The organism is Nonomuraea terrae (genome assembly GCF_004348995.1).
In the GTDB taxonomy this organism is placed as follows: domain Bacteria; phylum Actinomycetota; class Actinomycetes; order Streptosporangiales; family Streptosporangiaceae; genus Nonomuraea; species Nonomuraea terrae.
This window is the reverse complement of the sequence record NZ_SMKQ01000042.1, coordinates 1-50,944: the sequence shown is the minus strand read 5'-3', so window position 1 is coordinate 50,944 and position 50,944 is coordinate 1. Positions and strand designations below refer to the sequence as shown.

Below are 50,944 nucleotides of genomic sequence, written 5' to 3'. Positions count from 1 at the left end.
CCGCCAAGGCCGGCGAGATCATCGTGAGCGTCGTGGCCGGCGACGGCTGCGCCCGCTCGTACGCGGCCCACAGCCTCCTCGTCAACCCCGAGCCCGGCCAGAGCCTGCGCTACGGCTGGCGGCTCGCCCGCTGGAGCCCCGCCACCGAGACCTGGCGGACGTACCTGCGCGGCCACGACGGCTTCGTCGGCGCCGAGCGCACGGCCGAGTGGCGCGCCGAGATCACCGGCAACGCCGGGTGGTACCGCGTCGAGCTGACCGCCGGCCGGGGCAAGGCCGTCACGAGCGAGCGTTTCCAGGTGAGCTGCTGACCGACTGCCTGGCCGCCTCGACCCAGCGCGGCACGCCCACCCGCTCGGCCACCTCCAGGGCCTTCTCGTAGTGCTCGCGAGCGGCCTCGGGCTGGCCCAGGCGGACCGCCAGGTCGCCGAGGGTCAGCGCCACCGGCCACAGCGCGACCACGCCGGTGCCGGCGCCCGCCACCCGGTCGGCGAACGGCTTGAGCTTGTCGTAGCAGTCGACCATCCGCTCGCGGTCGTCGAGCAGCATGCCGGCCAGCGCCCGCCAGGTCATCGCCAGCTCGTACAGGAAGTCGGGCCGCACCGGGGGACGGGTGGCGGCCACCGCCTTGGCGTCGTTGACGTGGCCCGCCGAGGCCAGCGCCAGCGCGTACGCGTCGAGCGTCCACTTCGCGCCGCGCAGGTGTTTCTCGGCCAGCAGGTCGACCGTCTCGGCCGCCCTCCCGGCCACCAGGTGCAGGCAGAACGTCGTGATCAGCGGCAGGTCCTGGCGGCCCTCCAGCATGCCGGCCCGCGCTGTCATGCGGGCCGCCTCGCGGTAGGCCCGCTCGGCGCCCTCGTAGTCGCCGGCGATCATCAGCCGCTGACCCGAATACCACACCACGACCGCGGCGGGCGCCGACAGGTCGTACTGCTTGGCCAGGCTGTGGGCCGCCGCGGCGTGCTCGTCGGCCACCGCGAACTCGCCCCTGGCCGCCGCGCACTCCAGCAGCACCAGGTGGGCCAGCGCCTGGGTGGCCATCTGGCCCGAACGCTGGGCGACCTCCAGCAGCTCCCGGCCGATGCTCTCGCGCGAGTCGACCGCCGGGATGTCGTACGACTGCCGCAGCCGCCCGCTCAGCGCCGCCGCGATCAGCGCCGGGTCGCCGCTCTGCCGGGCCAGCTCCAGCGCCTCCAGCGACGCCTGCCGCCCGCGCTCGGGCGAGGAGGAGCCCTCCAGCTCCAGTGCCAGCGTGGTGAGCAGGCTCGCCCGCAGCCGCTGCTCGCCCGGCGGCAGCTCCATGAGCGCCTTCTCGGTGACGTCGACGATCTCCCACGCCGTACGGGTGAAGTCGCGCGCCATGCCCTTGTGCGGCACGGCCAGCGACGCCGCCACCTTCGCGGTGATCTCCAGGTCACCCAGCGGCAGCGCGGCGTCCATCGCCTGGCGGCGCAGCAGCCGGGCCGCATGCATGTCGCCGCACAGCGCGAGCGCCCGGATCTGGCGCAGCATGAGCCGCAGCCGCTCCTTGGCGCGCTCCGGCAGGTCGCCCCGCTCGTCGCCGCGGGACCGGTCGAACGCGGCGATGGCCTGCTCCCACAGCATGGCCGCCTCGCGGTGGGCGAAGCGCCGCTCGGCCTGCTCGGCCGCCAGGCCCGCGTAGTGGACCGCCTTGCCGGCCGCGTCGGCCAGGTAGTAGTGGTGGGCCAGGGCCGCCACGTCGGACGGCGCCCGCTGCTCGATGACCGCCGCCACGGCCGCGTGCAGCCGGGTGCGGCGCAGCCGGGAGGCGTCGGAGTAGATGGTGTCGCGCACCAGGTCGTGGTCGAACCTGAGCAGCCCGGGCCCCGGCTCGGTCACCAGCCCGGCCAGCAACGCCGCCTCGACGGCCTCGATCACCGCGTCCTCGTCGCCGGCGACCGCGATCAGCACGTCGAGATCGACGTCGCGGCCGATCACCGCCGCCTGCAGCAGGATCTGCTGGGCGCCCGACGGCAGCCGCGAGATGCGCCGCCGCAGCACGTCACGCACCCCGGAGGGCACCTGCGAGAGCACCTCGGTGGCGCTGGCCCGGTCGGCCGCGCCCTCGGAGTCGAGCAGCCGCACGGTCTCGCGGACGAAGAACGGGTTGCCGCCGGTACGCTCGACGATCGACTCGACCGCGTCCTCGTCGATCTCGCGGACGCAGGTGGCCTTGACCAGCTCGGCCACCGCCTTCGGGTCGAGCCCCGACAGGCCCACGCGGACCGGGCCGAGCCGGGCCAGGGCGGCCAGCACGTCGGACTGGCGGTCGTCGAGCTCGCTCTCCCGGCACGTCACCACGAGCAGCACCCGGCTGGTCGCCAGCAGGCTCGGCAGCGCGCGCAGCAGGGCCAGCGTCTGGTCGTCGGCCCAGTGCAGGTCTTCGAGCGTCAGCAGCACGGGGCCGCGTCGCGCCACCCCCGCGAGGTAGCCGCCGACCGCGCGGTGCAGGCGGAAGCCGCCGGAGACCTCGTCCTCGTCGGGATCGGGGGCGGCGTCGTCGAGCAGCGGCGCGAGCAGCTGGGCGTATTCGCCGGCGCCGGTCATGCCGACGAGCGTGCGCAGGATCTCGACCCACGCCCAGCCGGGCGGGGTGGCGCTGGAGTCGGGGCAGGCGCCCGAGGCGGTGGTCCAGCCGTCGGCGGCCAGCCGGCTCTCCAGCTGACGCAGCAGCGTGGTCTTGCCCGCGCCGGCCACACCGGTCACGACGGCGACCTGGAACCGGCCGGTACGGGAGGCCGCGGTGGTCAGCCGGGCCAGCTCGGCGTCACGGCCGACGAACGGCTCTGGCTCCAGCGGCGGCGGCTCGACGGGCTGGGCCGGCCGGGGCGGCCAGGTGTCGGTGACCGGCGCCGCGGCCCTCGGGGCGCGCGCCGGCGGCGCCAGGTCGAGCTCGGGCGACTGGGCCAGGATGTCGGATTCGAGCTTGCGCAGCGCGGGCCCCGGGTCGATGCCCAGCTCGTCGGCGAGGATCGTCCGGGCCCGGCGCAGCGCGGCCAGCGCGTCGCCCTGGCGGCCGCAGCGGTAGAGGCCGAGCGCCAGCAGCCGCCAGCCCTCCTCGCGCAGCGGGTGCTCGGTGGTGAGCGCCTCCAGGTCGGGCACGGTCTCGGCGTGCATGCCGAGCCGCAGGCCGGTGTCGGCGTGGCGGTCGCGGGCCACCAGGCGCAGCTCGGTGAGCCGGTTGACCTCGGCCTCGGCCCACGCCTGGTCGGCGAAGTCGGAGTAGGGGGTGCCGCGCCACAGGCCGAGGGCCTTCTCCAGGCGGGCGCGCGCGGACTGCGGGTCGCCCTCCTCCAGATGCTCGCCCGCGGCGCGTACGAGCTGCTCGAACCGGAGCGCGTCGACCTGGTCGGGGGCCACGCGCAGCGCGTAGCCGGAGGCGACCGTCACCAGCAGCCGGTTGGGGCCGCCGCGCGGGCGGCCGGGCTCCAGCACCCTGCGCAGGCGCGAGATGTAGACCTGCAGGCCCGACTGCGCGCCCTTGGCCGCGTCGTCGTCCCACAGATCGTAAAGAAGCGTGTCAACAGGAACGACCTGGCCTCTGGCCACGAGAAGCCGGGCGAGGACGGCCCGCTGCCGCAGACCGCCGAGGTCGAGTTCGTCGTCGTGTTCGTACGCCTCGACTGGCCCCAGAACTCGGAACGCCACCATGTCAGCCGCCACGCTATGCGCGCCCGGGAACCACGCACAAGGCCCGGGGTTCACTAACACGCGATGGGTTCGGGATTATCACGGAGAAGCCTTCGATATCGCGGATGGGGGCTCCGCGCCGGCGTTCCGGCCGTTGCGCCTGCGCAGCAGTGCCCAAGCGCCCAGTGCCAGGCCGCCGAACGGGATCTCGACAGTGTAAGTCCAGAACCCGAAGATCAGTGCGGTGGCCGTCGCCGGTGCGACCGGCACGCCGAACGCCGTGGTCAGCAGCAGCACCACGCCGCCCTCCATGATCCCCGCGCCGCTCGGCGTGATCAGCGCGCTGGTGAGCACACGCGACAGCGCGAAGACGGCGATCGACTGCGCGAGGCCGGGCCAGGCGCCGGTGGCGTGCATGCAGACCGCCATGATCGCCCACTGGAAGCCCAGGAAGAACAGCATGCCGAGCGAGAGCCCCGGCCACCGGGTGTGCACCAGGCCGGCCGTGTCGGCGCGCAGCCGGTGGAACGCCTCGGAGGCGTGCAGCCTCAGCCGCAGCAGCCGGGTGATCGCGTCGAGAACACGCCCGAGCACGACGGCGGCCCGTTCCCAGTAGAGCGCGACCGCCACGATCGCGCACAGCACGAGGATGGAGATCGCGCCCGTCCAGCCCGCGTTGGCGACGGTGGAGTCGGGTACCTCGCCCGCCAGGAGCAGCGCGATGATGCCGACCGCCGGCAGGACGAACCTGAACAACGTGTTCCAGATGCCGCTGACCAGCGTCATGACCACGAACGCCCGGCTGCCGAAGCCCCAGCCCTTGGTCATCGCGAACGACAGCGCCACCCCGAGCGCGCCGCCGAACGGCAGCAGGTTGCTCACCGCGCTGCCCGCCGCGTTGAGCGTCAGGCCCTGCAGGTTGCTCAGCCCGGGCAGGGAGTTGGTCAGCACGAACGAGTACGCCAGCAGGCTCAGCAGCCACAGCGCGGCCATGAGGGCGATCTCGCCGGCGTCGAGCCTGCCGAACACCGCGCCGATCTCGTGCCAGGAGACCGGCTTGCCGGTGAGGGCGCGCACGATCTGCGGCAGGTAGACCACGAGCAGCACGGCGAGCCCGAGCGACAGCACGGACAGGGTGATCTGGAGCCACTTGTTCTTCATCGTGGGTCCAGTTTGCCGTGCGGCGGGGGGAGGACCGTCGTCCGGAGGGATTACTTGGGCCACCCGTCGAAGGGATGACTGAGGCGGGCGCCGGGCGGCAGGTCGCGGCGGACGTACCACTCGGTGCCGAAGACGAGGCGGTAGAGCGGGCGCGGGACCTTCAGCATGACGGCGAGGGTGCGGTCGCTGTCGCCGCCGCTGGCCTGGGAGGCGTGCGCGGCCATGGAGGCCCGCTTCTGTTTCGTATATCTCCGGACGTTCACCCGGTGCGTGATCGTCTCGCCCGGCGAGTACGCGCTCTCGAACGTGCGTACGTCGAACTCCGGCGGGAACCGGTAGAAGCGGCCGGCCAGCCTCAGCAGCCGGACCAGCGGGTCGCGGTTGACCGTCGCCTCCAGCACGATCTCGGTGCCCGCGATCTTCGCCGCCCGCCTGCCCACGCGGTGGACCTGCACATGGTCGGGGTGCCCGTAGCCGCCCGCCGGATCGTAGATGGTCAGCAGGTCGGCTTTCTCCTCCAGCAGGATCTCGGCGAGGGCCTTGGCGGCCGCTTCCGTGTCGGCGTCGATGAAGGCGTTGTCGGGCCGCTCGTCGGCGACCCCGCCCTTGGGGCTCAGCCCCGAGTCGCCGTAGCCGAGGCACTCGACGCGGGCGCAACCGAGCAGCGCGGCCGAGGTGTAGAGCTCCTTGAGCCTGGTCTCGCCGAGGGCCTCGCCCGGCTCCATCTCGGCCAGGCCGCGCTCGCCCGCGGTGGCGACCACGAGGACCACGCGGTGTCCCTCGGCCGCGAGCTTCGCCATGGTGCCCGCCGTCAGCAGGGCCTCGTCGTCGGGGTGGGCATGGAAGAACACAGCGGTACGTGGAGGCACAGGCCCCAGATTAGTCTGGGAGGGGTGCGGATCTTTCACGTGAGTGACTGTTACCTGCCACGACTCGGGGGGATCGAGGTCCAGGTGGCCGATCTCGTGCGCATGCAGCGCGCGGCCGGGCACGAGGTGTCGGTGGCCACGGCGACCCAGGGGGAGCCGATCGAGGGCGTGCGCCGCATCGTCGCGCGGATGCCGTTCGACCTGCCGGTGCACCCGTTCGGTGCAGGTCATCTGACGCGCTGGATCACCTCGTCGCGTCCCGACGTGGTGCACGTCCACACGGGGGCGGTCTCGCCGTTCGCGTGGATGGGCGTGCGGGCGGCGTTCCGGGCGGGGGTGCCGTGCGTGGTGACGGTGCACAGCATGTGGGATCCGGGCACGCGGGCGCTCTACCGGCTGCTGCGGCTGGCGTACGGCTGGCAGCGGTGGCGGTTGGTGGCGACCACGGTGAGCAACGCCGCCGCGGCGCCGATCAGGGCGGTGGCGGGGCCGACGGTGCCGGTGCGGGTGGTGTCCAACGGGCTCGACCTGTCGGGCTGGGCGCCGCCGCCGGGGCCGCCCGACCGGCGCGAGGAGGTGCACATCGTCGCGGTGGGCCGGCTGGCGCCGCGCAAGCAGCCCGTACGGCTGCTGCGGCTGCTGCGGACGGCCCGCGCCCGGGTGCCGGCCCGCATCCCGATGCGGGCGACGATCGTCGGCGACGGCCCGGCGCGCGGGCAGATGGAGCGTTATCTGGCCCGGCACGGCATGGCCGACTGGGTGTCGCTGCCCGGCCGCTACACCCGTGAGCAGATCGCGAAGGTGCTGGAGTCGGCCGACGTGTTCGTGGCGCCCGCGCCACGTGAGTCGTTCGGGATCGCGGCGCTGGAGGCGCGGGCGGCTGGTCTGCCCGTGGTGGCCAGGGCGCAGAGCGGGGTCGCCGACTTCGTCACGAACGGCACGGAGGGGCTGCTCGGCCGTTCGCTGGACGATCTCGCGCGGGCGGTGGCGCGGCTGTGCTCCGACGCGGAGTTGCGCGCCTCGATCGCCGCGCACAACCGCGCGACACCGCCCACCGCCGGGGCGTGGCCCACGGTCCTGGAGGGCTTCGGCCGGGCGTACCGCCAGGCCAGGGACAGACACGCGCCCTCGCCCCGCGCCACGTGACGGCGAGTGTCACGCGGTAAGCGGAGGCCCGTGTCCGGTGATGGTGGGTGTCACGCGGTAGCGCAGGCCCCTGTCTCGTGACGGTCGCGTGTCACTCGCGGTGCAGGACCACGTAGCCGTCGCGTTCGAACTTCTTCACGTAGCCCCCGGCGAGCAGTTCCGCGACCTCGGCGGCCTGTTCGTCGAGCGAGCCGAACGGGAACTCCCTGCGGGCCACGTCGGCCACCACCCACGGCGAGCCGTGCGGCGCGTCGCTCCACAGGAGCACGTTGGCCGTCGAGGTGAGCGCCGGCCCGATCGAGTTGGCGGCCTCCACCGTCACGCCCTGCGGTACCCGCGGCGGTCGCCTTGGACTCGCGGTAGAAGTCGGCGTGGTGAAGCCGATCGAGCGCGAACCGAGGCACCAGCGTGAGCGCGACCACGCAGACGGCCACCGCCCAGGCGAGCGTGAGCGAGGCGTCGCCGGAGCGCCGGGTCCGGCGCAGCAGCCGGGCCAGCCCGTCCACGCCCGCGCAGAACAGGATCACCACGGTGAACGCGCTGTACTGGAAGTCGGCCTGCCACCACTGCTCGCGGTCGGCCAGCATGCGTACGAGCACGTGTGGCGCGGCCGCCAGCGACAGCGGCGAGAGCAGGCAGAGCAGCAGTGTCGGCCACACCGGCAGGAACAGCGTGTCGATCTCGGCCTCGGCCCCGAGCAGCAGCTGCACGGCGCCGATCGGGTCGCTCACCAGCGCCAGGAGCGCGCTGGCCGGTCAGCTCGATCCTCCGGAGGGCGGGTGCGGCGCGGGCCCCCGGCCGTACCGCCGGCGTCTCACCCGTCACGGTGATCAACCCTAGACGCGGTCGCCGCCCACTCCTGCCCCCCACAGGGGGACGGCGACCGCGGGCCCGTCAGGTGCAGGCAGCCGTGATCTTGCTGGTGAAGCCGTTCAGCTTGCCGGTGAACTCCGTGGCGCTGCTGAGGTCGCCGCCCTCCATCGTCTGGAAGCCGTCGGCGAGGTCGTTCAGCGCGGCGGCGACTTCGCCGTCGTACTTGCCCGCGAGCTCCTTGGCCTGGTCCGCCGCGGTCTTCGACGCCTCGCCGAGGGCATCCTGGTCCGTGGGGTTCGATGTGATGGCGTTGCTCCACTCGGTGGCGATCTTGCTGGCTTCGCCGGCGGCGGTGTTGCAGTCGACGGCCTGCCCGACGGCGCCGCAGGAGGTGACGCCGAGGACGGCAAGAGTCAGCGTCGCGGCCGTGACGGCCAGGCGACGGCGAGGGGGTGTCATTTCCATGCCCTTCGTAGGTGTGGCGAACGAAGAACATGGTAGAAGTCACGACTTAACCGTCACTTGCACCCCAGTAGCACCAAGGGTGTCAAGGGGAGGTAAAGCCCTGCAAGAGCGCTCGAACGACTTCCTCCGGTTCGGGTAGGGGGAGGTCCAGCAGCCCCCGGTAGGCGACGAATCCGGTGAACAGGTCGGTGAGCAACCACAGGTCCGCGTCAGGGGAGAGTTCGCCGCGCTCGATGGCGCGCTCGTACACGACCCACGAGCGTTCCATGCGCGTCCGCATGCCGGTGCGGACGATCTCGGCGACGGCGGGGTCTCGGCCGGCCTCGCCGTACACCTGCTTGGCCAGGCGCGCGATCCCGGGCAGCCGCCAGAGGGCGAGCGTGTCGGTGACCACCACGTGCAGGTCGCCCGCCAGCGACCCGGTGTCGGGGACGGCGACGTGGGCGTCCATGAAACCGGCGATGGCCTCCAGGAGCATGTCGCGTTTGCTGCCGTACCGGCGGAAGACGCTCGCTCTGCCGACGCCGGCCGCAGCGGCGACGTCGTCCATGGTGAAGTCGAGGCCATGGGTGAGCACCAGGGTCGCCGCGGCCTGCCGGATGCGCTCGCCGACCGCGGGGTCGGCCTTGCGGCCGCGTGCAGACATTGTGATACTCCAAGTATCTGATACTGAGGGTCTCATGAGACGAGGACGGTAATGAGGGTAGTGGTGATCGGTGCCGGCGTCGCGGGGCTCGCCCTGGCGCGCGGCCTGCTGAGCGCGGGCCACGACGTCGAGGTGTACGAGGAGGCCCCCGAGCCGCGTACGGCAGGCGGCTCGATCACGCTCTGGCCCGGCAGCACGGCCATCCTGGAGCGGCTCAAGGTCGACCTCGTCGGTGTCGGCCGCCGCCTGGAGACCATGGAGTCCTGGTCCGGCGACGGCCGCCCGCTGTTCACCGTCGACCTGACGGCCGCCGAACGCCGCTACGGCCACCCGACCGTCCACGTGGCCCGCAGCGAGCTGGTCGAGGTGCTCGCCGACGGCGTGCCCGTGACGTACGGCGCGCGGGCCGAGCACGTCGTGCCCGAGCGGGCCGAGGTGCGGCTGGCCGGCGGCGGCACCGTCCGCGGCGACGTGCTCGTGGGCGCCGACGGCCGCCGCTCGGCGGTGCGCGCCGCGCTGTGGGGCGACGACCCGGCCCGGCTGAGCGGCTGGGTCACCTGGCAAGGCTTCACCAGCAGTCCCACCGCGCTGACCGGGCAGCGCCGCGCCGTGATGATCCCCGGCGGGCAGGGCCTGTGCGGGCTGATCCCGGCGGGCAGGGGCCGGTTGCTGTGGTGGTTCGACGTCAGGTCGGCCCCCGGCCGGTCCTTCTGGGAGGACGACCCCCGCATCGTGGAACGGCTGCGCGAGCGGTTCGCGGGCTGGCCTGACCCGGTGGCCGCCGTCCTGGAGAGCCTCGGGGAGCCCGACTTCTTCCCCCATCACCGCCATCACGTCCCCGTGGCCTGGGGGAAGGGCCCGACGACGCTGGCCGGCGACTCGGCGCACACCATGCCGCCCACCATGGCCCAGGGCGCCAACCAGGCGCTGGAGGACGCCTGGGTGCTCAGCCACTCGATCGGCGACCTGCGCGCCTACGAGCGGGCCAGGACGAAGGTGGTGCGCCGGCCCGCGCGGCTGGCCGCGACGGAGGTCACCAACGTGCAGCAATTCTTCGCGGGGCTGATCCCCGACCGGCTCGCGACCAGGATGTACACGGCGTGGCTGCGCGGCGCCAGCAACTACCTCTTGACAGTGTCCTGAGCGCCGCCGCACCATGCCGCATATAGCGCAACTTTGCGCGTAATACGCAACAAGGCGGTGTCGGTTGACCAACACGTCGAGCCTGATCCCCACGCTTCCCGGCCGTTCCTACACCGACCCCGAGATCTTCGCCGGCGAGCAGGCCAAGATCTTCGAAAGCCTCTGGTTCTGCGCGGTCCGCGTGCAGGACCTGCCGAAGCCGGGCGCGTTCCGTACGGTGCAGGTCGGGCGGGAGAGCGTGATCGTCGTGCGCGGGCGCGACGAGCGGCTGCGCGCCTTCCTCAACGTCTGCCGCCACCGCGGCGCCCGCCTGTGCGTCGAGCAGGCGGGCCAGGTCGGCCGCACGCTCAGGTGCGCCTACCACGCCTGGTCCTACGACCTCGACGGCCGGCTCGCCGCCGCGCCCAACCTGGCCAAGATGCCCGACATCGACCGGGCCGCGTACGGGCTCGTTCCCGTCCACCTGCGCGAGTGGCTGGGCTACGCCTGGGTCTGTCTGGCCGCCGAGCCGCCGTCGTTCGAGGAGACCGTGACGTACGCGGCCACCGAACGCCTTGGCGACCCCGGGGCCATCGACCGCTACCGCGTGGACGAGCTGGTCCTGGGCCGCCGCATCGTCTACACCGTCAAGGCCAACTGGAAGCTCCTGGTCGAGAACTTCATGGAGTGCTACCACTGCGCCACCATCCACCCCGAGCTGACCGCCGTGCTGCCGGAGTTCGCCGGCGGCTACGCCGCGCAGTACTACGTGGGCCACGGCGCCGCCTTCGCCGAACGGGCGGAGGGCTTCACCGTGGACGGCGGGCCGGGCTTCGACCGGCTGCCCGGCGTGGCGCAGGAGCAGGACCGCCGCTACTTCGCGATCACCGTCAAGCCGCAGGTGTTCGTCAACCTGGTGCCCGACCACGTGATCCTGCACCGGATGTACCCCATGGCCGTGGACCGGACGGTGGTGGAGTGCGACTGGCTCTACCACCCGGAGGTGGTGGCCTCCGGCGCCGATCTGTCACGGTCGGTCGAGCTCTTCCACCGGGTCAACGAGCAGGACTTCGACGCCTGCGAACGGACCCAGCCGGGCATGGCGTCGCGGGCGTACCGCGAGGGCGGGGTACTCGTGCCGAGCGAGCACCACATCGCCCTCTTCCATCAGTGGGTGAACCTGCGCCTGCGCGGATAGCGCACGGTCAGGCCGCCGTACTTCGCCTGGCCGGTGATGACCACGTAGAGGGAGCCGGGACGGGGCCGGCCGGGCACGTCGGAGGAGGCCTTGCCCCAGTCGGACTGGAAGGCGTCCACGTTCGCCACCGCGCCCTCGGGCAGGATGATCTTGGCGGAGCCGTAGTTGAGGTCCAGCTCGATGTCCACGACCTGATGGGTGATGACGGCTTGCGAGAGGTCGAGCTCGACGCTGCCGTACTTGGAGGCGGCGCGCAGCCGCCGGGGGACGGCCCAGTCTCCGGAGCGCTTGATGTTGCCCGACTTCGACTCCAGGTCGATCACCTCGTCGACCCGCTCGACCGGCAGGTCGGTGACCAGGCCCTGGAGGTCGGCGTAGGTCTTCGCGGTCAGCGCGATCTCCAGGCGGTCTTCGAGCTCCAGGTGGGTGAGGCGCCCTTCGGTGAACGCCTGCTGTAGCTGCTGCGCGGTGCGCTCGCGATCCCCATCCGAGACGCGCATCTGCATTTCCGACATATCCCGAGCATAGGGACGCGCCGATCAGAACGGGAGGCGTCGGCCGGAAGGAGTGCGCAGATCGAGGGTGGGCTCTTTGGGTCGGCTTGGACGGGGACGGTGAATGACCTGGACTCTTTTCACAAGATATGAGGTACCCCGTGGAGTGCCGTGAACTCCTCGCCCTTGGGTAGCGTGATGAGCGATGCCGGCCGAGCCCTTCCACCACGCGGTTCTCTTCTACCGGGGAGACCGCGAATACGTGGCTGCCACCACCGCTTTCCTGCGCGCGGGGCTGGCCGCGGGCGAGCCGGTCGCGGTGGCCGTCCCGGCTGCCCGGCTCGCGCTGATCAGGTCGGCGCTCGGCCCCGAGGCCGAGGCGGTCTGCCTGTTCGACATGGCTGAGGCGGGGCGCAACCCGGGCCGGATCCTGCCGGCCGTGCTGCGCGACTTCGCCGACCGGAATCCCGGCCGCCACGTCCGCATCATCGGCGAGCCGATCTGGCCGGGCCGCACCGCGCTCGAATACCCGGCCTGCGTCCAGCACGAGGCGCTCATCAACCCGTCGTTCGCCGGCCGGCCGGTGACGATCGTGTGCCCGTACGACGCCGGGGGCCTGCCGGAGGAGGTGCTGCGCGAGGCGGCGCGGACCCATCCCGTGCTGCGCGCCGGCGCGGGGGAGCGGCCCAGCGGCGACTACGCGCCCGAGGTGGTGTTCCAGCACCACAACCGGCCGTTCGACGAGCCGGAGAAGGTCGTCTCGCTGCGGTTCGACCGCACCAACCTGTCGGCGGCGCGCATGCTGGCCGCGCGGGAGGGCGCGGAGCTGGGCTTCCGCGGCGACCGCCTCGACGACATCCGGCTCGTGGTGGCCGAGCTCGCCGCCAACAGCCTCGACCACGGCGGCGGCTCCGGCACGGTCCGGGTGTGGGACGCCGACGGCGTGCTGGTGTGCGAGGTCGCCGACCGCGGCCACATCACCGACCCGCTGGCGGGCCGCCGGCCGGTCGACCCGCAGTGCCCGGGCTCGCGCGGCCTGCTCATCGTCAACCTGCTCAGCGACCTCGTCCGCGTGTACACCCGGCCGGGCGCGACCACGGTCCGCGTCTACTTCGACTCCCGGCGGCCCTTCTGACGGCCCGTCCGGAGGCTCAACGCTCGACGTCGGCCATGCTGGCGTAGCGGTCGCCGCGTACGGCGTCCGGCGGCACGGCCTCGGCCAGCGCGGCGAGCTGCTCGGGCGTCAGGGTGACGTCGGCCGCGGCGGCGTTCTCCTCCAGGTACTTCAGCCGCTTGGTACCCGGGATCGGCACGATGTCGTCGCCCTGGGCCAGCACCCAGGCCAGCGCGAGCTGCGCCGTCGTGACGCCGGCCGCCTCGGCGATCCGCTGGACCTCGGCCACCAGCGCCCTGTTGTGCGCGGCGTTCTCGCCGGTGACGCGCGGCAGGCTCCGGCGGAAGTCGCCCTCCGGCAGCTCCTCGGGCGGCGGCAACGCGCCCGTCAGCAGCCCGCGGCTGATCGGCGAGTACGCCACCAGCCCGATCCCGAGCTCCCGGGCGGCCGGCAGGATCTCCGCCTCCAGCCCCCTGGTGAACAACGAGTACTCGCTCTGCAGGGCGGTGATCGGGTGCACGGCGTGCGCCTCGCGCAGCGTGCCGGCGCTCACCTCCGACAGCCCGAGGTAGCGCACCTTGCCCTGCTCGACCAGCTCCGCCATGGCTCCGACCGACTCCTCGATCGGCACGCCGGGGTTGCGGCGGTGCAGGTAGTAGAGGTCGACGTGGTCGACGCCGAGGCGGCGCAGCGAGGCGTCGCAGGCGGCCCTGATGTAGTCGGGGCTGTTCTCGATCGTGCGGGTGCCGCCCTCGCGCTTGATGCCGAACTTGGTGGCGAGCACCACCTCGTCGCGCCGGCCCTTGATGGCCCGGCCGACGAGCTCCTCGTTGGTGCCGTTGCCGTACATGTCGGCCGTGTCGAGGAAGTCGATGCCGAGGTCGAGGGCGCGGCGGATGACGGCGACGGACTCCTGATCGTCACCCTGGCCGTAGAAATCGGACATGCCCATGCAGCCGAGGCCGAGCGCCGAGACCCGCAGGCCGTCCGTGCCGAGCGTGCGCTTGCGCATAGTCATCTCCCTGTGAGAGTCCCCGATTCGCGGTTCCCCTTCCCCTGGTCGCGGGTGCCGTACCAGCCCTGAGGGGGCGGGCTCTATCAGGGGTCGGGTTCCGCCAGGTCAGCGCGCGTGGCGGGGGCCTGGCCCGGCCAAAGGCGTAAGGGATGTCTCAGGGCCGGTTCGGGATGATCTCCGATGGTCGCCGGGTCCGCCTGCCGCGAGCTTGGAGGCATGAGGGGATTGCTTGTCAGTGGGTTCGCGGCCATCGGCGCCGGCAGCGCCGCCATGCTCGCGCTGCACGCCGGTTCGGACCTGGACCCGCTGCACAGCGTGATCAGCGAGTACGCCTTCCAGCCCGCCGGCTGGCTGCTGCCGGCGTCGCTGACGTCGTTCGCGGTCGGCAGTGTGCTGATCGCCGAGGCCCTGCGCCGGGCCGGCGCCGGCCGCTGGGTCGTGGTGCTGCTGCTGGCGTGGGCGGCGAGCATGTTCCTGATCGGCGCCTTCCCGACCGACCGGCCCGGCGTGCCGTTGTCGCTGTCGGGTGGCATCCACCGCTACGCCGCCTTCGCCGCGTTCGCGGTGATGCCGCTGGCGGGCCTGCTGCTGGCCCGCGCCCGGATCCGGTACGCCGGCGCGGTGCGCGTGCTCAGCGGCCTCGCCCTGGCCGCGCTGGTGCTGGTCGTCGTCCCGTACGTGGTGCGCATGGCCGGCGTCCCGCTGACCAACGACGACATCCCGGCGGGGCTGACCCAGCGGATCGTCGTGGTCACCGAGCTGGGCGTGCTGGCGCTGGCCGGGCTGTCGATGCTGAGGCCCGCTCCCCGCGCGGTCCGCGGCCTGGCGCAGGCGTGAAAGCCGCCACCGGGGATAGGGGGAGCCCATGACGATACTGATCGCGTATGACGGTTCCGACGACGCCAAGACGGCGATCGCCTTCGCCGGGCAGATGTTCCGCGGCAGGGACGCGGTCGTGCTGACGGTGTGGGAGCGGGTGGCGATGACCGCGGCCCGAGCCTCGGCCGGGCTCATGGTGGCGCTCGACCAGACCGGCGCGGAGGACGCGGCGATCGAGCGTGCGATGACCGAGTTGTCCCAGCAGGGGGCCGAGCTGGCGCGCCAGGCGGGGCTGGACGCGGAGCCGCGTTGCGACGTCAACTCCGTGGCGGTCTGGTCCACGATCGTGGACGTGGCCGACGAGCTGGACGCCGAATTGATCGTGACCGGCACCAGGGGCCTGGGCGGGGTGCGCTCGCTGCTGCTGGGCAGCACGTCCGACCGGGTGCTGCACCACGCGCACCGCCCGGTCCTGGTGGTGCCCGGTCCGGACAAGGACACCTGACCGTTCACCTCCCCGTTGCCACCCGCTCGGGACGAATGCGGCAAAGTAGGTCCTCCTGGGTGAAAGAGGAGGCGGAGGGCCTTGCGCGACGAACTGGCGCGGCGGCTCGGCACCACCGACGCGGTGGTCGTCGGGCTGAGCGCGATGATCGGCGCGGGTGTGTTCGCCGCGTTCGCGCCCGCCGCCGCGGCGGCGCACGGCTGGCTGCTGCTGTCGCTGGCCCTGGCCGCCGTCGTGGCGTACTGCAACGCCACCTCCTCGGCCCGCCTGGCCGCCGTCCACCCCGAGTCGGGCGGCACGTACGTCTACGGCCGCCGCCGCCTCGGCCCCCTGTGGGGTTATACCTGGCGGGCTGGGGCTTCACCGTCGGCAAGACCGCCTCCTGCGCGGCGATGGCGCTCACGTTCGCCGCCTACGTCGCTCCCGGCCACGAACGCCCGGTCGCCGTCGCCGCAGTCGCCGCGCTGACCCTGCTCAACCTGTTCGGCGTGCAGCGCTCGGCCGGCCTGGCCCGGGTGATCGTGACGTTCGTGCTGGCCGTGCTCGCCGCCGTGATCGTCGCCGGGCTGTTCGGGGACGATCGCGTCAGCTTCGGCTGGTTCGCGAACACGCCGTACCCCGGCGGCGCCGTCACCGCCTGGGACGTGCTGCAGGCGGGCGGCCTGCTCTTCTTCGCCTTCGCCGGGTACGCCAGGATCGCCACGCTCGGCGAGGAGGTCCGCGACCCCGCCCGTACCATCCCGCGGGCCATCGGCATCGCGCTCGGCGTCACGCTCGTCGTCTACCTGCTGGTCGCCCTGGCCGCGCTGCGCGCGCTCAAGCCGGAGCTGCTGGCCCGCTCCACCGCTCCGCTGGCCGACGTGGTGCGCGAGGCAGGGGCCGGATGGCTCGCGCCCGTGGTGCAGGCCGGTGCGGCGGTGGCGGCGCTCGGCGCGCTGCTCGCGCTGCTGCTCGGCGTCTCCCGCACGGTGCTGGCCATGGCCCGCGAGCGCGACCTGCCGGGCGTGCTGGCCGCGGTGGACCCGGTGCGGCAGGTGCCCCGCCGGGCCGAGGCCGCGGTCGGCGTCGCGGTGATCGTGCTGCTGCTGGTCGCCGACCTGCGCGAGGCGATCGGGTTCTCGTCGTTCGGTGTGCTCGTCTACTACGGCATCGCGAACGCCTCCGCGCTCACGCTGGGCCGCGATGAGGGCGCGCCGCCGCGCGCCGTCCCGGTGCTCGGGCTGGTGCTCTGCCTGACGCTGGCCGCCACGCTGCCCACCGCCTCGGTGCTGGCCGGCCTCGCCGTCTTCGCCGTCGGGCTGGCGATTTATCTGGTACGCCGCCGCCCACTCCGGCGGCTACCATGAACGCCATGACGACGTGCGCGCTGATGACGGCCCTGTAGGGGCTTTCTTCCGCACGTCGAGGCCCTGCTAGCCGGGGCCTCTCGTCGTGCCGGGGCCCCACGGGAGGCATCCGATGTACATCACGACGACCATTCCCTACGTCAACGCCCGGCCCCATCTCGGCCACGCGCTGGAGCTCGTCCAGGCCGACGTGCTGGCCCGCCACCACCGGCGGCGCGGCGAGCCCGTACGGTTCCAGACCGGCACCGACGACAACTCGCTGAAGAATGTGCTGGCCGCCGAGGCCGAGGGCGTGCCGGTGCGGGAGCTGGTCGACCGCAACGCCGCCGCCTTCGAGGGCCTGCGCGGCCCGCTCGACCTGTCGTTCGACTCCTTCATCAGGACGAGCGCCCATCCCGGCCACCGACCCGGCGTCGAGCGCGTCTGGCAGGCCACCGCGCACGACCTGTACACCCGTCACTACGAGGGCCTCTACTGCGTGGGCTGCGAGCAGTTCTACCCGCAGGGCCCCTGTCCCGACGGGCACGAGGCGCCGCTGCAGCCGGTGTCCGAGGTGAACTGGTTCTTCCGGCTCTCCCGCTACCGGGACGCCCTGCTCGACCTCATCGGTGGCGGGCGGCTGCGCGTCGAGCCCGCCGCGCGGCGCAACGAGGTGCTCGCGTTCCTGCGGGCCGGGCTGGACGACATCAGCGTCTCCCGCTCGGCCGCCCGGGCGCGCGGCTGGGGCATCCCGGTGCCCGGCGATCCCGGCCAGGTCGTCTACGTCTGGTGGGACGCGCTGGCCAACTACGTCACCGCCCTCGGCGGCGGCGACTACGAGCGCTGGTGGGAGCGCGAGGCGCGCAAGGTGCACCTCGTGGGCAAGGGCGTGATCCGGTTCCACGCGGTGTACTGGCCGGCGATGCTGCTGTCGGCCGGGCTGCCGCTGCCCACGGCGATCTTCGTGCACGACTACCTCACCGCGGACGGCCGCAAGATCAGCAAGTCGTCGGGGAACGCCGCCGACCCCGTGGCGCTCGTGGACGCGTACGGGGTGGACGCCGTGCGGTGGTGGCTGCTGCGCGAGGTGCCGCGCGTGGGCGACGCCGACTTCACCGAGGCCCGCCTGGTCGCCAGGGCCGACCAGGACCTCGCGGGCGGCCTCGGCAACCTGGTCAGCCGGGTGACCGTCATGGTCGGCCGGTTCCTGGACGGTCACGTGCCCCCGGCGGGGGAGCCGCTGGCCGAGGTGGCGGAGCCGGTGCACGAGGCGCTGGAGGACTTCGACTTCCGGCGGGCGGCCGGGGCCGTCTGGGGGCTCGTGGAGGAGGCCAACAAATTCGTCGAGCTCACCCGGCCGTGGCAACAGGACACCGCCGGGCGCGAGCGGTCGCTCGGCGCGCTCGTGCACGCCTGCCGGGCGCTGGCCGTACAGCTGGAGCCCTTCCTGCCGACGGCGGCGGCGCGGGTGGCGGCGGCGGTCGGGGGCACGCGGCTGTCCCGCTCGGAACCGCTGTTCCCCCGGCTCGGCGAGGGCCGGGCTCCGCGATCCGGCCGCCCGGCCGCCGTTCTCAGGCCGGGCGAAGGCCGGCCGGACGGAGGAGGGACGCGGCGAAGGTCTGGATGAGGCGCATCAGCAGCGCCTCGAGGAGCATCATGGCGGCCTTGGCGAGCAGCGAGGCCAGGAACTCGGACAATTCTCTACCTCATCGGTCATAACTACTGTTGAGACCATATTTAGCCACAAATATGTCTATATGGGAAGGAAAATCCTGTCGGGATGGTGAACGGTCGATGACGACTCCGGCCCTCCGCGGCCGGCTCGGCCGCTCTGGGCCCGCCGGGGAAAGACGCGCTGGTTGACGGAGATCCGCGACCACCCTAGGTTTGCCAACAAACCGGATGGTACGGAGGTGAGCATGCCGGCCGTCGAGACCGTGCGCGGCCCCGTCGACGTCGACGAGCTCGGGCAGACGCTCATGCACGAGCACGTCTTCGTGGTGGCCACCGAACACCTCGACAACTACGGCAGAGGCGCCTGGTGGGACGAGGAGTTCCGGGTCGCCGACGCCGTCGCCAAGCTCAACGCGGTGGCGGCGAAGGGCGTGCGGACGATCGCCGACCCGACGGTGTGGGGCCTCGGCCGCTACATCCCGCGCATCCAGCGGATCGCGGAGCAGGTGCCTGGCCTCAACGTCATCGCCGCCACCGGCATCTACGCCTTCGAGGAGCTGCCCCACCAGTACCGGTTCCGCGGGCCCGGCACGATCTTCGACGGTCCCGACCCGATGGTGGACGACTTCGTCCGCGATCTGACCGAGGGCATCGCCGACACCGGTGTGAAGGCCGCGTTCCTCAAGTGCGTGGTCGAGGAGAAGGGCCTGACGCCCGGGGTCGAGCGCATCTGCCGGGCCGTGGCGCAGGCCCACGTACGCACCGGGGCGCCGATCACCGTCCACACCAACTCCCACGCCAGGACGGCGCCGCTCGCGCTCGACCTGTTCGCCAAGGAGGGCGTCGACCTGACGAAGGTGGTCGTCGGGCACGCCGGCGACAGCAACGACCTCGACTACCTCATGCGCCTGGCCGACACCGGCGCCGTCCTCGGCATGGACCGCTTCGGCCTCGACGTCTACAACCCGGGCGAGCGGCGCGTGGCCACCATCGCCGAGCTGTGCCGGCGTGGGTACGCCGACCGGATGGTCCTCAGCCACGACACCGCCTGCTTCATGGACTACTACGGCGGCGCCTGGGACGAGACCCGCTCCACGCTGCTTCCCGACTGGCGCTACGATCACATTCACGACGACGTCCTGGCCGCACTGCGCGACTCCGGTGTGACCGACGGCCAGATCGAGCAGATGCTGGTGTTCAACCCGAAGCGCTACTTCTCGTAAAGTGGGGGTCGGGACAGCGATGCGGGTAGGTGGAACTGGGTGACTTCGGAGCAGGCCTTGTCGATCAGCCTCGGGCTCCAAGGACCCTGCGTCATCGCGCGGTTGACGGGGGATTTCGACTTCGGCTCGGCCGCGGAGGTGCGCGACCGCGTCACCAAGGCCCTCGACCTCACCCAGCCCCCGCTGCTCGTCATCGACATGCAGGCGGTCAGCGTCTGCGACTCCTCGGGCCTGTCCGTGCTCGTCTACCTGCACAAGGCGGTCACCGCCTCCGGCGGGCGGCTGCTGCTGTCGGGGCTCAACGGCCGCTGCAAGCACCTGTTCGCGATCACCGCGCTCGACAAGTTCTTCGACATCCGCAGCACGGCCGAGCTGGCCATCGCCGAACTCAACGAACCCGGGAATTCGCCGCCGTTTACCGGGTAGTGCGGGGTGCATGCCGGCCGACGACCCCGACCTGCTCGGCATGTACCTGGAGCAGATCGGCAGGACCCCCCTGCTCACCGCCGCGGACGAGGTGGACCTCGCCCGGCGCATCGAGGCAGGTCTGTACGCGCGCCATCTCATCGACCGCGGCGAGGGCACCCCTGAGCTCGAAGCCCTCGTCCGCGACGGGCGGCGGGCCAAGGACCTGCTCATCCGCGCCAACCTGCGGCTGGTGGTCGCCGCCGCCCGGCGCTTCTCCCACCGCGGGCTGCCGCTGCTCGACCTCATCCAGGAGGGCAACCTCGGGCTGATCAGGGCGGTGGAGAAGTTCGACTACCGGCGCGGCTACAAGTTCTCGACGTACGGGATGTGGTGGATCCGGCAGGCGATCGAGCGCGGCATCCACGACAAGGCGCGCACGGTCCGGCTGCCGGTGCACCTGGGGGAGGAGCTGTCGCGGCTGCTCAGGATCGAGCGGCGGCTCGCCGCCGACCTCGGGCGTCCCCCGACGGACGCCGAGCTGGGCACGGCCGCCGAACGTTCGCCCGCGCGGGTCGCCGTCTTACGCCGGCTCGCCCAGGACGTCGTCAGCCTGGACATCCCGGTCGGTGAGAACGGCGACGGCCGGATCGGCGACATGATCGCCGACGACGACGGGCTGCAGGTGCACGAGGTGGCCGAGCGGCGACTGCTCGGCGAGGAGCTGCGCCGGCTGCTCACGGAGCTGCCACCGCGGGAGGCGTACGTGATCAGGCTCAGGTACGGGCTGGCCGGGCGGGAGGCCGAGAGTTACGCGCAGATCGCGGCGCGGCTGGGCCTGACGAGGGAACGCATCCGGCAGCTGGAGAAGCAGGGCCTGAGACGGCTCAAGCAGGACGGTCCGCTGCTCGCGTGGGCGTCGTGAGGGCGTGCTGGGGCCACAGCTTGGGCGGATAAGGCGGATATAAGTAGATAACCGTTCCATATCAGTCGGCGCGTGGGAAATTTCGCTTTCTCCGACATTTTGTTAGAAGTCGAATACCGGTCGCGGCCAACAGGGGGAAGCGACCGCGTCGAACTGGGGGAAATATGGTTAAAAGCCTGGCCGGAACGGTCTTAGTCGCCGCTGCCGCAGCCTCGCTCATGGCGGCGCCCGCCGCCGCGTCGGCAGAATCGTCCGGCCTGACGGCCACCACCGCGTCGGCTCAGCTCATCCGCACCAAGGTGTATTTCGGCCGCTGCCGGGACACCTGCCAGATCAAGGTCCGCATCAGGAACGTCTCGCGGACCAACATCTTCGACGTCCGGCTCAACGCCCGCCTCAGGATCAACGGCAGGAATGTGGGCACCTGCTACGACCACGTCGGCAGCATCAGGGCCAAGAAGACGAAGTGGGCCGCCTGCACCGTGCGCTCCAGGAGCCTGTCCAACGCCTACAACAGGTATCTGGACGGCGTCGCCGACTTCAACCAGTACACGAACACCACCGTCAACTACCGGTACTACCGCTGACCAGGCGAAGGGGCCGGCGGACGGCCGGCCCCTTCGTTCGTACGGTGCTCAGATGGTGCTTGTTCGGTGTTCAGAGGGGTTCATTGGGTGACGAGGAGTGCTACCCCGATCAGCACCGCGACCGGGACGAGCCACATCACGACCTCGACAGCGAACTCCTTGTACATCGCGTCAGTCTCCTCAGGAACGCCCATGTGGGCACCGCAAACGTCAATGGGCAGCATAGCTGCCCTTACTGGCTGTTCCGACCCCGGTATCAGACCGTGACCGCGCCGTCGGAGGCGGAGCCGACCGTGGTGACGTACTTGGCGAGCACGCCGCGTTCGACCACCCGCTCCGGCCGCCGCCACGCGGCCCGGCGCTCGGCCAGTTCGGCCTCCGGCACGAGCACGTCGAGCGTGCCGGCCGCGCTGTCGATCACCACGGGGTCGCCGTCGCGCACCAGCGCGATCGGCCCCCCGTGGTACGCCTCCGGCGCCACGTGCCCGATCACCAGCCCGTGCGAGACGCCGCTGAAGCGGCCGTCGGTGACCAGCGCCACCGAGCCGCCGAGGCCCCGGCCGACCAGCGGGCCGGTGATCGAGAGCATCTCGCGCATGCCGGGCCCGCCGGCCGGGCCCTCGTACCGGACCACGATGACGTCGCCCGGCACGATGCGGCCGTCCATGATGGCGGTGTAGCAGTCGTTCTCCGAGTCGAAGACCCTGGCGGGCCCCTCGTGGCGGAAGTCCTCCTTGCCGCCCAGCTTGAGCACGCAGCCGTCCGGCGCGAGCGAGCCGCGCAGGATCGCCAGCGCGCCGCGCTGCTTGAACGGCTTGTCCGCGCTCGCCACGACCCGCTGGCCGGGCGTCTCCCGCGCGCCGGCGGCCACCTCGGCGAGGGTGCGGCCGTCCACCAGCGTGACGTTCTCGCGCAGCAGCCCGGCCTCCAGCAGGCGGCGCACCACCAGCGAGGTGCCGCCGGCCCGCCACAGGTCGAGCGCCGTGGCGTCGCCGCCGCTCGGCTTCAGGCCCGTGATGATCGGGACCTGACGGCAGACCTCGCCGATCCGGTCGATCTCCAGCGGCAGCCCTGCCTCGCGGGCGATGGCCAGCAGGTGCAGCACCGCGTTCGTGGAGCCGCCCATGGCCGCCACCGAGACGATCGCGTTGTGCAGGGCGTCCTCGGTGAGCACCCGCGACGGGCGGGCGTCGCGGGCGAGCGCCTCCATGGCGATCTCGCCCACGCGCCGCGCCGCGGCGTCCTTCTCCTCCGCCACCGCCGGGATGTCGCCCACGCCGAACGGCGCCAGGCCCAGGAAGTCGGCGACCGCGCCCATCGTGTTGGCGGTGTACTGGGCGGCGCACGTGCCGGCGCCGGGGCAGGCGTGCCGGGCCAGGTCGTCGAGGTCGGCCTGGTCCATCCGGCCCACCTCGCGCTCGCCGAGCGCCTCCCACATGTCCTGGATCGTGACGTCGCGCCCGCGCCAGCGGCCCGGCATCATGCTGCCGCTGTAGAGGACGACCGACGGCACGTCCAGCCGGGCCAGCGCCATGATCGCCGCAGGTACCGTCTTGTCGCAGCCGACGATGGCCACCAGCGCGTCGAAGCCGTGGGCGCGGCCCATGAGCTCGATCGAGTCGGCGATGACCTCGCGGCTGATCAGCGAGGTGCGCATGCCGGGGGTGTGCATGGTGAGGTTGTCGGAGACCGCGATGGTGTTGAACTCCATCGGCGTGCCGCCCGCCGCGCGCACGCCCTCGGCCACCTGGGCGGCCAGCTCACGGTGGTTCAGGTTGCACGGCATGGTGCCGGTCCAGGTGGAGGCGATGCCGACCACGGGGCGGCGCATCTCCTCATCGGTCATGCCCATGGCGTACAGATGGGAGCGGGCCGGTGCGCGGTCGGGGTCGTCGGCGATGCTCAAAGGGGCTCCTCCGGTGTACGGGTCCTGGAACTCAATGATCCATCGGCCGGTTCCGCGCCCCGGCGCCGGGGCCCGACGGCCCCGGCCCGCGGGCGTCACTGCTCGCGCAGGCCCCAGGGGGAGCCGTACTCGACCAGGAGGTCCAGGAACGGGCGGGGCTCGAACGCCTCGGGGCCGAGCACGCCGGCGCCCTCCCAGACGCCGCGCGCCATCAGCTCCAGGGCGGCCACCGGGTTGACGGCGGTCTGCCACACCACGGCCTGGGAGCCGTACTCGCGCATCGACCACTCGTTGTCGACCACGTGGTAGAGGTACACCTCGCGCGGGCGGCCGTCCTTGACGCCCTTCACCCAGGTGCCCGCGCAGGTCTTGCCGCGCATGCGGTCGCCCAGCTCCGCCGGGTCGGGCAGGACGGCGGCCACCACGTCGCGCGGCGACACCTGGGCGGTGCCCCGGTCGGTGCGGACGGCGACCGGTTCGGTGCGGTCCACGCCGAGCGCGCGCAGGGTCTTCAGGGTGCCGATGAACTCCTCGCCGAGGCCGTACTTGAAGGTCACCCGCTGGGCCGGGATCCACCGCGGCACCAGGGCGACCTCCTCGTGCTCGACGTTCACGCACTCCACGGGGCCGATCCCGTCGGGGAAGTCGAAGACCTCCGGCTCGCTGAACGGCTCGGTGGTGTACCAGCCGCGCTCCTTCTCGTAGATCAGCGGCGGGTTGAGGCACTCCTCGATGGTGGTCCAGATGGAGAACGACGGCGCGAAGTCGTAGCCGTCGACGGTCAGGTTGGCGCCGTCCCTGATGCCGATCTCCTCGATCTCGTCGAAGAGCTCGTCGGCGGCGTAGCGGGCGAAGACGTCGGCGAGGCCGGGCTCCACGCCCATGCCGACCAGGGCCAGCCGGCCCCGGTTGACCCATTCGGCCGTCCTGGCGAACTGCTCGTCGCCGAGCTTGATCCCGACCTTCTCGTACGGGCGGTCGGGGTGCGGCTTCGACATCGACATGGCCATGTCGAGGTAGTCGGCGTCGGCCGCCAGCGCCGCGTCGAACAGCGGCAGCACGAAACGCGGATCGGTGGCGTTGAGCAGCACGTCGCAGCGATGCTCGCGGAGCGTCGCGGTCACGGCCGCCTCGTCGGCGGCGTCGAGCCTGATGGGGGTGAAGCGGTGGGCCTTGTCGCCGAGCGCGGCGACGGCCGCCTTGGCGCGGGGGAGGTCGTAATCGGCGACGACCATGTGGTCGAAGAACGGGCGGCGTGCGGCGATCCGGGTGATGGCGGTGCCGACCCCGCCCGCTCCCACAAGAAGGATGCGCATGACGATAAATCCCCTTTATGCAGGTTTTGGGGGGTGTGTATACATCCAATGCCAGTAAGCTGATCAACGTCAATGGCGTTGGCATAAGGAGACGCGCTCATGGCCAAGCGGGTGGTGCCGGAGGCGGACCGCCGGCGGCGGCGTCCGACCAAGCAGGGGCAGGTGCTCACGCACGGGCTCATCGTCGAGACCGCGCTGCGGATGTTGCGCGAGCACGGCGCCGACGGGCTGACCGCGCGCCGCCTCGGCCTCGCGCTCGGCGCGGACGCCAGCGCCGTCTACCGCTACTTCCGCGGTATGGACGACCTGATCCTGGCGATCGCCGACGAGCTGTTCGGGCACGCGATGGCCGACTGGCGGCCCACCGGCGACTGGCGGGCCGACCTGCGGGATCTCGGGCTGCGGATCCACCACGCGTACCTGGCGCACCCGCAGGCCGCCGTGCTCACCGCGAGCCGGGTGACCGGGCGGCCGAACGAGGTGGCCAGCGACGAGACGATCCTCGGCGTCCTGCGCGGGGCCGGGTTCCCCGACGCCGACGCGGTGCGGATCTACCACGCCTTCATCGACCAGAGCCTGGCCTTCGCCATCCTCGACGCCGCCACCCTCGCCCTGCCGAAGGCGGCGCGGGAGGGCGACGAGGAGGTGTGGCGCGACACGTACGCGCGGCTGCCGGCCGAGACCCACCCGAACATCGCCGCCACCGCGCCGCTGCTGGTGGCCCGGATGAACGACAGCGCGTACCGCACCGCGCTCGACATGCTGCTGAGCAGCGCCGCCGCCCAGCTGCGGGCGGTGGGCGCGTGACGGCGGTCAGGCGCGCCGGAGGGCGAGGCGTTTGCCGAGGCCGGCGAGCGACTCGTCGGCCATGAGCGCGGGCAGGCGGGGCGCGTCCTCGTCGATCTGGCGCAGCACCGCCGGCTGGTCTCCGCAGTAGCGGGTCCAGGCGCGTACGACCTCGGGCATGGCCTCGATCGCCGCCTCCGACAGGATCGCCTCCCTGGGCAGCCACGACGTCAGGAACTGCGAGACCCGCGCCGGGCTCCACCACAGCGGCCGGTCGCCGAGGAACTCTGCGAGCTTCCCGAACGCCTCCCGCGCCCCCGGCAGGTCGGGCACCTCCTCGAACCGGGCCACGGTGTCGTCGGGGGCCCCGCGCACGAGCCCCGGCACCGTGAGCGCGCGGGCCGTCGCCAGCGGCCGGACGCCCGGCAGCGTGCCGGCGACGGCCGCCCCCATGATCTGGTCGCCCAGCTCGAACGCGTCGAGGATGCGGCCCGCGGCCACGCCCGGCTCGGCCGGCCGCAGCCCCAGGTCGTCGAGGAACGTCGTCTCCTCGACCAGCGCGTCCACGGCCAGGCCGCCCTGGGGCTGGCCGAGGCCGACGACGAGGATGTGGGGCTCCTTGCCGTTCTCGTAGCGGAACGACAGCACGGCCAGGACCTGCTCGCCGTAGGGGTCGGCCTTGCCGTACCAGCCGCCTTCGCAGGTCACCCGGCCCATCCTGTGCACCCAGCCAGGCAGGGCCCGCGCCGCGTCGGGGCCTTCGGCGCCGCCGACCGCGGCCAGGGCGGCGAGGGTCAGGAGCGCCTCCTGGCCGCCGTCCTCGCGCAGCCGGCGCAGGAACGGCTCCGCCTGCCCGCTCTCCTGGAGCTCGGCCGTGAGCCGGGCGGCCCACAGCTCGGTGCGCAGCGGAGAGCGCCACCTGAGCAGGTCGCGCGCCTGGGCGATCACGGTGTCGAACGCTGGTGTGCTCACCCTCCGACCGTATCGCCCGCGGCGCAGGCGCTCGCTCGACCCTGCCGCGGCGACCCCGGTCGCCTGCCGGCCGGCCCCGTTCTCCCTGGCCACCTGGCGCATCGCCGTCGCATCGAGGAAATCCGAATCCGGTGGTGTTCGAGCCCGATCCCGCCGAGGCCCGCGCGGTCGCGCGCGAGCACCTGGCGCGCTATCTGAGCACCCCCTACAACGTGGCGAAGTTCCGCCGGCTGGGTTACGCGGACGAGGACCTCGCCGGCGGCGGCAGCGACCGGCTCGTCGACGACTTCGTGTTCTGGGGCGACCTGGACGCCGTCGTCCGCAAGCTCCACGCCCACGTCGCGGCCGGCGCCGACCACGTCGCCGTACAGGTCGTCGGGCTCCGGCCGGGGAGACGGCGATGCCCCACTGGCGTGAGCTCGCCGGGGCGCTCCTGTGATCACTCCTCCAGGCGGCGCAGCAGGTACGTGTCCATGATCCAGCCCTTGCGGGCGCGGGCCTCGGCGCGTACCTCGCGGATGCGCTCGCCGACCTCGGACACCGGGCCGGAGATGAGGATCTCGTCGGGCGTGCCCAGGTAGGCGCCCCAGTGGATGTGGTGGTCGTCGAGGCCGGTGAACGAGCAGTGGGCGTCCAGCATGATCACCACGTCGTCCGCGGTCGGGCCCTGCTCGGCCAGGCGGCGGCCGGTGGTGAGGTGCACAGGGCGGCCGACCCGCGTCAGGCTCGTGCGGTGGCGGGCGGTCAGCGCGGCCACGCTGCTGATCCCGGGGATGACCTCGTAGTCGAAGGCGACGTTCCCGCGGGCGAGGATGTCCTCGACGATGGCGAGCGTGCTGTCGTACACGCCCGGGTCGCCCCAAACCAGGAACGCGCCGGTCTGGCCGTCGCCGAGCGCGTCGCGGATCAGCGCCTCGCACGCCCGCGCGCGGCGGGCGCGCCAGTCGTCCACGGCGGCGGCGTACGCGGGCGCGGTGCGGTCGCGCTCGGGGTCGCGCGCCTCGGCGATTCGGTACGGCGGCCGGCCGTGCTCGGCGATGAGGTCCAGCCGCAGCTGCACCAGATCGTGCTTGACCTCGCCCTTGTCCACGATGAAGAACACGTCCGTGGCCGCGATGGCCTTGACGGCCTGGAGGGTGAGATGGTCGGGATCCCCGGCGCCGATGCCGATGATGAGGAGACGCTTCACTCGTAAGAGTGTAGGGACGCATAAATCGCGCTAAAGCAGCAGATATACGATGTGCGGCGCGTATTCCCCCGAGGAGGACTGTGAACCTGGCCGAGCAGGGCGACGCCTTCGCCGCATTCTGGCAGGAGCGGCACCTGTGCACGCTCTCCACCGCGCGCCCCGGCGGCCCGCCGCACGCGGTGCCGGTGGGCGCGACGCTGGACCTGACGACCGCGACCGCCCGGGTGATCACCTCGGGGTCCTCCGTCAAGGCCCGGCTCATCGGCGAGTCCGGCGCGCCGGTCGCGCTCACCCAGGTGGACGGCCGCCGCTGGTCGACGCTGGAGGGCTGGGCGGTGGTGCGTACCGAACCGGAGCAGGTGGCCGACGCCGAGCGCCGCTACGCCGCCCGCTACAAGCCGCCCCGGCCGAACCCGTCCCGGGTGGTCGTGGAGATCCAGGTGACGCGCGTGCTGGGCAACGTTTGATCACCGTCGTCGGGATCGGCGCGGACGGCTGGGACGGGCTGGCGCCCGGCTCCCGGCGCGCGGTCGAGGTGGCCGAGGTCCTCATGGGGGCTGCCCGGCAGCTCGACCTCGTGCCCGCGTCGCCCGCCACCGCCGCCGAGCGGGTGGCCTGGCCGTCGCCGCTGCTGCCCGCGCTGCCCGCGCTCATGGAGCGCTACGCCGGACGTGAGATCTGCGTGCTGGCCAGTGGCGATCCGATGTTCCACGGCATCGGCTCGACGCTGGTCCGGCTCCTCGGGCCCTGCGAGGTCAGGGTGCTGCCACACGTGTCGTCGCTGTCGCTGGCGTGTGCCCGGCTGGGCTGGCCGGTCGAGCAGGTGGACGTCGTCAGTCTCGTCGGCCGGCCCGCCGCCGCGCTGAACGCGGCCGTCGTGCCGGGGCGGCGGGTCGTCGTGCTGGGCTCCGGGGTCGACTCTCCGTCCCTGGTGGCGGGGCTGGTCTCCGGGCTCGGGTACGGCCCCAGCCCGATGACCGTCCTGTGCGACCTGGGGGCGGCGTGCGAATCCGTCACGGCGGCGACCGCCGACACCTGGACGGGCCCGGCCCGCTCGGCGCTGAACGTGATCGCCGTCGAATGCGTCCCCGGGCCCGAGGCCGAGCCGCTCGCCCGCGTGCCGGGCCTGCCCGACGCGGCGTACGAGCACGACGGGCAGCTCACCAAGCGGGAGGTCCGCGCGGTGAGCCTGTCCCGGCTCGCGCCGCTGCCCGGCGAGCTGCTGTGGGACGTGGGCGCCGGGGCGGGCAGCATCGCCGTCGAATGGATGCGCGGCCATCCGTCCTGCGCGGCCGTGGCGATCGAGAGCCGCGCCGACCGCGCCGCCGCCATCGCCCGCAACGCCGACCGGCTCGGCGTGCCCGGGCTGCGGATCGTCGAAGGCCGGGCGCCCGCCGCGCTGGCGGGCCTGCCGGCGCCGGACGCGGTGTTCGTCGGCGGCGGCGCGACCGTGCCCCGGCTGCTGGAGACCTGCTGGGAGGCGTTGCGCCCCGGCGGCAGGCTCGTGGTGAACGCCGTCACCCTGGAGTCGGAGGCCGTCGTCGCCGGGTGGTACGCCCGGGTCGGCGGCGACCTCGTCCGGCTGGCCGTGCAGCGGGCCTCGCCCGTCGGCTCGTTCACGGGCTGGCGAGCCGCGATGCCGGTGACCGTGTGGTCGGTCACCAGGAGGGATGCGCTGTGACCGTGTCGCCGGAGCAAGGCTCGCCGTGACCGGGCCGGACATCAGGAAGGACTCGCCATGACCGTGTGGTCGGTCATCTGGAAGGACTCGCTGTGACCGTGTACTTCATCGGGGCGGGCCCCGGCGCCGCCGACCTGATCACCTTGCGCGGGTTGCGCCGGCTGGAGTCGTCGCCGGTCTGCCTGTACGCGGGGTCGCTGGTACCCCGGGAGCTCCTCGACTCCTGCCCTCCTGAGGCACGGCTGGTGGACACCGCGAACCTGACGCTCGACGAGATCGTGGCCGAGCTCGCCACCGCCCACGCCGACGGGCTCGACGTGGCGCGGTTGCACTCCGGCGACCCGTCGGTGTTCAGCGCGGTGGCCGAGCAGATGCGGCGGCTGGACGCGCTGGGGGTGCCGTACGAGGTGGTGCCCGGGGTGCCGGCGTTCGCGGCGGCGGCGGCCTCGCTGGGGCGGGAGCTGACCGTGCCGGGGGTCGGGCAGACGATCATCCTGACCCGCACGTCGGCGCGCGCCACGCCGATGCCGCCGGGTGAGGACCTGCGGACCCTGGGCGCGAGCGGGGCCACGATGGTGCTGCACCTCGCCGTGCAGCGGATCGACGCGGTGGTGGCCGAGCTGCTGCCGTCGTACGGGGCGGACTGCCCGGTGGCGGTGGTGGCCCTGGCCAGCCGCGCCGACGAGGTGATCCTGCGCGGGACGCTGGCGACCATCGCCGGCCAGGTCCGCGAGGCCGGCATCCGCCGTACCGCGGTGATCGTCGTCGGCCGCGTGCTGTCGGCGACCCAGTTCCCCGACAGCCACCTCTACAGCGCCGCCCGCACCCGACCCGAACGGAATCGGGCGGAACCGGACCGGTCCGTACGGGACGGAGCGGGACAGGGCCGCCCTGAACAGGGGCTCGACGAACCGGAGCGGGCGTGAGGCGGGTCCTGATCCTCGGGGGCACCGCCGAGGCGCGGGCCCTCGCCGCCGAACTGACCGGCCGCGGGCCGCACGTGGTGTCGTCGCTGGCCGGCCGGGTGAGCAACCCGCGGCTTCCGGTGGGGGAGGTCCGCGAGGGCGGCTTCGGCGGTCCCGACGGGCTGGCCCGGTGGCTGGCCGACGAACGCATCGACGCGCTGGTGGACGCCACGCATCCGTTCGCTGCCCGGATGACGGCCTCGGCGGCGCAGGCGTCGGCCATGACCGGCGTGCCGCTGCTGGTCCTGCGCCGGCCGGGCTGGCAGGAGGGCCCGGACGACCGCTGGCATCGCGTCGCCTCGCTGGAGGAGGCCGCCGGCCGCCTGGCCCGCTGGGGGAGTGCCCCCGACGGTGGCCACCACCTGCCCGCCGACCGGCCGGTGCGGGTGTTCCTCACCACCGGGCGGCGGAGCCTGCCCGTTTTCACCGGAGCGGCGGGGGTGTGGCTGCTGGCCAGGTCGGTGGATCCGCCGGAGCCGCCCGTGCCCGGCAACGTGCACGTGCTGCTCGACCGGGGCCCGTACACCGTGGAAGGCGAACGGGCGCTCATCCGCGGGCACCGCCTGGACGTGCTGGTCACCAAGGACAGCGGCGGCGGGATGACCACCGCCAAGCTCGTCGCGGCGCGCGAGCTCGGCCTACCGGTGATCATGGTGAACCGGCCGCCCCTGCCCCGAGGCGTCCACCTGGTGGACACCGTCGAGGCCGCGGCGGCCTGGGCGGCTCAGGGGTAGCGGCGGGGGGTGTAGACGGTGCCCTGGGGGGTGAGGCGGGTCGTGGAGGAGCCGATGATCAGCAGGCAGCGCATGTCCACCTGGGCCGGGTCCAGCTCGCCGAGCGTGGTGACGGTGACGGTCTCCTCCGCGGCGCCGACGTTCCGTCCGATCACCACCGGGGTGGCGGGGTCGCGGTGCCGCAGCAGGATGTCGCGGGCGGCGGGCAACTGCCACGTACGGCTGCGCGAGGCCGGGTTGTACAACGCCAGCACCAGGTCCGCGCGGGCGGCGGCCTCCAGCCGGCCGGCCACCACCTCCCACGGCTTGAGCAGGTCCGACAGCGACAGCACGCAGTAGTCGTGCCCCAGCGGCGCGCCCACCCGACTGGCCACCGCCTGCGCGGCCGTCAGCCCGGGGACCACCCGCACCGGCACGTCGGGGAAGTCCGCCGCGACCTCCAGCACCGCGCTCGCCATGGCGAACACGCCCGGATCCCCGGACGACACCACCGCCACCCGCGCGCCCTCGCGGGCCAGCTCCAGCGCGTGCCGGGCCCGCTCGGCCTCCACCCGGTTGTCGGTACGGTGCCGCCGCTGGCGCGGGTTCGGTGCCACCCGGTCCACGTACGGGCCGTAGCCGACGATGTCGGTGGCCGCTGCCAGCGCCTCCTGCGCCTCCGGCGTCAGCCACGGCCGCCCCGCCGGGCCGAGCCCGACCACCACGACCTCGCCCGCGGTCGCGGCGGGCGCGGGCTCGGGCACGAACGTCCGCTCGGCCGGGCTGGCGAGCAGGGCCATCGAGAAGTACGGCACGCCGTCCGGGTCCACGTCCTTCAGCGGCGCGACCCGCTGGGCGTCCATGGTGGCGCGCTCGACGTACCAGGCGTCGTCCAGCCGGCCGGCCTGCGCCAGGGCGTCGCGGACCTTGCCGAACGTCCGCCCCAGCTTGAGCACCGCCGCCGAGTCGGTGCCGGCCAGCTTCTCGGCCAGCACGTCGGCGGGCAGCGTGCCGGGCAGCACGGTGAGCACCTCGTCCCGCTCGACCAGCGGCCGGCCGAGCACGGCGGAGGCGGCGCTGACCGAGGTCACCCCGGGCACCACCTCGGTCGGGAAGCGGTGGGCGAGCCGCTTGTGCATGTGCATGTACGAGCCGTAGAACAGCGGGTCGCCCTCGGCCAGCACGACCACGGTCCGCCCGGCGTCCAGGTGGGCGGCGAGCCGCTCGGCGCAGTCGGCGTAGAAGTCGTCCAGCGCGCCCTGGTAGCCGCCCGGATGGTCGGTGGTCTCCGTGGTCAGCGGGTAGAGCAGCAGCTCCTCGATCTGGCCGTCCCGCATGTACGGCTCCGCGATCGAGCGGGCGATGCTGCGCCCGTGCCGGGCCGAGTGGTAGGCGATCACGTCGGCCGCGCCGATCAGCCGCGCCGTCTTCACGGTGACCAGCTCCGGATCCCCCGGCCCGAGCCCCACCCCGTACAGCCGTCCTGTCACCGCGTTCACTCTTCCTCGCTCGCGATGGCGTTGACCGCCGCCGCCGTCATGGCACTGCCGCCGCGGCGGCCGTGCACCACCAGGTGATCCAGGTCGCTGTCGGCCAGCGCCCGCTTGGACTCGGCCGCCCCGATGAAGCCGACCGGGATGCCGAGCACCGCGGCCGGTCGGCCCGCGCCCTCGGCGACCAGCTCCAGCAGCCGGAACAGGGCTGTCGGCGCGTTGCCCACCGCGACCACCGCGCCGTCGAGGCGGTCGCGCCACAGTTCGAGTGCGGCGGCGCTGCGGGTGGTGCCGAGCCTCGCGGCCAGGTCCGGCACGCTCGGATCGTTCAGGGTGCACACCACGTCGTTGTCGGCGGGCAGGCGGCGCCGGGTGACGCCGGCGGCGACCATGTTCGCGTCGCACAGCACGGGCGCGCCCCGGCGCAGCGCCTGCCTCGCGCGGACGACCACGGACGGCGACCAGTCCAGGTCCGTCACGAGATCGGTCATGCCGCAGGCGTGGATCATGCGTACCGCCACCTGCGCCACCTCGGGCGGCATCCCGTCGAGGTCGGCCTCGGCGCGGATCGTCGCGAACGAACGCCGGTAGATCTCGGCTCCGTCGCGGATGTAGTCGGTCAAGGGTGCCTTTCCTCGTATCCGTCGCCGGTGGCGACCATCTGCACGACATCACCGCGGGGGAGTCCGCAGCGGCGTTCGCATCCCGCCCAGTGCACGGGCGTCGGTGGGGGAGCGTCCAGGGCGGCCACCCAGCGGCGGGCGTCCTCCTGCACGTCGGCGCGTGACTTGGCGCATCCGGGACGGCCGGTGCAGGCGGTCACGCCGATCCAGGGGGAGGCCGGGTCGGTGACCAGCCCGGCCGCGCTGAGCGCTTCGGCCGCGCGTTCGGCCGCCTCGGGGGCCAGGTCCAGCAGGATCACGCTGCGCCACGGCGCCAGCCGCACGGGCGCGCCTTGTGCGGCGATCGCCACCGCCTGCGCGCTGCTGAGCCGCCCGAGCGGCACGACGGCCTCCAGCGCCACCCGCCCATCCCGCTGCGGGACGACCCCGGCCCGCCGCGAGCCGGACTCCCCGGAGGGCCGGGGCACCAGGGCGGAGCCGTCCAGGCCGAGGCGCGCGGCGATCCGGGCGGCGCCGTCCGGGATCTCGGCGAGACGCCAGGACTGGGCGCGTTCGTCGAGGAAGGCTTCGGCGGCGGCGAGCATGAGGCCGGCGGCGGTCCGGGCGTCGGCGGGGAGCGCGGTGCCGGCGCCGGCCAGGAGGAGGCCGTGGCCGGGAACGTACGTGATGTCGGCGTTCAGGCCGATGACGTCGCCCGTGCCGTCGTCCACGGCGAACAGGAAGCGGCCCGGCAGGTCGGCCAGGCGGGGGCGGGCGCACAGGGCGCGGTCCAGGGCGTCCACCAGGGGTTGCGGGTCGAGGAGGCCGTGCGGGCCGCGTCCGCCGAGGGGTGAGGCGACGATGTTGCGTACACGCTCGTGGGCGGGGGAGGGCAGGAGGCCGGCGGCGGCGATCCGCGCGGCGAAGTCCTCGGGGGAGCGCAGGCCGCGCACCTGGACGTTCGCCCGGGAGGTCAGCTCGATCACGCCCGAGCCCAGCTGCGCCGCGCACGCGGCCAGCTCCCTGAGCTGGGCGGCGGAGATCGCGCCGCCGGGCACGCGGACGCGGGCGAGCGCGCCGTCGGCGGCCTCGTGCACCTGCAGAGCGCCCGGACAGGCATCGGGACGCACGCGCTCGGGGGTGGTTTCGCCTGCTTCCGGGACGTCGAGGTGGCCAGGGACGGGGGTGTGCGGCTGGAGCGGTCCCGGGCCGGCGGCGGGAGGCGCTTGCCCGGAATAGTCGGCTATGGGCACGAGGAGGATGGTAACGCCACTTCTGTGAAGCGGCGGTTCTGCCGTAGGCTCCCGGTAGGCGATGGCAAAGGGAGGAAGCCGGTGCGAAACCGGCGCGGTCCCGCCACTGTGACCGGGGAGCGAACCCCACCACAAGGCCACTGCCCGGCGACGGGTGGGAAGGCCGGGGTGAGCGCTGATCCGGGAGCCAGGAGACTCCTGCCGTCGCGTCACCCGCTACTGGGGCGAGGACCCCGAGGGAGGATTGTGCCGTGCCAGGCGACAGCCGTACCGTCCTGCTGCTCTCCACTTCCGACACCGACCTGCTGAGCGCCCGCGCCGGCGGCGCGGCCTACCGCCTGGGCAACCCCGCCAGGCTCGCCCCTGACGACCTGCCCGAACTGTTGGAGGGCGTCGACCTCGTCGTGGTACGGCTCCTCGGCGGCCGGCGCGCCTGGGAGGAGGGCCTCGACGCGCTGCTGGCCGGGCCGCGCCCGGTCGTGGTGCTGGGCGGCGAGCAGGCTCCGGACGCCGAGCTGATGGAGCTGTCCACGGTCGCCGGCGGCGTGTGCGCCCAGGCCCACGCCTACCTGGCGCACGGAGGGCCGGACAACCTGACCGAGCTGCACGCGTTCCTGTCGGACACGGTGCTGCTGACCGGGCACGGGTTCGCCCCGCCCACCCCGACGCCGTCGTGGGGCCGGCCGGCGCGCGAGGCCCGGTCCACGCGCGGGCCGGTGATCGGCGTGCTCTACTACCGCGCGCACCACTTGGCGGGCAACACCGCGTTCGTCGAGACGCTCTGCGCGGCCATCGAGGACGCCGGCGGTCAGGCGCTGCCGGTCTTCTGCTCGTCCCTGCGCACGGCCGAGCCCGAGCTGATCGAGACCCTGCGTACGGCTGACGCGCTGGTCGTGACCGTACTGGCGGCGGGCGGCGCGCGCCCGGCCACGGCGGGCGCGGGCGGCGACGACGAGGCGTGGGACGTCGGCGCGCTGGCCACGCTGGACGTGCCGATCCTGCAGGGTCTCTGCCTGACCACCTCCCGGCAGGCGTGGGAGGAGAACGACGACGGCCTGTCCCCGCTGGACGCGGCCTCGCAGGTGGCGATCCCCGAGTTCGACGGGCGGATCATCACCGTGCCGTTCTCGTTCAAGGAGATCGACCGCGACGGGCTCACCGTCTACGTCGCCGACGCCGAGCGGGCCGCACGGGTGGCCGGCATCGCGGTACGTCACGGGCTGCTCCGCCACACCGCGCCCGCCGAGCGGCGGCTGGTGGTGATGTTGTCGGCGTACCCGACGAAACACTCCAGGATCGGCAACGCGGTCGGCCTGGACACCCCGGCCAGCGTCGTCCGGCTGCTGACCCGGCTCGCCGAGGCCGGGTACGACCTGGGCGAGGGCTTCCCCGGCGTGGCCGCGCAGGACGGCGACGCGCTGATCCACGCCCTGATCGCCGCCGGCGGCCAGGACCCCGACTGGCTCACCGAGGAGGCCCTCGCAGCCAACCCGGTACGCATCTCCGCCGCCTCCTACGAGCGCTGGTACCGCACGCTGCCCGAGGAGCTGCGGGCCGGGATGGAACGGCACTGGGGGCCGCCGCCGGGCGAGCTGTTCGTGCACGAGGGCGACATCGTGCTGGCCGCGCTGCGGGCCGGGAACGTCGTGGTGATGGTGCAGCCGCCGCGCGGCTTCGGCGAGAACCCGATCGCGATCTACCACGACCCCGACCTGCCGCCCAGCCACCACTACCTGGCCGCCTACCGCTGGCTTTCCGAGGAGTTCGGCGCGCACGCGATGGTGCACGTCGGCAAGCACGGCAACCTGGAGTGGCTGCCGGGCAAGTCGGCGGGCCTGTCGGCCGCCTGCGGCCCCGACGCGGCCATCGGGGACCTGCCGCTGGTCTACCCGTTCCTGGTGAACGACCCGGGGGAGGGCACGCAGGCCAAGCGGCGGGCGCACGCCGTGCTGGTGGACCACCTGGTGCCGCCGATGGCGCGGGCGGAATCGTACGGCGACATCGCGCGGCTGGAGCAGCTGCTCGACGAGCACGCCACGATCGCCGCGATGGACCCGGCCAAGCTGCCCGCGATCCGGGCGCAGATCTGGACGCTGATCCAGGCCGCCCGGCTCGACCACGACCTGGGGCTGGCGGACCGGCCGCACGACAGCGAGTTCGACGACTTCCTGCTGCACGTCGACGGGTGGTTGTGCGAGGTGAAGGACGCGCAGATCCGCGACGGCCTGCACGTCCTCGGCCAGGCGCCGGCCGGGGCGGCGCGAGTGGACCTGGTGCTCGCGATGTTGCGGGCCCGCCAGATGTGGGCGGGCCGCGAGACGCTGCCCGGCCTGCGCGAGGCCCTCGGCCTGGCCGAGGACGGCACGGCGGGTCTCGGCGCCGTGGACCGAGCGGAGGCGACGGCCCGCGCCCTGGTGGAAGCCATGGAGGAACGCGGATGGTCCCCGGACGCGGCGGAAGAGACCGCCGAGACGATCCTCTCGCCGACCGCCCCTGAGAGTGTCCGGCTGGTGGGTCGGATCCTGCGGTTCGCGGCGACCGAGATGGTGCCGCGCCTCGCGCGTACCACCGACGAGATCGACCACGTGCTGCACGCCCTGGACGGCGGCTACGTCCCCGCCGGGCCGAGCGGTTCGCCGCTGCGCGGGCTGGTCAACGTGCTGCCGACCGGGCGGAACTTCTACTCGGTCGACCCCCGCGCGGTCCCCAGCCGCCTGGCCTGGGAGACCGGCCAGGCGATGGCCGAGTCGCTCCTGGAGCGCTACCGCACGGACACCGGCGAGTGGCCGCGCTCGGTCGGCCTGTCCGTCTGGGGCACCAGCGCCATGCGCACGGCGGGCGACGATGTGGCCGAGGTGCTGGCCCTGCTCGGCATCCGTCCCGAATGGGACGAGGCCTCCCGCCGCGTCACCGCCCTGGAGCCGATCCCGCTCGCCGAGCTGGGCCGGCCGAGGATCGACGTCACCATTCGCATCAGCGGCTTCTTCCGGGACGCCTTCCCGCACGTGGTCGCGATGCTCGACGACGCCGTACGCCTGGCCGCCGGCCTGGACGAGCCCGACACGGACAACTACGTCAAAGCCCACGTCCGGGCCGGCGGCGGCGACGAGCGCCAGGCCACGATGCGCATCTTCGGCTCGGCGCCCGGCGCGTACGGGGCCGGGATCCTGCCGCTGATCGACAGCCGCAACTGGCGCGACGACACCGACCTGGCCGAGGTGTACGCGGTGTGGGGCGGCTACGCCTACGGCCGCGACCTCGACGGCGTCGCCGCCCGCCCCCAGATGGAGGACGCCTACCGCCGGATCGCCGTGGCCGCCAAGAACGTCGACACCCGCGAGCACGACATCGCCGACTCCGACGACTACTTCCAGTACCACGGCGGCATGATCGCCACCGTCCGGGCGCTCACCGGCCGGGCACCGGCGGCGTACGTCGGCGACAGCACCCGCCCCGACGCCGTACGCACCCGCAGCCTGTCGGAGGAGACCTCCCGCGTCTTCCGCGCCCGGGTGGTCAACCCGCGCTGGCTCGCGGCGATGCGCAGGCACGGCTACAAGGGCGCGTTCGAGCTGGCCGCCACCGTCGACTACCTGTTCGGCTACGACGCCACCACCGGGGTGGTCGCCGACTGGATGTACGACAAGCTGGCCGAGACGTACGTGCTGGACCCGGAGAACCGGGCGTTCCTGGCCGAATCGAACCCGTGGGCCCTGCACGGCATCGCCGAACGCCTCCTGGAGGCGGCCGAGCGCGGCATGTGGGAGCACCCGGACCCCGACCTCCTGCGCGGCCTGCAGGAGGTCTACCTCAAGACCGAGGGCGACCTGGAGGACGACACCAGCCGCTGAGCCAGCTCCGGCCGCCCGGCCCAGTGCAGGTGCAGGTAGGACGCGGTCACCTGGGCGTCGCCGTACCCGTCGGCGCCGCCGTCCCAGCGGAACAGCGGCGCCCGCTCGTACGCGACGGCGGTGCGGTGGAACTCGTGCCCCCGGTAACGCTCGCCCGCCCGCGTCAGCGGAGAGTCCCCGAGGGCGACGGCCTCGCGGTAGCCGAGCGTCAGCCGGTCGGTCATGCGCGCGACGCCGGGCACCCGGCCGCACATGGGCCGCCCGTCCAGCTCCGCGCACAGGTAGAGCAGGCCGGCGCACTCGGCGGCGATCGGCCCGTGAAAGGCCGCCACCTGGGCGCGCAGCGGCTCGTTGGCCGCCAGCTCGGCCGCGTACACCTCGGGAAAGCCCCCGCCGACGACCAGCGCGGCCGTCCCCTCGGGCAGCCGTTCGTCCCCGAGCGGGTCGAACACCGCGACCTCCGCACCCGCGGCCCGCAGCAGCTCGGCATGCTCGGCATACCCGAACGTGAACGCCGCCCCACCGGCGACGGCCACCACCGGCCTGCCATCCGCCGGCCCACCGAGGGCCCCACCGAGGGCCCGCGCGGGGTCCCATGCCTGGGCCGGCAGCGGCGGGGCCGAGCGGGCCAGCCGTACGAGCGCTTCCAGGTCGCAGGAGTCCGCCACCAGCGCGGCCAGCCGGTCGACGGCGGCCACCGCCTCGGGCTCACGCTCGGCCGCGGGCACCAGCCCCAGGTGCCGGGACGGTGCCGAGACGGCGTCGTCCCGGCGGATCGCGCCGAGCACCGGCACCCCGGCCTGCGCCAGCGCGGCCCGGCAGAGCGCCTCGTGGCGGTCGGAGCCGACCCGGTTCAGCACCACCCCGCCCATCCGCACGCGAGGGTCGAACGTGGCGAACCCGTGCACCACCGCCGCCACCGACCGGCTCTGCCGCGCCGCGTCCACGACCAGCACCACCGGGGCGTCCAGCAGCCTGGCGACGTGCGCGGTGGAGGCGAAGTCCGTTTCCCCCCTGCCGTCGAACATCCCCATCACGCCCTCGACCACGGCGACGTCGCACCCGGCGGCCCCGTGCAGGAACAGCGGCGCCACCAGCTCCTCGCCGGTCAGCCACGGGTCCAGGTTCCGGCCGGGACGCCCGGCGGCCAGCGCGTGGTACCCGGGGTCGATGTAGTCGGGGCCCACCTTGTGCGGCGAGACCCGCAGCCCCCGCGCCCGCAGCGCCGCCATCAGCCCCGTCGCCACCGTCGTCTTGCCGCTGCCGGACGCGGGCGCGGCGACCACGAGCCGCGGAACTACCACTCGATGCCCTTCTGGCCCTTCTGGCCGGCGTCCATGGGATGGCGTACCTTGCCCATCTCCGTCACCAGATCGGCGACCTCGATCAGCCGCTCGGGCGCGTCCCTGCCAGTGATCACCACGTGCTGGTTACCCGGCCGCGACGTGAGCGTCGCGAGCACGTCGTCCAGCTCCAGCCACCCCCATTTGAGCGGGTACGTGAACTCGTCCAGCACGTAGAACCGGTACGTCTCGGCCGCCAGGTCCCGCTTGATCTGCTCCCAGCCCTCCCTGGCGTCGGCCGCGTGGTCCTCCTCGGTGCCGGGACGCTGAATCCACGACCAGCCCTCGCCCATCTTGTGCCAGGTCACCGTGCCGCCCTCGCCCGTCCCGCCCAGCACCTTCAGCGCCCGCTCCTCACCGATGCGCCACTTGGCCGACTTGACGAACTGGAACACCCCGATCGGCCACCCCTGGTTCCACGCCCGCAGCGCCATCCCGAACGCTGCCGTCGACTTGCCCTTCCCCGGGCCGGTGTGCACGATCAGCAGCGGCTTCGTGCGGCGCTGACGCGTGGTGAGGCCGTCGTCCGGCACGACGGCGGGCTTCCCCTGCGGCATGGTCAAACCGCCTTCCTGTAGGTACGGTTTCCCGAGCCGCCGTAGTCGCGGGCTCGCGAGCCCCCGTCGCCACCGGCCGCCGGGCTTCTGCGGTCGCGGCCGGTCGCGTTCCTGTGGTCGCGGACGACCGCCCCGAGATCGGAGCCGCGGCCCGAACGGGCGTCCAGGGAGTCGAGGGGCACCAGCCGCGCTCCCAGCCGGGCGGCCAGCCGGACCGCCAGGCCGAGCCGCACCGGGCCGCTCTCGCAGTCCACCACCACGCTCGTCGTGCCCGTGAGCAGAGCGGCGGCCCGGTCCACGTCGCCGCCCGCCGTGGCGCGGCCGTCGGTCACCAGCACCAGGAGCGGACGCCTGGCCGGGTCCCGCAGCCGCTCCACGCGCAGCACCTCCGCCGCGCGTACCAGCCCGGTCGCGAGCGGCGTCCGCCCTCCGGTCGGCAACGAGCGCAACCTGGCCGCGCCCGCCTCCACCGACGAGGTCGGCGGCAGCGCCACCTCGGCGCCCGCGCCGCGGAAGGTCACCAGGCCGATCTTGTCGCGTCGCTGGTAGGCGTCGAGCAGCAGGCTGAGCACCGCCGTCTTCACCGCGCTCATCCGCTTGCGGGCCGCCATCGAGCCGCTCGCGTCCACCACGAACAGCACGAGGTTGCCCTCCCTGCCCTCGCGCAGGACCTCACGCAGGTCGTCCTCGCGCAGCACCAGCCCCGGGCCCGTCCGCCCCCGCGCCGCCTGGTGCGGCGCCGCCGCCAGCACGGTCGCCGTGAGGTGCAGGTCGCGTACGCGGCCGGCGGGACGGCGGGCGCCGGTCGCCCGGCCGTGCGCCGTCCTGGACCTTGACCGCCGTCCCGCCACACCGTCACCGACGCCGGGCACGTCCAGCAACGGCACCCGGTACGGCGCCGCCGCCACCGCCACCTCACCACCCCGGCCACCCGCACCATCCGGGCCAGCACCATCCGCGCCATCCGGGCTCGGACCATCCGGATCCGCGCCACCGTGACCCGCGCCATCGAGACCTGCGCTATCGAGACCTGCGCCATCAAGACCTGCGCCCTCGCGACCCGCGCCATCCGCGCCGGTTCGAGATGAGCCATCGGCGGCGTCCCGGTCTGTGCCGTCCTGGTCGGCGGAGCCGTCCGCCTCACCCCCGGCGCCGTCGCCCCGCCCGCCACCGGGAGCCGCGTCCGCGCCGTCGCCGGACGGGCCCTCGGGTGGGTCGTCCTCGCCGCTCGTCCGGTCCAGCAGTTCCTCCAGCAACGACTCGTCCAGCCCCGGCGCGTCGAACGGGTCGCGGCGACGGCGGTGCGGCAGGGACAGGCGGGCCGCGGCGCGTACGTCCTCGGTCGTCACGGCCTCGCGGCCGTGCCAGGCCGCGTGCGCGATGGCGGCGTTGGCCGTGACCAGGTCGGCGCGCAGGCCGTCCACCTCGAACCCGGCGCACACGGCGGCGATCTGCCGCAGCCGCGCGTCCGGCAGCCGGACGCCGGGCACCCGTGCTCTGGCCTGCGCGATCCGCGCCGCCAGCGCCGCCTCCTCGGCGGCCCACCGGACGGCGAACGCCTCGGGATCGGCGTCGAACGCGAGCCGCCGCCGTACGACCTCGGCGCGTTCGTCCGGGTTGCGGGAGGCCCGCACCTCCACCGTCAGCCCGAACCGGTCGAGCAGCTGCGGGCGCAGCTCACCCTCCTCCGGGTTCATGGTGCCGACCAGGAGGAAGCGGGCGGCGTGCCGTACCGACACCGACTCGCGCTCCACGTAGCAGGTGCCGAGGGCGGCGGCGTCGAGCAGCAGGTCCACGAGGTGGTCGTGGAGCAGGTTGACCTCGTCCACGTACAGCACGCCACGGTGGGCCGCCGCCAGCAGGCCCGGCTCGAACGCCTTCACCCCCTCGGTGAGCGCCCGTTCGACGTCGAGCGAGCCGACCAGGCGGTCCTCCGACGCGCCCACCGGCAGCTCGACCAGCGCCGCCGGGCGGCGCAGGCCTGCCGAGCCGGGCTCGTGCGGCCCGTCGGGGCAGCCGGGATCGGGCGCGGCCGGGTCGCAGGCGAAGCGGCACCCGGCCACCACCTGCACGGGCGGCAGCTGGGCGGCCAGCGCCCGCACGATGGTCGACTTGGCGGTGCCCTTCTCCCCGCGTACGAGCACGCCGCCGGTCCGCGGCGAGACGGCGTTGAGCACCAGCGCCAGCTTCAGGTCGTCGAGCCCGACGACGGCGCTGAACGGATACGTGACGATCAAGACGGGACCTTCCGATTGACATGGGCCACCCGCCAGCCGTCCCGCGTGGCGGTCAGCTCGGTGGTGGACAAAGGCGCGAGGTCGAAGCGGGCGGCGGCGAGCGGCGGCAACCCCAGCGCGTGGCCGAGCGCGGCGCGGATCACGCCCACGTCGCACACGACGACGCCGGACGGCTCCGCGCGCATCCCCTCCAGCCAGCCGGCGACGCGCGCCGCCAGCGCGGCCAGGCTCTCGCCGCCGTGCGGCGTCGCGTGCGGATCCGACAGCCACCGCGCCAGCGCCTCCGGCTCCCGCTCCGCGACCTCCGCGTACGCGAGCCCCCGCCACCGCCCGCAGTCCGCCTCCGCGAGCACGTCCGCCACCACGGGCTCCAGCCCCATGGCGACGGCAGTCCGCACCGCCGCCGTGCTCGGCGCGGACCACACGCGGTCCGCCCGCAGGGCGGGGGCCCGGGAGAGGCTGGAGGGGTCGGGGTCCTCGTTCGCCGGGAAGCGGGCCGCTCGCATTCCCGGCGTGCCGGCATGACGGACGAACAGCACCTGCTCAGCCCGCTACGGCGGCCACGGCGGACCGGCGCGCCGCCCGGTCGCTCAGCAAGCCGAACAGCACGCCGAACGCCGTCCAGAACACCAGCTGCGTCCCCAGGGACGCGACCCTGAACTCCCACAGCAACGTGGCGGGGAAACCCTCGGGCACCTCGTCCGTCCCCGGCAGCAGCACCCACGCCGCGACGACCGGCACGAGGAACGCGGCGGCGGCCATGCCCCACCGCGCCCACGGGCCCGCCGTGACGCGACGCCCGGTGGCCACCGCGACCGCGGTCGCGGCCAGGCCGACGAGGATCATCACCACGTAGAGCAGGGTCCGCTGGTCGATCGTGGCAGGGTCGCCCACCGCCGGCGGGTTCGCCGGATATTTCACGAACGGCACGAGAATGGTCGCCCCGAACGCCGTCCCAGCGGCGGCCAGCGCCAGCCCGCCGTCCGATCGCGGGCCGACCCGCCCACGCAGTCCAGCGAAGACCAGGGCGAAGACCCCGCCGACGGCGACCCCGTAGAGCCCGGTGGCGAGGAACAGCCCGGCCTTCTGCACCGGCCTGCCGAGCGCCCCCTCGTCTCCGTGCTCATGGTCATGTACGTGCGCGGCGGCCGGAGCCGCCGCCCCTTCCTCCAGCGCGATCGCGGCGTCCAGGTGCGGCTCGCCGAAGACGAACGCGAACCCGCCCGCGACGATCCCGGCCAGCAGGCCCGCGAGCAGGCCCCTGACCAGCAGGGTGCGTACCATCCGGCGTCCCTAGTGGCACGGAACGCCGAGCAGATGACGCCCGTCGTGCATGAGTTCGTGCAGGAACGGCCCCGCCTGGGAGAGGGCGCCGTTGTCCATGAGCACCAGGTAGCCGACGATCAGTAGCAGCGGCACGACCGCCAGCCATGGGCGCAGGCGGGGGAAGGGGATGGAAGAAACGGACGAAGGAGTGGTCAGGTCACTCATACATGCCTCCTCAGGGATGACGCGTCCCGATCTGTTGAGGTCACAGGGGCCCGAGCGACCTGGCTCCCGGGATCCATGTCCCGGATACAGTGGCGCGACCGCACCGGCTTCTCACCGGATTTCCCTCGGGCAACCGTGAAATCTACCGGAACGTATCCTTTCCTCCCGTTCCCGTCAACAATCGATGGGTCCGTCGCGTGCGGGGCAGATGGGGGCGGCTCGTGCGGCGGTCGATACGCTGCGCTCGTGAGCCTGATCGCACGCCGCAGGGAACTGGCGGCGGTGGAGCGGCTGCTCGACCGGGTCGCCGCGGGGTCCGGCGGGCATCTCGTCGTCACGGGGCCTGCCGGAGCCGGCAAGACGGCGTTGCTCGACGCGGCGGCGGAGCTCGCCCGCGCGCGGGCCATCCCGGTCTCCCGCATGGACGCCGACGACCTCTCCCGGCTGACCGCCCAGGACGGCCCGTCGGTCTCCCGCACCGACCCCGACGGGCGGTCGATCGCCCCGGAGGGCCCGCGCCTCATGTTGATCGACGACGTCGACCGTGCCGGTCCACAGGCCGCGGAACGTCTCGCCGGCCTCACGTCCGCTCCGGGATCAGGGCTGCTCGCGGCCGGCTCCGACCCCCTCGGGCTGACGCCGGAGCTGAGCCTGCGCGGCCTCACGGAGGGCGAGCTCGCCGAGCTGGTTCCCGATCTGCCGGCCGGAGCGGTTCACGCGGTGTGGCTGGCCTCCGGCGGGCTCCCCGGAGCGGCCCTCACCCTGGCGGACGAGCTGGCCGGGCTCGACCCCGCCGATGACCCGCTGATCCACCTCGCTCTGTCCACGCCGTCGCGCGCGGCGTTCCTCGACCTCGACGCCGGGCTGATCCGCCTGCTGGAGACGGCGGCCGGGCGTCCGTCGCCCCCCGCCACCCATGCCAGGGTGCTGGCCCGGCTCGCCCGCGAGCTGCTGGGCGACCCGTCGGCCGCGGGACGCCGGCGAAAACTGATCGACGACGCGTCGGCCGCCGCCCGGACGGCGGCCGACCCCGGCGCGGTCGCCGAGGTGCTCGACGCCCGGCTCCACGCGCTGTGGGATCCGGCCGCCGCTCAGGAACGCCTGACCACGGCCGCCCAGATCGTGGAGCAGGCGCGGCTGACAGGCGACGGCGAGGCCGAGCGGCGAGGGCTGTTCTGGCGCTTCGTGGCCTTGGCCGAGCTCGGCGAGCTCGCGAGCGCCGAGGCCGCGCTGACCGCGTACTCCAGAGCCGGCGAGCTGGCCGGAGACGCCGAGGCGGCGGTGATGGTGCTGGCACGGCAGTCGATGCTCGCCACCGTCCGGGGCCGCTTCGACACGGCCGCGGTGCTCGCCGAGGAGGTCGCCGTGCGCGGCCGGCGGGCCGGGCTGGCCGACACCGAGCGCCTGGTCGGTTCGCTGCGCAGCGCGATCGACGTGATGCGGGGTGACGTCGCGGCCCACGTGGAGGTGTGGCAGGACCTCGCCCGGCGGCTGCCCGGGCACTTCTTCGAGGCGACCGCGGCCAGGGCGCTGGCCGAGTCCGGCCGGGGCGTCGAGGCGGGCCTCGAACTGGAGCGGCTGCTGCCCGCCGTACTCGCCGGATCCGGGCCGCGGTGGATCGGCGCGGTGGCCGATCTCGCGATCGTGGCCTCCAGGGCCGGTGAGCCGGCGGCCGCCGAGGCGTTGTACGCCGCGCTGCTTCCGTACCGAGGGCGCCTGGTCGTCTGGGGCGGCGCCAACACGATCGCCGGCCCGGTCGACGACTATCTCGGCCGCCTCGCGGCCCGGCTGGGCCGTACCGGGGACGCGCTGTCCCACCTCGACCGCGCGGTCGAGACGGAGGAGCGGATCGGGGCCCTGCCCTGGCTCGCCCACACCCTGGTCGCGCGGGCGTCGGCCGCCAGAGACCGGGCCGGCGACGATCTCGCCAGGGCGCGCTCGATCGCCGAGCGTCTGGGCCTGGCGGGACTGCTCGCCGAGCTCGCGCCGCCCGCCGACGAGTGGCGGCTGACCAGGGACGGCGACGACTGGCGGCTCGACGCCGGTCCGGAGGCCGTACGGCTCCGTGACGGGCGAGGCGTGCGGTATCTGCGGACGCTGCTGGCCGCACCCGGGCAGGATCCCGGCGCTGGACCTCGTGGCGGGCGGGCCCGGGTTGCGGGCGTCCGAGGGGGAGCCGGTCCTGGACGCCGCCGCGCGTGCGGCGTACCGGCGGCGGGTGCGGCAGCTCGACGAGCAGCTCGACGGGGCCGACCGTGCCGGCGACGCCGGACGGGCCGCCACGCTGCAGGAGGAGAGAACGGCGCTGCTGGCCGAGCTGCGGCGCGCCACCGGGCTCGGCGGCCGGCCCCGGGTCCATGACAACGAGACCGAACGGGCGCGGGTGAACGCGACGCGGGCGTTGTGGGCGACCGTGAAGCGGATCGAGCCGGTGGCACCACTGGCGGGGGCCCATCTGAGGGCGTCGCTGCGCACCGGCCGGTTCTTCCGGTATCAGCCGGCACCCGGCGGGCCGCGCCGCTGGCGCCTGTGACGCGCGCCACGAACGATTCGTGCACCGTGAAGTCACGCATCCCTGGTGGAGTTTCACGAACGGGAGACGTACATGCCGGAGTATTTCGGGGGCCTCGCGGCCGACAGCCATGGCACAGCCGATGACCGCCCGCCGCTGGTCTTCCTGCACGGTCTGACCTATGACCGGCGGCAGTGGGAACCGGTCCTGCGCGAGCTGGCCGACATCGATCCGGGGCGCCGCGCGGTCGCCTTCGACCTGCCCGGACACGGGGGCTCGCCACGCCGCGACTTCTACCGCTCCGAGGAGGTCGTCGAGGTCGTGCACCAGGCGGTGACCGCCGCCGGGCTCGACGCGCCGATCATCGTGGGGCATTCGCTCGGCGGCGCGCTGGCGACGGTCTACGCCGCTACCCATCCGGCTCGTGGCGTGGTCAACGTGGACCAGCCGCTGCTGGTCGGCGGCTTCCGCGACGTGCTGCTCCAGGCGGAACCGCGGCTGCGCGGCCCCGGCTGGCGGCAGGTGTGGGAGTCCATGGTCGCCGGGATGCACGTCGATCTGCTGCCGCCCGCCGCGCGCGAGCTCGTGCGGACGGCCACGACCCCCAGGCCGGACCTGCTGCTCGGCTACTGGGCCGAGCTGCTCGACACGCCCGCGGAGGAGCTCACGCGGCTGCGCACCCGTGACATGGCGGCCATCCGCGAACGCGGCATCCCCTACCACCATGTCAGCGGCAACCCGCTGCCCCCGGCCTACCGGAGCTGGCTGGAGTCCGCCCTGCCCGAGGTCGCCGTCACCGTCCTGCCGGACAGCGGCCATTTCCCCCACCTGGCCCACCCCGCGGAACTCGCCAAGATCCTCACCGGCTGACCGCGCGGGCTCGGCTCTTCGACGTCGGTCGCGGTCCTTCGACTTCCGGCCTCGATCGGGTTCGAGCCCCGATGCGGCGACCCGGTCGGCTCAAGCCCGCGGGATGAGCAGTTCGCGAAGCGGATCGCCGCCGTCGATGAAGAGCCGGGCCTCTGCCGTGGTCGCCGCCGCGATGCGCTGGAGCACCCGCCGGCCATCCTCGGGATGTCGCCCGTCGAGGGCGCCGACCCGGACGGCGAACACGATGTCGTACGGCTCTTCGTGATCCCGCAGGACGAAGTCTTCGCCCGCGCTCTGGCGGACGCTCATGCGGCCGGACGCGATCTCGTCCGTCGCGGCGGCTTCGGCCTGCGCGATGGCGGTGGCGGATCTGTCGATGGCCAGGATGTGGCCGGTGGTGAGCCGGGCTGCGACCGCTCGTGCGGCCGCGCCGGGCCCGCACCCGATTTCGAGGACACGCGAGTGTGGCTGAAGGGGAAGCGCGTTCACGACCGCGGCGAGGCGAGGTGACAGACGTGTCGGCATGAGCGGAAGACTAAATGACGGTCGGCCGCCTTGAGAGCCGACGTCGGTGACAGTCGTGGTGGACGCGGATCCGGTAGTGGCCGGCACGGGCGTTGAGCGAGCCGCCCAGGTTCATCAAACCGCGAAGGCCCTCCGGGGGCGTGCCTCCGGAGGGCCTGGCGATACGTGCTAGCCGTTGTGGACGGCGATCTCGGTGAGCGTGGGGGTGTACTGCTCGGTGGCGATCTGGGCCGTGAGGGCGACGCGGAGCTTCGGCGTCGTGATGTCGCCGAAGCCCGTCACGGACAGGTCGTGGCCGATGCCCCGGTCACCGCTCGCGAACGTCACCCAGGCGCCGGTCGCGGCGTCCCAGCGCCGCAGCTCGAACGACTGGACCCGCGGGTTGGTGCCGGAGTCGGTGTACTCGTCGAGGTACACCTCGTCGAAGGTGGTGTCCGCGCCGAAGTCGACGTCCAGCGTGATCGGGTACGCCGCGTCGTCGGCCGCCGCCCAGCGGGTCGCCGGGTCGCCGTCGGTCAGGTTCACCGCGCCGAGCGTGCCGTTCGCGCCCGGGTGGGTCGAGCTCGCGGTGACCGGCTTGCCGAGGGCGAGGTTCTCCCGGTCGTCACCGGGCTCCTCCTCGATCGGGTTCTCGTCCACCGGGTTGTCGACCTTCTGGCCGCGCCGGTGCTCCGCGATGCCGATGTCGGGCGCGTCGCCGTAGTAGATGTGGGTGCCGAGGAAGTCCTCGGTGCCCAGGTGCGGGTTGTAGCGGCCGGCGTCGATGAGCGGCGAGTCACCGCGCAGCTTGAAGTGCGCCGCGGCCTTGCGGATGCGGTCCACGCCCGCGCCGGTGACGTACTTCGCCGGGTCGCCGACGAACCTCGGATCCACGCGCAGCTTGTTCGGGTCGGCCGGCTCCTGGTCGGAGTGCTGCCCGCTCGCCTCGTAGAAGTCGTTGTTGGAGAACACGGCGTGACGCAGCGCGCCGGTCCTGCGGTACCACGGCGTCGAGTCCGTCTTCGAGGTGTTGTAGAAGATGTTGTTCAGGAAGTAGACCGGGCTCAGGAACGTCTCGTCGTGGAAGGTGTCCAGGTCCGCGCCGTCGTACACGAAGGTGTTGTTGACGAAGTACGTCGGCGAGTAGTTCGTCGACAACATGTTCTTCACCAGCACGCCGTTGTCGTTGACGCTCAGGTTGTAGCGGGCGACGGAGTTGGAGCTGTTGCCCATGTACGCCATCCAGCCCGCCGCGTTGTCGTGCGAGTAGTTGAACTGGTACGTGACGTTGAAGTTCGTGTACTCCAGGTCCCACGGCGTGCCGTCGAACTCGTTGTTCGGGCCGCCGTACACCTCGTTGTACTGCATGACCGAGTCCGCGCCGGCCCACAGGTAGAGCCCGCACGACACCGCGTCGTAGCGCTCCAGGAACCCGTTGACCTCGTTGTACTCGACGGTCATGTTCTTGGTGTTGGCGAGCTGGATCGCGCCCTGCCCGACGCTCTCGGCGTAGTTGTGGCCGATGTAGACGTCACGGCTGTACAGGTCGCGGGTGCGCACCCACAGCTGCTCCCAGCCCTCGTGGAACTTGCCGCTCTCGTCGTACTGGCCGGCGTCGCGCCCGTCGGCGTTGAACCAGTTGAACGCGAACTGCACGGCGTGCAGCTCCACCTTGTCGAAGGTGTTGTCCTCGATCCGGACATCCTTGAAGTAGTAGCCGCCGGTGCCGTACTCCTTGTAGCTCTTCTCACCGAAGACCTGGAAGCTGACGCCGCCGTAGTGGATCTTCTGCCAGGTGCTCGGACCGTCGAGGTCGTGGACGTACACGTTCGAGATGCGGAAGTGGTCCATGATGCTGTCGGCGCCGGCCGGCAGCAGGTCGGCGTTGATCGTGACCGCGATGCCGTCGCGGACGTACGACCCGGTGGTGATGTTCGTCGCGAAGTCGTCGTCGTTGGACAGCTCGACGTTGTCGATCTCGTAGTACTGCTGGTTGCGCAGCACGATGGCGCCGGTCAGGCCGACCGTCTCCGGGTTCTTCGTGCCGTCGGCCCGGAACGGGCTCGGCACCTTGCCGTTGGCCGCGATGTACGGCCGCCGGGCGCGCGGGTCGCCGTACGCCGAGATGGTGATCGGCTTGCCGGCGCTGCCGGAGCCCTTCGGCCACAGCTGCTCGTCGTGCCACTGCTGGCCGGCCTTGAGCAGGATGCGGTCGCCCGCCTGGAACGTCGTCGCGCTCACCTTGCCCAGGGTGCGCCAGGCGTGCTCCGGCGAGGTGCCGGAGGCGTCGTCGTCGCCGTTCGTGGCGTCGACGAAGTAGTCCTGGCCACCGGTCGGGTTGGGCGAGTTGCCCGGCAGGTCACGCTCGGCGGTGGCGGAGGCGCTGTCAGGAGCGGCCGCCGCGGACGCGGCCGGCGCGATCGATCCAGCGACCAGCGCGGCCAGCACGGCGGTCAGACCCACGCGCAGCATCCGCGCCACGGGGGGTGGTTGGAATCTCAATGCTGTACATCCTCTGGATTGACGGATTCCACCGCCGCCGTGTCGACCGTGATGTCGCTGCCGTCCACGCGGCGTCGGAGGAACTGGTGGAACTTCTCCTCCACGAGCGACTGCCGGATCCGGCGGGAGTAGTCGGCGAACGCCGCCTTCTCGTCGACGGTCCTGCCGGTGAGCTCGTAGAAGGTGATCTGCCCGGCGCTCGGGACCGGGTCGGAGATCCGGCCCGGTGCGAGGGTGCCGAGCACGGCCATGAGGTCCTGTTGGTGGGCGGCCGTGCCGCCGCCGTGGTAGGTGTCCGTGGTGAGCTTCGCGCCGGGCTCGCGCTTCGCGACGTCCCGCAGCCGGTCCGCGGCGGCCACCCGCCGCTGGAGCGCGGCCGCGTGGTCAGGCCCGGCGCCCTCGGGCACGGGCACCACGAGCTTCGTGTACGTGTACGTGGTCGCGTTCGCGCTCCACGCGTCCTTGTCGGCGTCGAACGCCTGCCTGACCTCGGCGTCGGTGACCCAGAGCGGGTCGCCCGCCTTCGCGCTGAGCCGCTGCTGCAGCAGCGTGGTGAGATCGGTGAGGCGGTGGGAGTAGTACTCCTCGGGCGAGAACTCCGCCAGCCCGTAGACGACCTCGCCCCTGGCGATGGCGTCGGTGCGGCGCGCGTTCTCCTCCTCCAGTTCGGTGAGGAAGGCGGCGTGGTCGACGGAGCCGACCAGCCCCTGCTCCTTGGCGAGGATGAGCGTGGCCTTGTCCTGCCGGATCTCGTCGAGCGCGCGGTCCGCGAGCCGCTGGAGCGCGGTACGGTCGCCGGCTCGCGCCGTCCAGTCGATCGCGCCCGTCAAGTGGTACTGGTTGCGCAGCTCGTTCTGCACGGCGGGCGCGAGGCGCCGCATGTGGAACAGCAGCTCGTCGCGGGTGACGGCGTGCCCGTCGATGGCGGCCACCTCGTCCGTGCGCTGCGCGAGCGCCATCCCGGTGGCCACCAGCGCGGCGAGTGCGACGCAGACGCCGGTGACGAGCACGGCCAGCCGCCTCGACCGCCGCCCCGCCCCGCCC

General features: G+C 73.3%; 44 protein-coding genes, 2 pseudogenes and 2 riboswitches. Of the genes and pseudogenes, 21 read left to right on the top strand and 25 right to left on the bottom strand.

Annotated elements, in window-relative coordinates; all coding sequences use genetic code 11:
- Positions 1–311: hypothetical protein (locus tag E1286_RS16650; protein ID WP_223190022.1), on the top strand; the 311-nt coding region annotated here is incomplete at its 5' end.
- Here E1286_RS16650 and E1286_RS16645 read toward each other — a convergent pair.
- The 3 genes from E1286_RS16645 to E1286_RS16635 all read right to left on the bottom strand — a co-directional run bounded on the left by E1286_RS16645 (position 280) and on the right by E1286_RS16635 (position 5,681).
- Complete coding sequence (locus E1286_RS16645; protein WP_132613454.1) at positions 280–3,672, bottom strand: ATP-binding protein; 3,393 nt, start codon at positions 3,670–3,672, stop codon at positions 280–282. The two genes, E1286_RS16650 and E1286_RS16645, sit on opposite strands and share 32 nt — an antisense overlap.
- Before the next feature lie 78 nt (positions 3,673–3,750).
- Positions 3,751–4,812 (bottom strand): lysylphosphatidylglycerol synthase domain-containing protein, encoded by a 1,062-nt coding sequence (locus tag E1286_RS16640; RefSeq protein WP_132613452.1) that lies wholly within the window; start codon positions 4,810–4,812, stop codon positions 3,751–3,753.
- A gap of 50 nt (positions 4,813–4,862) precedes the next feature.
- Positions 4,863–5,681 carry a PIG-L deacetylase family protein gene (locus tag E1286_RS16635; RefSeq protein WP_246074910.1) on the bottom strand — a complete coding sequence of 273 codons (819 nt, stop codon included), beginning with the start codon at positions 5,679–5,681 and terminating at the stop codon, positions 4,863–4,865.
- A 39-nt stretch (positions 5,682–5,720) separates the two neighbouring features.
- On the opposite strand from E1286_RS16635, the gene E1286_RS16630 reads away from it, so the two are divergent.
- Positions 5,721–6,827: a glycosyltransferase gene (locus tag E1286_RS16630; RefSeq protein WP_132613450.1), complete on the top strand. Its 1,107-nt coding sequence runs from the start codon at positions 5,721–5,723 to the stop codon at positions 6,825–6,827.
- Between the two features lie 91 nt (positions 6,828–6,918).
- Here E1286_RS16630 and E1286_RS50250 read toward each other — a convergent pair whose 3' ends face one another.
- The 4 genes and pseudogenes from E1286_RS50250 to E1286_RS16615 all read right to left on the bottom strand — a co-directional run bounded on the left by E1286_RS50250 (position 6,919) and on the right by E1286_RS16615 (position 8,751).
- Positions 6,919–7,149: a hypothetical protein gene (locus tag E1286_RS50250; RefSeq protein WP_246074909.1), complete on the bottom strand. Its 231-nt coding sequence runs from the start codon at positions 7,147–7,149 to the stop codon at positions 6,919–6,921.
- Positions 7,150–7,273: 124 nt separating this feature from the next.
- Positions 7,274–7,537 (bottom strand): annotated as a pseudogene (locus tag E1286_RS52045) (DUF2079 domain-containing protein); the annotation flags it as partial.
- Between the two features lie 184 nt (positions 7,538–7,721).
- On the bottom strand, positions 7,722–8,099 hold the full coding sequence (locus E1286_RS16620) for a hypothetical protein (protein WP_132613448.1): 378 nt from the start codon (positions 8,097–8,099) through the stop codon (positions 7,722–7,724).
- A gap of 88 nt (positions 8,100–8,187) precedes the next feature.
- On the bottom strand, positions 8,188–8,751 hold the full coding sequence (locus tag E1286_RS16615) for a TetR-like C-terminal domain-containing protein (RefSeq protein ID WP_165969764.1): 564 nt from the start codon (positions 8,749–8,751) through the stop codon (positions 8,188–8,190).
- Between the two features lie 51 nt (positions 8,752–8,802).
- On the opposite strand from E1286_RS16615, the gene E1286_RS16610 reads away from it, so the two are divergent.
- Both E1286_RS16610 and E1286_RS16605 read left to right on the top strand, forming a co-directional pair.
- Positions 8,803–9,894 carry an FAD-dependent oxidoreductase gene (locus E1286_RS16610; protein WP_132613444.1) on the top strand — a complete coding sequence of 364 codons (1,092 nt, stop codon included), beginning with the start codon at positions 8,803–8,805 and terminating at the stop codon, positions 9,892–9,894.
- Positions 9,895–9,958: 64 nt separating this feature from the next.
- A complete protein-coding gene (locus tag E1286_RS16605) occupies positions 9,959–11,071 on the top strand; it encodes an aromatic ring-hydroxylating oxygenase subunit alpha (protein WP_132613442.1) in 1,113 nt (370 codons plus the stop codon).
- Here E1286_RS16605 and E1286_RS16600 read toward each other — a convergent pair.
- The gene (locus E1286_RS16600; RefSeq protein ID WP_246074907.1) at positions 11,041–11,586 is read right to left on the bottom strand and encodes a DUF1707 SHOCT-like domain-containing protein; all 546 of its coding nucleotides are present in this window, start codon (positions 11,584–11,586) and stop codon (positions 11,041–11,043) included. The two genes, E1286_RS16605 and E1286_RS16600, sit on opposite strands and share 31 nt — an antisense overlap.
- Positions 11,587–11,770: 184 nt before the next feature.
- Here E1286_RS16600 and E1286_RS16595 point away from each other — a divergent pair, with 184 nt between their 5' ends.
- Positions 11,771–12,700 carry an anti-sigma factor RsbA family regulatory protein gene (locus E1286_RS16595; RefSeq protein ID WP_132613440.1) on the top strand — a complete coding sequence of 310 codons (930 nt, stop codon included), beginning with the start codon at positions 11,771–11,773 and terminating at the stop codon, positions 12,698–12,700.
- Between the two features lie 16 nt (positions 12,701–12,716).
- Here E1286_RS16595 and E1286_RS16590 read toward each other — a convergent pair whose 3' ends face one another.
- On the bottom strand, positions 12,717–13,691 hold the full coding sequence (locus tag E1286_RS16590; protein ID WP_132613438.1) for an aldo/keto reductase: 975 nt from the start codon (positions 13,689–13,691) through the stop codon (positions 12,717–12,719).
- Positions 13,692–13,910: 219 nt separating this feature from the next.
- Between E1286_RS16590 and E1286_RS16585 the strand changes: the two genes are divergently transcribed.
- The 8 genes and pseudogenes from E1286_RS16585 (at position 13,911) to E1286_RS16550 (ending at position 21,157) form a co-directional block, all read left to right on the top strand.
- On the top strand, positions 13,911–14,531 hold the full coding sequence (locus E1286_RS16585) for a DUF998 domain-containing protein (protein WP_165969763.1): 621 nt from the start codon (positions 13,911–13,913) through the stop codon (positions 14,529–14,531).
- A gap of 28 nt (positions 14,532–14,559) precedes the next feature.
- Positions 14,560–15,018 carry a universal stress protein gene (locus tag E1286_RS16580; RefSeq protein WP_132613434.1) on the top strand — a complete coding sequence of 153 codons (459 nt, stop codon included), beginning with the start codon at positions 14,560–14,562 and terminating at the stop codon, positions 15,016–15,018.
- 165 nt (positions 15,019–15,183) lie between these two features.
- Positions 15,184–16,364, top strand: a pseudogene (locus E1286_RS16575) (APC family permease); the annotation flags it as partial.
- Between the two features lie 112 nt (positions 16,365–16,476).
- Positions 16,477–17,970, top strand: coding sequence for a methionine--tRNA ligase (locus E1286_RS16570; protein ID WP_132613432.1), 1,494 nt, complete (start codon positions 16,477–16,479; stop codon positions 17,968–17,970).
- A gap of 292 nt (positions 17,971–18,262) precedes the next feature.
- The gene (locus E1286_RS16565; RefSeq protein WP_132613430.1) at positions 18,263–19,240 is read left to right on the top strand and encodes a phosphotriesterase family protein; all 978 of its coding nucleotides are present in this window, start codon (positions 18,263–18,265) and stop codon (positions 19,238–19,240) included.
- Positions 19,241–19,279: 39 nt separating this feature from the next.
- Positions 19,280–19,666: an STAS domain-containing protein gene (locus E1286_RS16560; protein WP_103963562.1), complete on the top strand. Its 387-nt coding sequence runs from the start codon at positions 19,280–19,282 to the stop codon at positions 19,664–19,666.
- Between the two features lie 10 nt (positions 19,667–19,676).
- Complete coding sequence (locus E1286_RS16555) at positions 19,677–20,570, top strand: sigma-70 family RNA polymerase sigma factor (protein WP_132613428.1); 894 nt, start codon at positions 19,677–19,679, stop codon at positions 20,568–20,570.
- 164 nt (positions 20,571–20,734) lie between these two features.
- Positions 20,735–21,157, top strand: coding sequence for a hypothetical protein (locus E1286_RS16550; protein WP_132613426.1), 423 nt, complete (start codon positions 20,735–20,737; stop codon positions 21,155–21,157).
- A 256-nt stretch (positions 21,158–21,413) separates the two neighbouring features.
- Here the strand turns inward: E1286_RS16550 and ilvD are convergent, their stop codons facing one another.
- Positions 21,414–23,063, bottom strand: a complete 1,650-nt coding sequence (gene ilvD / locus E1286_RS16545) for a dihydroxy-acid dehydratase (RefSeq protein ID WP_132613424.1) — start codon at positions 23,061–23,063, stop codon at positions 21,414–21,416.
- Between the two features lie 95 nt (positions 23,064–23,158).
- Complete coding sequence (locus tag E1286_RS16540) at positions 23,159–24,379, bottom strand: saccharopine dehydrogenase family protein (protein ID WP_132613422.1); 1,221 nt, start codon at positions 24,377–24,379, stop codon at positions 23,159–23,161.
- Positions 24,380–24,478: 99 nt separating this feature from the next.
- Here E1286_RS16540 and E1286_RS16535 point away from each other — a divergent pair, with 99 nt between their 5' ends.
- On the top strand, positions 24,479–25,186 hold the full coding sequence (locus E1286_RS16535; protein WP_132613420.1) for a TetR/AcrR family transcriptional regulator: 708 nt from the start codon (positions 24,479–24,481) through the stop codon (positions 25,184–25,186).
- Positions 25,187–25,192: 6 nt separating this feature from the next.
- On the opposite strand, the gene E1286_RS16530 is transcribed toward E1286_RS16535, so the two are convergent.
- Entirely contained in the window at positions 25,193–26,137 is a 945-nt protein-coding gene (locus tag E1286_RS16530; RefSeq protein ID WP_132613418.1) for a hypothetical protein, read from the bottom strand.
- A 439-nt stretch (positions 26,138–26,576) separates the two neighbouring features.
- Positions 26,577–27,326, bottom strand: a complete 750-nt coding sequence (cobF, locus tag E1286_RS16525) for a precorrin-6A synthase (deacetylating) (RefSeq protein WP_132613416.1) — start codon at positions 27,324–27,326, stop codon at positions 26,577–26,579.
- 80 nt (positions 27,327–27,406) lie between these two features.
- On the opposite strand from cobF, the gene E1286_RS49215 reads away from it, so the two are divergent.
- The 4 genes from E1286_RS49215 (at position 27,407) to E1286_RS16510 (ending at position 30,706) form a co-directional block, all read left to right on the top strand.
- Positions 27,407–27,793: a pyridoxamine 5'-phosphate oxidase family protein gene (locus E1286_RS49215; protein ID WP_223190020.1), complete on the top strand. Its 387-nt coding sequence runs from the start codon at positions 27,407–27,409 to the stop codon at positions 27,791–27,793.
- A complete protein-coding gene (gene cbiE / locus E1286_RS16520; protein ID WP_223190019.1) occupies positions 27,790–29,007 on the top strand; it encodes a precorrin-6y C5,15-methyltransferase (decarboxylating) subunit CbiE in 1,218 nt (405 codons plus the stop codon). The genes E1286_RS49215 and cbiE overlap by 4 nt, the downstream gene beginning before the upstream one ends.
- Positions 29,008–29,099: 92 nt before the next feature.
- Entirely contained in the window at positions 29,100–29,933 is an 834-nt protein-coding gene (gene cobM / locus E1286_RS16515) for a precorrin-4 C(11)-methyltransferase (protein WP_132613412.1), read from the top strand.
- The gene (locus E1286_RS16510) at positions 29,930–30,706 is read left to right on the top strand and encodes a cobalt-precorrin-6A reductase (protein ID WP_223190017.1); all 777 of its coding nucleotides are present in this window, start codon (positions 29,930–29,932) and stop codon (positions 30,704–30,706) included. The genes cobM and E1286_RS16510 overlap by 4 nt, the downstream gene beginning before the upstream one ends.
- Here E1286_RS16510 and cobJ read toward each other — a convergent pair.
- The 3 genes from cobJ to cobG are packed head-to-tail and all read right to left on the bottom strand — an operon-like array spanning position 30,697 to position 34,033.
- Positions 30,697–32,175 (bottom strand): precorrin-3B C(17)-methyltransferase, encoded by a 1,479-nt coding sequence (gene cobJ, locus E1286_RS16505; protein ID WP_132613410.1) that lies wholly within the window; start codon positions 32,173–32,175, stop codon positions 30,697–30,699. The genes E1286_RS16510 and cobJ overlap by 10 nt on opposite strands.
- A 5-nt stretch (positions 32,176–32,180) precedes the next feature.
- Complete coding sequence (locus E1286_RS16500; RefSeq protein ID WP_132613408.1) at positions 32,181–32,801, bottom strand: precorrin-8X methylmutase; 621 nt, start codon at positions 32,799–32,801, stop codon at positions 32,181–32,183.
- A complete protein-coding gene (cobG, locus tag E1286_RS16495) occupies positions 32,798–34,033 on the bottom strand; it encodes a precorrin-3B synthase (RefSeq protein ID WP_246074906.1) in 1,236 nt (411 codons plus the stop codon). Before cobG ends, E1286_RS16500 begins: the two co-directional genes overlap by 4 nt.
- A 16-nt stretch (positions 34,034–34,049) precedes the next feature.
- A riboswitch (cobalamin riboswitch) is annotated at positions 34,050–34,253 on the top strand.
- A 31-nt stretch (positions 34,254–34,284) separates the two neighbouring features.
- On the opposite strand from cobG, the gene cobN reads away from it, so the two are divergent.
- Positions 34,285–37,884, top strand: coding sequence for a cobaltochelatase subunit CobN (gene cobN, locus E1286_RS16490; protein ID WP_132613406.1), 3,600 nt, complete (start codon positions 34,285–34,287; stop codon positions 37,882–37,884).
- Here the strand turns inward: cobN and E1286_RS16485 are convergent.
- From E1286_RS16485 to E1286_RS16460, 6 genes are read right to left on the bottom strand one after another with little or no spacing between them, the layout of a single operon-like run.
- The gene (locus E1286_RS16485; protein WP_132613404.1) at positions 37,839–39,188 is read right to left on the bottom strand and encodes a cobyrinic acid a,c-diamide synthase CobB; all 1,350 of its coding nucleotides are present in this window, start codon (positions 39,186–39,188) and stop codon (positions 37,839–37,841) included. The genes cobN and E1286_RS16485 overlap by 46 nt on opposite strands.
- Entirely contained in the window at positions 39,182–39,784 is a 603-nt protein-coding gene (cobO, locus tag E1286_RS16480; RefSeq protein WP_132613402.1) for a cob(I)yrinic acid a,c-diamide adenosyltransferase, read from the bottom strand. The genes E1286_RS16485 and cobO overlap by 7 nt, the downstream gene beginning before the upstream one ends.
- Positions 39,785–39,786: 2 nt before the next feature.
- Entirely contained in the window at positions 39,787–42,021 is a 2,235-nt protein-coding gene (locus E1286_RS16475; RefSeq protein ID WP_132613400.1) for a VWA domain-containing protein, read from the bottom strand.
- Entirely contained in the window at positions 42,018–42,560 is a 543-nt protein-coding gene (locus E1286_RS16470) for a histidine phosphatase family protein (RefSeq protein ID WP_132613398.1), read from the bottom strand. Before E1286_RS16470 ends, E1286_RS16475 begins: the two co-directional genes overlap by 4 nt.
- A gap of 4 nt (positions 42,561–42,564) precedes the next feature.
- Positions 42,565–43,305, bottom strand: coding sequence for a CbtA family protein (locus E1286_RS16465; protein WP_132613396.1), 741 nt, complete (start codon positions 43,303–43,305; stop codon positions 42,565–42,567).
- 9 nt (positions 43,306–43,314) lie between these two features.
- Positions 43,315–43,512, bottom strand: a complete 198-nt coding sequence (locus E1286_RS16460; RefSeq protein WP_111182096.1) for a CbtB domain-containing protein — start codon at positions 43,510–43,512, stop codon at positions 43,315–43,317.
- A gap of 2 nt (positions 43,513–43,514) precedes the next feature.
- Positions 43,515–43,663, bottom strand: a riboswitch (adenosylcobalamin (AdoCbl) riboswitch).
- A 95-nt stretch (positions 43,664–43,758) separates the two neighbouring features.
- Here E1286_RS16460 and E1286_RS16455 point away from each other — a divergent pair.
- The gene (locus E1286_RS16455; protein WP_165969762.1) at positions 43,759–45,873 is read left to right on the top strand and encodes an ATP-binding protein; all 2,115 of its coding nucleotides are present in this window, start codon (positions 43,759–43,761) and stop codon (positions 45,871–45,873) included.
- 217 nt (positions 45,874–46,090) lie between these two features.
- Positions 46,091–46,894, top strand: a complete 804-nt coding sequence (locus E1286_RS16450) for an alpha/beta fold hydrolase (protein ID WP_223190015.1) — start codon at positions 46,091–46,093, stop codon at positions 46,892–46,894.
- 90 nt (positions 46,895–46,984) lie between these two features.
- Here the strand turns inward: E1286_RS16450 and E1286_RS16445 are convergent, their stop codons facing one another.
- From E1286_RS16445 to E1286_RS16435, 3 genes are all read right to left on the bottom strand, one after another.
- Complete coding sequence (locus E1286_RS16445; RefSeq protein WP_132613392.1) at positions 46,985–47,419, bottom strand: methyltransferase domain-containing protein; 435 nt, start codon at positions 47,417–47,419, stop codon at positions 46,985–46,987.
- A gap of 168 nt (positions 47,420–47,587) precedes the next feature.
- Positions 47,588–49,870 carry a discoidin domain-containing protein gene (locus tag E1286_RS16440; RefSeq protein WP_132613390.1) on the bottom strand — a complete coding sequence of 761 codons (2,283 nt, stop codon included), beginning with the start codon at positions 49,868–49,870 and terminating at the stop codon, positions 47,588–47,590.
- Positions 49,871–49,896: 26 nt separating this feature from the next.
- Positions 49,897–50,944, bottom strand: a 1,048-nt coding sequence (locus E1286_RS16435; protein ID WP_132613388.1) for a peptidylprolyl isomerase, incomplete at its 5' end; no start/stop codon positions are given.

Excerpts from the sequence above, each read along its gene's own strand:
- E1286_RS16645 (WP_132613454.1), bottom strand. The coding sequence starts at position 3,672 with ATGGTGGCGTTCCGAGTTCTGGGGCCAGTCGAGGCGTACGAACACGAC.
- E1286_RS16445 (WP_132613392.1), bottom strand. The coding sequence starts at position 47,419 with ATGCCGACACGTCTGTCACCTCGCCTCGCCGCGGTCGTGAACGCGCTT.
- E1286_RS16600 (WP_246074907.1), bottom strand. The coding sequence starts at position 11,586 with ATGTCGGAAATGCAGATGCGCGTCTCGGATGGGGATCGCGAGCGCACC.
- E1286_RS16590 (WP_132613438.1), bottom strand. The coding sequence starts at position 13,691 with ATGCGCAAGCGCACGCTCGGCACGGACGGCCTGCGGGTCTCGGCGCTC.
- E1286_RS16585 (WP_165969763.1), top strand. The coding sequence starts at position 13,911 with ATGAGGGGATTGCTTGTCAGTGGGTTCGCGGCCATCGGCGCCGGCAGC.
- E1286_RS16595 (WP_132613440.1), top strand. The coding sequence starts at position 11,771 with ATGCCGGCCGAGCCCTTCCACCACGCGGTTCTCTTCTACCGGGGAGAC.
- E1286_RS16580 (WP_132613434.1), top strand. The coding sequence starts at position 14,560 with ATGACGATACTGATCGCGTATGACGGTTCCGACGACGCCAAGACGGCG.
- E1286_RS16465 (WP_132613396.1), bottom strand. The coding sequence starts at position 43,305 with ATGGTACGCACCCTGCTGGTCAGGGGCCTGCTCGCGGGCCTGCTGGCC.
- E1286_RS16440 (WP_132613390.1), bottom strand. The coding sequence starts at position 49,870 with ATGCTGCGCGTGGGTCTGACCGCCGTGCTGGCCGCGCTGGTCGCTGGA.
- E1286_RS16620 (WP_132613448.1), bottom strand. The coding sequence starts at position 8,099 with ATGACACCCCCTCGCCGTCGCCTGGCCGTCACGGCCGCGACGCTGACT.
- E1286_RS16460 (WP_111182096.1), bottom strand. The coding sequence starts at position 43,512 with ATGAGTGACCTGACCACTCCTTCGTCCGTTTCTTCCATCCCCTTCCCC.
- cobO (WP_132613402.1), bottom strand. The coding sequence starts at position 39,784 with ATGCCGCAGGGGAAGCCCGCCGTCGTGCCGGACGACGGCCTCACCACG.
- E1286_RS16565 (WP_132613430.1), top strand. The coding sequence starts at position 18,263 with ATGCCGGCCGTCGAGACCGTGCGCGGCCCCGTCGACGTCGACGAGCTC.
- E1286_RS16535 (WP_132613420.1), top strand. The coding sequence starts at position 24,479 with ATGGCCAAGCGGGTGGTGCCGGAGGCGGACCGCCGGCGGCGGCGTCCG.
- E1286_RS16555 (WP_132613428.1), top strand. The coding sequence starts at position 19,677 with ATGCCGGCCGACGACCCCGACCTGCTCGGCATGTACCTGGAGCAGATC.
- E1286_RS16570 (WP_132613432.1), top strand. The coding sequence starts at position 16,477 with ATGTACATCACGACGACCATTCCCTACGTCAACGCCCGGCCCCATCTC.
- E1286_RS16550 (WP_132613426.1), top strand. The coding sequence starts at position 20,735 with ATGGTTAAAAGCCTGGCCGGAACGGTCTTAGTCGCCGCTGCCGCAGCC.
- E1286_RS16615 (WP_165969764.1), bottom strand. The coding sequence starts at position 8,751 with ATGTCTGCACGCGGCCGCAAGGCCGACCCCGCGGTCGGCGAGCGCATC.
- E1286_RS16540 (WP_132613422.1), bottom strand. The coding sequence starts at position 24,379 with ATGCGCATCCTTCTTGTGGGAGCGGGCGGGGTCGGCACCGCCATCACC.
- E1286_RS16640 (WP_132613452.1), bottom strand. The coding sequence starts at position 4,812 with ATGAAGAACAAGTGGCTCCAGATCACCCTGTCCGTGCTGTCGCTCGGG.
- E1286_RS16610 (WP_132613444.1), top strand. The coding sequence starts at position 8,803 with ATGAGGGTAGTGGTGATCGGTGCCGGCGTCGCGGGGCTCGCCCTGGCG.